The sequence below is a fragment of the Haloferula sargassicola genome (assembly GCF_040362925.1).
Classification (GTDB): domain Bacteria; phylum Verrucomicrobiota; class Verrucomicrobiia; order Verrucomicrobiales; family Akkermansiaceae; genus Haloferula; species Haloferula sargassicola.
Window position 1 is genome coordinate 1 of sequence record NZ_BAABRI010000016.1, and the last position, 57,671, is coordinate 57,671.

A 57,671-nucleotide genomic window follows, 5' to 3' on the forward strand; every position below is an offset into this window, starting at 1 on the left:
CCTGGTCGGGGATCAGTGAAAAGCGCTGTTGGCGACGGCAACGGCTTTCCTACGCCCCTCCGGGGCTCAGGTGGTTGGGGGCGCGGAGGCCCCGGGGTGAACCCCGGGGCTACCTCCCGGCGTCCCTGCGGGACTGAAGAAGCGGCAAAGAACGGTGAAGAGGGCCGCTCCGCGGCAGTGCCGAGTGATCACTGAGCGGTCGGTGAGAATGGGGTCGGTCCGAGAAAACGAGCATTGGCGAGGGGGTCGATCCTGGTCGGGGGTCAGTGAAAAGCGCTGTTGGCGACGGCAACGGCTTTCCTACGCCCCTCCGGGGCTCAGGTGGTTGGGGGCGCGGAGGCCCCGGGGTGAACCCCGGGGCTACCTCCCGGCGTCCCTGCCGGACTGAAGAAGCGGCAAAGAACGGTGAAGAGGGCCGCTCCGCGGCAGTGCCGAGTGATCACTGAGCGGTCGGTGTGGAAGGGGTCAGTAGTACCAGGGTTTCGCATGGGGTTTCTTGAAGTACGCTTCGGAAAAGATGCCAGGCGTGCTATACGTGAGCGCAATAGACGGTGCGGGCTTCGTGGGCGTGGATGATGGGCATGCCGTAGAGCCGAGCTGGCCGGGTCGTTCATGGCGGCGGGGTTCACGGCGTCGTTGGCGGCGGGCCGGTTTCCACGGCTGACGCAGGCACGGCACCTCCCCGTGCGGGAAACGACCGGATCGACTCCGCCGCGCACCCTCAGTGCAGAGCGACACTGCCCCGATTCCGGTGCCAAGGAGCCGTCGCAAAAAAGTGGGTGCTCCATAAGGTGGGAACCAGTTGGACGACTGAGTGCGTGGCCTCTCTCCATTTCCCTGATGGGCATCTCTGTTTGGGAGCGGGCCGGCTACCAGTCTCCGGGATCCAGTTCCTCGCATTCTGAGAAGATGTCGGGATTCAGGACAGCCCGCCGTCGCAACTGGGCGTGTGCGGCAGGTCCCATGGCTGTCTCCTCACAGAGGCGGTCGAAATGCTCGATGATCCCGCGGATCTGGGTCTCGACGATCCCACGTGCGTCCGCTTCGGGTAGGCCGAACTCGGTTGCGGCGTCGAGGCACAGGCGGATCCTGGAAAGGTTACTCTGCCGGGTGATTTTCATGCCGTGGCCGGCTTCACCACCCGCTCGTGGAAACGGCGTGATGTCGTAGGCCGGTGTCAGCCGAAGGGTCGCCCCCTCCACGAAGAAGGAATGATTGCGGGCATGATCGTCGGTATTTCCCATCAGCACGTTGAACACCATCCGGGAGAACAGCTCCGTCGCGTCTTTCTTGAAGGTCGAACCCTGCAGCCTCAATTGGTCGGCCATGTCCGGGTAGGTGGCTTCACGCGCCCACTTTTCGTCCAACCCCAGAACGGTGAGGCCGGAAACGAAAGCGCGACGGCACCACCCGGAAGCCGTGCAGTCGCGATCGAAGCGCTCCACCAAAAGAACATCCTTCCCGGCCGCTTTCTCAAGCGACACGCCCGCCACGTTCAATCCAAGCCGTGCAGCGAGGGTCATGGCGATGTACTCCGCCTTCACGATCGGAAAGTTGTCGTTCGAGACGGAGAACTTCGCCACATACTTGGCCTTTTCGCACGTGATCGCGGCCTTGGGACGGGCACCGCCGATGCTGGTTCCATGCCTCAGCGCATCTTCCAATTCGGGCGGGATCGGCCGATCGGTAGCAAGCAGTTCGGCAGCCTCGAGAAGCTGTTCCATGGAGGCGGCATCCAGATCCCTGGGGATGTATTCCGATGCGGATGTCTGGAAGTCCAAGGCTCCGGTGCGGTCCGAAACGGACTCCAGCAGGTAGGTTGATTCAGTCAGTCTACGGCTGACATCCATCCCTCCTCTGCCGAAGATCCGATTTTCAATCACCTTCCGTCCCCAGGCATCCGGTGCCGCATCGCGAAGGCAGGAAAAGTGATCGAGGCCGTTGACCGGTTCATGCCGGCCGCGGCGCAGGGGCAGCTCCGGTTCATAGATCGGTTCCGCGTTGGGTCGCTCAAGATATGAACGGCCGTACACGAACGCCTGACGCCCTCGGTCATCGAACTGAAGTTCACCTGCAACGACCGGTTGGGTCGCTCCCGGGAGCCATCGCCACACGAAGCACTTAGAAGTCGTCATGGATTTCCTGCTGGCGGGCCCTGATTCGTTGCGGAAGCAACGACTCCATTTCAGCGGTCCTTGAGGCGGTCATGGCAAAGCGATCCGGGTCAGGGTCGAAAAGCGGGACACCGAGGATCCGCGCTGCTTCGAAATACGAGCCGATCGCGACGCTCGGGGATCCATCCAGCATTTTACGGACGGTAGGAATGGAAATACCGAGCCGATCGGCCAGTTCATTGAGAGTTAGATTCCTCTCCTTCCGCTGAACGCGGAGAAGCGCCGCAAAATGCGCCAGGGCAGCTTTTGCAACGATCCCGATGCGGATTGAGGTCTTGGACATGAACTGAAATTACTTTTAAACCTGTTTAAAGCAAGTTTATTTGTTTTTTTGGACCGACGAGAAGGATGAGCTTAAATTGCGTTCGCAGCCACTTAAGGTCAGCGATGCCATCCAAGTGGCGAAATGGATCGTCTTTCTGATGCAGGATTGGGGAAGGGAAGAATCACAAGCTTTCCCCATCAGGGTGCGGCGCGAGTGCTGCGCAGGTGCTGCGCGGGTGCTGCGCGGGTGCTGCGCGGGTGCTGCGCGGGTGCTGCGCGGGTGCGGCGCGGGTGCTGCGCGGGTGCGGCGCGGGTGTGGTGTGGCGGCGGCACGCCCGGGCCTGGAGGACGCGGGCGTCCTCGATTCTATTCTTTGAACTGCGCGACGAGGTCGGTGATGGTCTGCTTGGCGTCGCCGTAGAGCATGCGGGTGTTTTCGCCGAAGAAGAGGGCGTTTTCCAAACCGGAGAAGCCGGTGCCTTTGCCGCGCTTGAGGCAATAGACGGTGCGGGCTTCGTGGGCGTGGATGATGGGCATGCCGTAAATCGGGCTGGCGGGGTCGTTCATGGCGGCGGGGTTCACGACGTCGTTGGCCCCGATGACGATGGCGACATCGACAGAGGGCATGACGGCGTTGACCTGGTCCATTTCCTGAAGCTGCTCGTAGGGGACGTCGGCTTCGGCGAGGAGGACGTTCATGTGGCCGGGCATGCGGCCAGCGACGGGATGGATGGCGAAGCGGACCTCGGCGCCGTTGTTTTCGAGCAGGGCGGCGAGTTCCTTCACCGCGTGTTGCGCCTGGGCGACAGCCATGCCGTAGCCGGGGATGAAGACGACGCTCTGGGCGGCTTCGAGGACGTAGTAAGCGTCTTCGGTCGAGGCGGCCTTCATTTCGCCCTCGACCGCTCCGCCGGCCTGCGCGCTGGCGCCGAAGCCGCCGAACAGGACGTTGCCGAGCGTGCGGTTCATGGCCTTGCACATGATGACCGTGAGGATGATGCCGGAGGCACCGACCAGGCAGCCGGCGACGACCAAGACATTGTTGAGGATGATGAAGCCGGCCAGCGCCGCGGCCACGCCGGACAGCGAGTTGAGCAGGGAAATGACGACCGGCATGTCGCCGCCACCGATCGGGATGGTCATCAGCACGCCGATCATCAGCGACAGCACGACCAGCACGATGCCGGCGGAGAGGGCCGTCGGGCCATCGCCGCCGATGACCATCAGCGCGATGCCGATGAGCGCGATGGCCATGATGAGGAAGTTGATGAGCTTCTGGCCGGGGAAGAGCGTCGGTTTGCCGCCGAGTTTCCCGGACAGCTTGCCGTAGGCGATCATGCTGCCGGTGAAGGTGATGCCGCCGACGAGGATCGTGAGGCCGATGGCGACCAGCGCGAACCAGGCGGGCACGGTGACGCCGCTCTGCGCCTTGAGCGCCTCGAGGTAGTGTGCGATGCCGCCGACGCGGAGCTTCACGAACTCGGCACCGCCGACGAGCAGGCTGGCAAGGCCGCCGAAGCCGTTGAAAAGCGCCACCATTTCCGGCATGCCGGTCATCGCCACGCGGGTCGCGGCGACGTAGCCGATGGCGCTGCCGATTGCCATGCCGGTGAGCACCATCCACCACTCGAGGCCGAGATAGAGCAAGGTGGCGACGATCGCGAGTGTCATGCCCACCGATGACATGGCATTGCCGCGGCGGGCGGTTTCGGCGGAGCCGAGTTTCTTGATCCCGAAGATAAAGAGGATCGAGGAAAGGATATACAACAGGTTGATCAGTGCGCTCATGGCTGCGGGCTTCCTTTTTCCTTCTTCTTGAACATGCCGAGCATGCGATCGGTGACGACGTAGCCGCCGACCACGTTGATCATGGCCAGGATGACGGCGAAGAAGCCGATCCACTTGGCGAGGGTGGGCTCCAGCTCGGACAGGGCCAGCAGCGCGCCGACGATGGTGATGCCGGAGATCGCGTTCGAGCCGGACATCAGCGGCGTGTGGAGCTGCGAGGGGACCTTCGAGATCAGCTCGAAGCCGAGGAAGATCGCCAGGGTGAAGGCGAAGAGAAGAAGGAGAAGTGGGGCGAAGTCCATTGGAGATTGGAGATTGGAGAATCGAGGATGGGCGCAGATGGTGTTTCGATTTCAGCGTTTCAGTTTTCAGCATTTCAGCTTTTACCGAAGGCCGGATGCTTGTTCACGAACTGGCCGTCGCGGGTGAGGGTGGCGCCCTTGAGGATCGGGTCTTCGGGGTCGTACTTGAGGGTCTTGGTTTCCTTGTCCCAGAAGTGGTCGATGAAGTTGGCGAGGTTGTTGGCGAACATCGCGCTGGCATCACGGGCCACGAGGCACTCGAGGCGGCGGTGGCCGATGAGGCGGACGCCGTTTTCCGTGACGGTCTCCTCGCCGGGGACGACGCCTTCGACGTTGCCGCCGGTTTCGGCAGCGAGGTCGACGAGGATGGCTCCGGAGCGCATGGTGGAAACGACGTCCTTGCCGACGAGGCGCGGCGCGGGCCGGCCGAAGAGCTTGGCGGTGCAGATGACGATGTCGCTTTCCGCGCACACCTTCGCCTGGCCGGCTTTCTGTTTCGCGATCTGCTCGGGCGTGAGTTCCTTGGCGTAGCCCTGGTCGGTGGCTCCCGTCTCGCCGAGGTCGATGCGCAGGGCCTTGGCCCCGAGCGATTCGGCCTGTTCAAGGGCTTCGGCGCGGGTGTCGAAGGCGGTGACGCGGGCGCCGAGGCGTTTGGCGGTGGCGATGGCCTGGAGGCCGGCGACGCCGACGCCGATGATGAAGACCTTGGCCGGCGAGATGGTGCCGGAGGGCGTCATCATCATCGGCAGGATCTTGTTCATGCGGCTGGCCGCCAGCGTCACCGCGACGTAGCCGGCGAGGTTCGCCTGCGAACTGATGGCATCCATTTTCTGCGCCAGCGTGGAGCGGGGCATCATCTCGACCGAAATGCCGGTCAAGCCGGCCTCGACCAGCGCATCGAGGCGCGCCTTTTCTGCGGTCTCGGCGGGCGGATCGCCGGGGCCGAGGTGGATGGGAAAGGGTGCGAGGAAGCCGAGCGACAGGGTGCCGCGCTTCATCCGGCGGATCAGCTCGGCGGGCGGCGGCGTGAGGTGCAGGACGATGTCGGCGGCCGGGATGGCTTCGTCGCGCGGCATCGGTTTCGCGCCGGCGGCGGTGTAGTCGTCATCGGAAAAATCGGCCCCCCCGCCGAGGCCGGGCTCGAAGACGACGTCGAGGCCGAGCGCGGCGAGTTTTTTGGCGGTATCCGGCGTGAGTGAGGCGCGGGTTTCGTCGCCGGCGACTTCGTTGAGGGCGTAGAGCAGCATGGGCGGGGCGGTGGAATGGAGGGCCGTGCGGAAGGGATCCGCCAGCCCTAACACCCTGCCTGCCGCGGTCCGGCGAAACAAGCTTCAACAGGTTTTGCGCGGAGGAAGCGCGTCGATGCGCAAAGCGGGCGTCCCAGCGCCGCGATGCCGGGCCGGGCGTCATTTCCGCGCCTGCATCAGTACGAAGGGCGTCACCACCACGGCGGTGAAAAGCTCGTCGCCGGCCTCCCATTGGGCGGCGTGGAGCTTGCCGACGCGGACCAGGTCGCCGTTGCCCAGCCAGTCGGCCACGCGGACCGAGTCGTCCCCGATGAAGGCCTTGGCGACCTGCCCGAGGTCGAGTTCCGGATCCACCCAGATCAGCGCGTCGCGCTCGAAGTGCGGCCTGAGATAGCTCCAGCCGACCTCGCCGGTGTATTTGGAAATCTTTTCGTCATCGCTCTGCGCGTCCTCGCCGAGGATGCCGTATTTCATGCGGCCGTCGTCGCTCATGGGGCGATGGTCCGGGCAGCCCGAGGGCGGGGTCAAGCGCCCGGTAAGGTCGAGCGCCCATGCGCGACCGCGAGTGGTCCTCTGTCGCCGGCACCGCCTGGCACCGCGGCGGATGGCCGAGGGGGGCATCCCTACGATCTCCGGCAGGTTCTACTTCTCGGTGGCGGTGCCGCCCGGCGACTACCGGGTGCAGGTGAAACTCGGTGACCGACCAGCCGTATGAGCCGTGGAACTCGTGGGGGCAGATGCTGCCGGTGTTCTTCAATGACACGGTGGCGGTGGCCAACCACGCCGAATCCGGCGGACTCCGCCTTTCAAGACGGCACCCATCACAACCACTACGGCAGCTGGCTGCTGGCCCGCTGCGTGGCGGAGGGCTTGCGCCGGGAGGCGCCGCAGTTTGGCGAAGCACCTGCGCGATGATCTTCCCTCGTTCGACCCCGCCGCGCCGCCGGCGGCAGGCACTTTCCCCTATCCGCCCAGCCCGCTGAAGGAGCGGGCGAAGCCGGATGGCGATTGAGGGCATGGATTTCACGTGCAAGCCGCGGCTGCCGGGCGCATCGTGCCGGGTGCCATGGTTGACTCGCAAATTCTCCCCAACAGGGTCCTCGTCCTGCGGCCGTCCGGGCCGATCTCGAAGGAGGACATCGCCGCGGTCCGCGAAAAGGTCGATGCCCTCCTTGCCAGCGGCGGCCACCTCGCCGGCGTGCTGATCGAGGCGCCCGGCTTCCCCGGCTGGCATGACTTCGGCGCGATGAGTTCGCACCTGTCTTTCGTCCGCGAGCACCATCGCGACGTGCCGCGGGTGGCGATCGTGTCCGACAGCCGCTTCCTCGCCGCGCTGCCGAAGCTGGCGAGGCACTTCGTGCAGGCCGAGTTCCATCATTTCGCCGCCGGCGAAACGGAGGCCGCGCTGGCGTGGGCGGCCGAGGGGAAACCCAAGGCCCCTTCGGCGCTGCGCTATGGCTGGTTCCCGGACCGCAAGCTGGTGTGGTTCTACGTCCACGGCCGGGTCCACACCGAGGACTACCGCAAGGCGATCAGCTGGATGGAGGGCATCTTCGCGGAAACCTCGCCGGTCTCGTTTCTCATCGACCTCCAGGACCTCGAAGGCATTGATGCCGGGGCGATCATGGCCGACATGAGGTTTGGCATGAAGCACCTCAAGGACATCCACCGCATCGCGCTGGTCGGGAACGAAAAGTGGACCCGCAAGGCGGCCTCGTTGCCGAACCTGTTCAAGCTCGAACTCAAGGCCTTCCCCGAAGCCGAAGAACACCAGGCCTGGGACTGGGCGACGGCGGGCTGAGGCTCACGGCGATTCAAGCCGGACCGGCAGCGAGGCGCGGCGGGCCGGTGGTTTTGATCGTGATCTCGCGGCCGTCGCGGGCGCCGGCCATGGCGTCAACCTTCGTCGAATCGCCGGCGAATCATGCCACGAAATGATTCACTCCCGGCTTCCGGAAGCACCCGCGATGCGCATGATACGATGCCTCTATGATTCAGAACGTTTTGGTGGTCGGCTCCGGTAGCGCGGGACTTCTCGCGGCGCTTTCGTTGAAAAAGAAGATCCCGCAGCTCGGGGTGAAGATCGTCCGCGACCCGGAAATCGGGGTGATCGGCGTGGGGGAGGGGACCACGCCGAATTTTCCCAATCTCTTGTTCGACTACCTCGGCATCTCGCGGGCCGACTTTTACCGCCGCGCGCAGCCGACCTGGAAGCTGGGCATCCGTTTCAACTGGGGACCGCGCGGGCGCTTCGACTACACCTTCGGCCGCCAGCTCGATGCCCACTGGCCGGGCATGGAGCGGCCGATCGGATTCTACTGCGATGACGACTTCGACAACCTCGAGCTCCCGTCCGCGCTGATGCGGGCCGACAAGGTTTTCCTCCGCCAGCAGAACGGCTGCCCGGACATCCAGCCGTGGCACGCCTTCCACATCGAGAACGAGCAGTTCGTGGCCGTGCTGGAGAGCTTCGCCGCGGATTGGGGGGTGGAAATCACCGACGGCAAGATCGTTTCCACCGACACCGACGGGTCGGGCGTGAAGGCCGTGCTGCTCGAAGACGGCCGCCGGCTGGAGGCGGACTTTTTCATCGATAGCAGCGGCTTCCGCGCCGAGCTGATCGGCAAGGCGCTGGACGAGCCCTATGTGCCCTTCAGCAAGACCCTGTTCTGCGATCGCGCCGTGGTCGGCGGCTGGCAGCGCGAGGACGAACCGATCCTGCCGTACACCACCGCCGACCAGATGGACTGGGGCTGGTGCTGGCGCATCGAGCACGAGCACCACGTCAACCGCGGCTACGTCTACGCCTCGGACATGATCTCCGACGAGCAGGCCGAGGAGGAATTCCGGCGGAAAAACCCGAAGCTGCCCGACACCACCCGCATCGTGAAATTCAGCAGCGGCCACCGCCGTCGCATGTGGGTGAAAAACGTCGTCGCCATCGGCAACTCGGCGGGCTTCGTCGAGCCGCTCGAGGCCACCGCCCTGATGCTCGTCTGTGCGCACGTGCGCACGCTGGTCGACTTCCTCCTCCACTGCGAGCTGGAGCCCACGCCCTCGATGGTGGATCTCTACAACGAGCAAACCAACGTCAGCTGGGAGGACATCCGCGATTTCCTAGGTCTCCACTACCAGCTGAACACCGCCGGCGAGACCGACTTCTGGCGGCGCTGCCGTGAGGAGACCGACCTCTCGGGCATCGGCGACTTGCTGGAGTTCTACCGCGAAAACGGACCCACCGGCTTCTGCCGCTACCGCATCGGGAAATGGGAGAGCGACTTCGGCATCGAGGGCTACCTCGTCATGCTCGTCGGCCAGCGGGCGCCCTACGACAAGCGCCACAAGGTCACCCCGGCCGAGGACACCATTTGGAAACAACGGCGTCACCAACTCGCCGCCGCGGCCGCCGGCGGGATGACCGTCGCCGAGGCGCTGCAGTATGTCCGCCACCCGAACTGGCGCTGGCACGGCGACGCCCAGAAGTCCGCCTGAGGAAACGCAGGAGTCAGCTTTTCTGTTCGGCTTCCTTCTTTTCGCGGGCGGCCTTCAGGGAGGCCTGCATCCATTCGGCGAATTCCTGCGTGGTGGGCATGGTGCCGTCCGTCACCGACTTCGCAAACTTCTCAAACGGTTCCGCCGGCAGGCGGTTGGACTCCGCCCCGGCCAGCTCTCCGGCCTCGGCGGCTTCCTTTTTCGCCGCGGCTTGGTCGCCCGCCTTCCACTCCAGGCGGGAGAGCTGCATGGCGTCGCTGGCCGTCTTCTCATCCTTGTCCGCCACCATCGACTCGTAGCCGGAAATCATCTTGGCCAAGGTGCTGGCGGGCAGGTCCTCGACCTCCTCCAGCGAGCGCGCCAGCGAGGCGAGCACGAACTGCCGCAGCTTGTCATCGGGCGCGATCTCATCGATGCCCTTCTCGATCCCCGCCCAGTCCTTGGCCGCGATCAGGGTCTCGTTGCGCAGCAGCGGCAGGTAGATGTCGCCGGGGCTCGCGGCTTCCAGCTGGTCGGCTGCGGCCTTCATCGCCGCCGGGTCCTGCGACTTGCGGGCTTCCGTCCAGGCCGCCCGCGCCGCGGCCACCGCCTGCTGCTGCTTGGCCTTTTCGTTGATCCCGTCGATCGCCTCCTGGCTCTCGTCGCCGCCCTTCAGGATGGCGCTGATGATCTCATCGCTGAAGCCCGCGGGGTGGCCGGCGGCGATCACCTCGCCATCGCGCACCAGGAAAGCGTGGGGGATTCCGTTCACCCCGGCCGGCTTCAGCCAGTCGGTTTCGAAAGCCCCGCCCTTGCCGGTGTAGGCGACCGGGTAGGACATGCCGTCGCCCTTTTCCTCCACGAACTTGGCGACCTTGTCGCGGCCGTCCTCCCACACGTTCATGCCGATGATCCGCAGCCCCTGGCCGGAGTATTGATCGTAAAGCTCATCGACGTGCGGGATCGAGGCCACGCAGGGCCCGCACCACGTGGCCCAGCACTCGATCATGTAAAGCTTGCCCGCCTCCCATTCCGCGGGTGCCTCGCCCTGGATCCAGTCGGCTTTTCCCAGAGCTTCCGGCGTGACCTGGTCGCCCACCTTTTGGGCGAACCCGGGGGTGGCCAGGCAGAGCGATGCGGCGGCGAACAAGCGGGCGGTGCGGAACGGATCGGCGAAGTGCATGGAGCCCGATACCCGCCAAAACGCCACGTTTTTCCAAAAGTCCGTGGATCTTCCACGGGTCGGACGGATTTTTCCCCTCCGGATCCCCTCCGGCCTCAGCAGGCCTGGGCGGCCACCGGCTGGCGCAGGCGGCCGGTCTTCTTCAGGATGCGGGCGATGAGGTAGCCGAGGACGGAGAGGCCGAGAAGGGTCATCGCCGCCGTCGCCACCGGACCGCCGATCTCGTCCGCGCGCCAGGCGTTCTGCAGCACTCCGGCAGAGGACGCGAGCAGCCAGATGAAGGCGGAGTTATACTCGGCGCTGATCAGGCGGCGCCAGTTGAAGCGCATCGAGCGCATCGTCTCGCCGAGGCCCCTCGGGTTGAAGGTGAAGCGGCCGACCCGCGAGCAGTAGTCATCGAAATCCCCGCCGAACTTCCCGCGCAGGAAGTTCTCCTCGGCGGCGACGATGCACGAGTAGGTGAACAGGAAAAAGGCCAGGCCCGCGGTCATGAAGAGCAGCGAGTTCGAGGCGATGCCGGCGCCGATCAGGATGGTCACGTTGCCGACGTAGAGCGGGTTGCGGCAATGGGAGAACAGGCCACCGGTGACCAGGTCGTCGGCATAGGGCATGCGGTTTTTTCCGCCGCGCTTGATGTAGTCGAGGCCGACCGTCGCGCCGCGCAGGACCTGACCTGAAAAGGCCACGAGGAAGCCGGCGATGGCCGCCACGCGGTAGTCGGGCATCAGCAACGGGCCCTTGATGAAGAGCAGCGCGTAAACGATCGGGAACAGGACGTTCCGGTGGTGATAGAGGAAGTTTCCGATGCGAACTTTCATGGCCGATGAGAGCAAAGGTCGGTCATTTCACCGCGATCATGCCGGTGAAGTTATACCATTTGAAAAAGGTGTCGCAGTGGCGGAAGCCGGCACGCAGGAGCATCTCGCGGTTCTCCATCAGCTTGTAGGGGATCAGCACGTTTTCCAGCGCCTCGCGCTTTTGCGAGATCTCCAGCTCGCTGTAGCCCTGGCGGCGCTTCATGTCGTAGTAGTATTTGATGAACTGGCGGTTGAAGAGGGAGTCCTCACCGATGACCTTTTCCACCAGGATCAGCGCGCCGTTTTCATTCATCCCGGCAAGGATGTCGGCGATCAGCTTGTCGCGGTAAAGCGGGCGGACGAACTGGAGCGTGAGGATCAGGAAAACCACCGAGGCGTTCTCGATGCGGACGCCGGCATTGAGGTCGCCGAATTGCAGGTCGATCTCGTGTTTCATCCCCTGCTCGTCGAGCTTCGCGCGGCAGCGGTCGAGCATCTCCTGCGAGTTGTCGATGCCCACGAAGCGAACGCCCGGCACCACCTTCCCGTCGATGCCCAGGAAGGTGGTGCCGGTCGAACAACCGAGATCATAGACATTCGTGCCGGGCTCGGCGTAATCGCCGGCGATTTCCGAGATCATGCGCTGGATTTCCCCGTAGAAGGGGACCGAGCGGCTGACCATGTCGTCGAACACGGAGACGACCTTTTCGCCGAACTTGAAGTCGGCCACGTGGGCATCGGGCGTGTCGAACACACGGTCGGTTCCGGAATCGGGATTCACGACTTGGAGCGGGGTCGGAGTGGGAGATTTCGAGGCGGCGGATGTTTTCATCGCAGTTCGCCGGTCATCCTAGCGGCCGAACATGAGAAGATGATGAGAGGGACTCGAAACGGGCGAATCGATGGGCCGCGACCGGCAGCACCAGCAGCGTGACTCCGGTGGAAACGACCAGCCCGCCGAGGATCACGATTGCCATCGGTCCCTCGACCTCGCGCCCGGCGGTGGCCGGATGCAGCGCCAGCGGCAGCAACGCCAGGCCGGTGACGGCGGTGGTCATCAACACCGGAACCAGCCGCTCGCGGGCCCCGCGGAGCACGGTTTCGAGCTGCCACGGGCGGCCCTCGTGGCGCACCAGATGCTCGTAGTGACTCATCAGCATGATCGAATTCCGCACACCGAGCCCGAGCAGCGTGACGAAGCCGATCAGCGCGCCGAGAGAGAGCGGGATGCCGGTCATCGCCGCGGCCGCGATCCCGCCGGCGGCGGAAACGGGCAGCATCGAGACCACCAGCAGGAAGTTCGCCGGCCTGCGGAAAGCCATGGCGAGGAAGATCCCGATCACCCCCAGCGTGATGCCGGTGGCGACCAGCAGTTCCAGATGCGAGCGCGCCTCGGCTTCGGCGGCTCCGGTGATCTCGAGGTAAACGTCCGCTGGCAGAATGTCCGCGGCCTGGATCCGCCGACGGGCGTCGGCCACGAATTCGGACACCGGCCGGCCGGCGACGTTGGCGGTGACCACCTGGCGGCGTCGTCCGTCCTGATGGCGGACCTGTGCGCGCTGCTGGGAAAGCCGGATGTTTCCGAGCCGGGCCAGCGGCACGATGCCGCCGGCGGGCGTGGTGATGGCCAGCGAGGCGATGGTCGACAGGTCGGTACGGGCGGCCTCGTCGAGGCGGAGGGTCACCGGCACCACGCGGTTGCCATCGTAGATCTGGCCGACCTCCGTGCCCTGCATCGCGGTTTCGATCATGTCCTGCACGGGCACCGGTCGCAGGCCGTGGGCTTCGAGCAGGGCGGCATCGAGGTCCACCTCCAGGCCGGGTGTGCGGGCGCTGCCGAGCGATTGCACGCCGCTGGCGCCGGGCGTTTCCCCGAGGATGCGGGCGATCTCCGCGGCGGGCTTTTCCAGCGCGTCGAGGTCCTTGCCGTAGAGGTTCACCACCACGGCCGCCGTTTCACCGCTGAGCGATTCGCTGATCCGGTCGCCGAGGAAGGTCAGCGTCTCGGTCTGCATGTTGCCGTAGGGCTCGAACACCCGGCGGATCCGCTGCTGCACCGCCTCCTCGTCGAGCCCGGGCCGGCGCTTCAGCTCGATGTGGTATTCGCAGCGCTCCGGGCCCCAGGTGTCGATGCCGCGCTCCGAGCGGCCGGCCTGCATTTCCACCGAGGCGATCTCCGGCATGTCTAGTAGTTCGGCGCTGGTCCGCTCGCCGAAGCGCATCGTTTCCTCGAGCGATGTCCCCGGCACGCCGAAGGCCTGGACCACGAAATGACCCTCGCGGAACGGCGGCAGCAGCTCGCCCGGCAGACTCCTGGCCAGCCCCCCGGCGGCGACCAGCGCGAGCGCCACGCCGCCGACCACCAGCCACGGCACGCGGCAGAGCGGCCGCAGCAGCGCCTCGTGGATGTGGCCAAGCCAGCGCAGGTGGAAGGGCTCGCGCCGCGGCTTCGCGCCGCCCAGCAGGATCAGGGAAAGCGCGGGCGTGACGGTCATCGCGACCGCCAACGAGGTGACCACGGCCAGCATGAACGACACCGCCAGCGGTTGGAAAAACCGGCCCTGCAGGCCGCTCAGCGCGAACACCGGCAGGAACACCGCGAGCACGATCAAGGTCGCATGCAGCACCGCGCCGCGGACCTCGATCGAGGCGTCGAGCACCACCGCGGGTGCCGGCCGTGGCTCGGGCAGCGCGGCGTTTTCCCGCAGCCGGCGGAGGATGTTCTCCACGTCGATGATGGCGTCGTCCACCACCACGCCCACCGCCACCGCGAGGCCGCCGAGGGTCATGGTGTTGAGCGTGATGCCCTGGAAATGCATCACCATCACCGCGCCGAGCAGCGAGAGTGGGATGGAAAGGAAGGAGATGAACGCGGTGCGCAGGTCGGCGAGAAAAAGCAGCAGGACCAGCGCCACCAGCGCCGCGCCGATGAGCAGCGAGGAGGTCAGGTGCTCCAGCGCGACCTCGATGAAGTTGGCCGGGCGGTGGAGGCCGCCGACCAGCGCGACCTGCTTGGCGTCGAGCAGCGGGCGAAGCTCGTCGAGCGCCTGCTCGACCTTGCGCGTGGTCTCGAGCGTGTTGGCCCCGGCCTGGCTGGTCAGCGCGAGCATCACCCCGCGGCGGCCGTTGATCAGCGCATCGCCGAATTTCGGCATCGCGCCGAGGCGGACCTCGGCCACGTCGCCGATCCGGATCGCATCCGCGCCCTGGCCGCGGATGACGAGCCGGGAAAGGTGGGCCGCGTCGGCCTCCGGACCGTGGGCGTGGACGACCAGGCGCTGGTTACTAGACTCGACGTAGCCCGCGCCGCGCACGCCGACGGCCTCGCGGGCGGCGTTGCCCAGCTCTGCGAGCCCGACTCCGAGCGCGGCCATTTTTTCCGGGAGGGGAAGGATTTCCAGCTCCTCGACCTCGCCTCCGACCACGGTGACTTCCGCGACACCCGGCACCGCCTTGAGCAGGGGGCGCACGGTCCAGTCGGCCAGGGTCCGCAGCTCGCGGCCGCCGACTTTTTCCGAAACGAGGCCGACCTTCAGCAGGTCCATGGTCGAGGACACCATCGGCGACATCGTCGGCCCGGCGGCCTGTTTTGGCAGCGTACCGGAAAGCTCGGTGAGCCGCTCGGAAAGGAGCTGTCGGTCGGTGAGTTCGTCGCTCGAGTCCTTGAAGACGAGGTCGATGACCGACAGGCCCTGGATTGACTCGGAGCGCGTGGTTTCCAGCCCCGCGATCCCGCCGACCGCGGCCTCGATCGGGAAGGTGACCAACGACTCGACCTGCTCGGCGGACAGGCCCGGGGCCTCGGTCTGGATCGTGATCTGCGGCGGCACGAACTCGGGGAACACATCGAGCCGAGCGCGCAGGGCGACGAAGCCGCCGGCGGCGAGCGTCACCAACGCGGCGAGCAGCACGAGACCGCGGAACTTCAGCGCAGCGACGACGAGGGCGCGCAGCATGTCAGTCCGATTCCGCCGGGCCGACGGAGTGCTGGATTTTCTGCGACAGGATCCCCTGCGCGCCCTTCACCACCAGCGGTTCGCCGGCAGCCAGCGCGTCGCCCTCGACGAACCATCCGTCCTGCGCCGCATGCTCGTCGGAGATCCGGTGTTGCTCGAAATCATCGCGCCCATGCTGCTGGAAAACCCAAGCCGCGCCGTCCTCGATGACCACCGCGCCGGGCGGGATCGTGTAGCCCTCCGCCGCCCCGCCGGGCAGCAGGAGCGTGCCCTTCAGAGGTGTGCCGACCGGCCAGCGGACATCGCCTGGGGGGACGACGAGCAGGTAGCCGGGCTGGCGGCTGGCATTGACCCGCGGGTCCGGCCACCACGTTTCCGCCGCGATCCGGCCGCCATGCAGAGGGGAAACGGTGGCCCCCGTGACCGTCGCGGGCGGCACCGATCCGGCAGGCAGCGAGAGCCGGACCAGCAGGCGTCTCCCGGACTGGAGATCCCCCGCCAGCTGGCCCGACTCCAAGACCTCGAGTCCCTCGCGGCCCCATGTGGAAACCAGGGCCAGCTCGGCAAGGCGCACCTGCTGGTCGGCCGCGTCCGCCTGCTTCGCGGCCTCCTCGACGGCGCGGTCGGAGGCCAGCCGGCCGTCGCGGTTGAGCGTCGCGGTGCGGTCCGCTTCCTTGCGGGCCGCCGCGGCGTCGCGGCGCGCCAGCGCCAGCGCGCTCCACTGCTGGAGCAGCGGCTGGGGATCGGTCACCTCGGCCCAGCCCTTGAGCGTGCCCGGCAGCTCGGCGTGTTGCAGGCCGGCGGTTTCCACGCCGTAGCGCTGCTGGCTGGCGGCATCGACCTTGACCACTTGGGCCGCGGCGGGCAGGGCCATGAGGAGTGCGAGCACTAGGTTCATCGTACTTGGCATGATCGGTTCAGAAAACATCGCCCTCCACCGGCCCGCGGACCGCATCGAGCAGCGCCACCCAGGCCCGCCAGGCGTCGAAGCGCGCGCTCACCTGCGCCGCGCGGTCCTGGCCGGCGGCGTAACGCGCCTGCAGGACCGCCACGCGATCGCCCGCCCCGGCGCCCGCGAGCTTCGACTGCGCCCGCTCGATCGCCTCGGACTTCTTCACCAGCTCTTGCGCCCGCCGCCACTGCCGCAGGCTGCCGGCATACTCCTCACGGGCGGTGGCGGCGGCACCCAGCGCGGCATGCTGCGTTTCGGCGAAAGCCGCGGCGGCGGCGGTGCGGTCGGCTTCCGCGCGGCGGATCGCGGCGGCATGGGCGTCGGAAGGAAAGCTCGCCGAAGCGCTGAGCAGCCATTTCCGCTGGCCCTGGTCGTAGCTGTAACCGGGCCCGAGGTGGAGGTCGGGGTATTGGTTGGCCACCTCGAGCCGCAGCGCTGTCTCGGCCACGGCGTAGGCGGCGAGCCGGTCGAGCACGTCGGGCCGGCCGAGCGCGGTGGTTTCCTGGATCGCGGCCAGCGAGGGCGCGGCGGGTGGCGTGGCGGGCAGCGCGGCGAGGGAAAGCCCGGCCGCCTCTTGGTCCGGGATGCCCAGCGCGCGGGCGAGCGCGGCAGCGGCCACGCGGGCCTGCTTGCGGGCGGCGGCGAGCTCGCGCTCGAGCACCGAGCGCTCGCGCTCCAGCGTGAAGCCCTGCAGGCGGTCGCTTTCGCCCATCTCGGAAAGCCGGCCGGCGGCCATTTCCCATGAACCTAGTAGTTGCGAATTCTCCTCCAGCACGGAAATGAGCGCTGCGGCGGCGTGGCGGTCGATCACCGCGTTCGCGACCGCGATGCGCACGTCGCCGCGGGCTTGCGCGATCCCGATGGCGGCGCGGTCGGCCTCGGCCCTGGCCTTGAGGATGCGGGCGGCGCGCTTGCCGCCGGTCTCGATCGTATGGTCGAGCATCAGGCCGCAGGTCCACGGCGTGGTGCCCTGCGCGGCGCGTTGGAGATCGAGCGACACGCCGAGCGGCGGCCGTGTGCCGGCCACCCCGACCCCGGCGCGGGCGGCATCGAGATCCGCCCGGGCCCGCACCAGCGAGGGATGCGTGCTTTCCGCGGCGGCCATCATTTTCCGCACCGTCCAGCGGCCGCCGGGTGAAAAGCCGGCCCGCCGCAGGCCGGCGATCACTTCGGCGGAGGAAAGCGAGGTCCGGCGATAGGCCGCCAGCCCGGCCCCGGGATCGAGCGGGCGCCCGCGGTAGGCCTGGCAGGAGGCCAGCGCGAGCGCGAGGCCGGCGGTGACGAGGGGGGACATGTTCACGATCCGACCGTGCTACCTCCGGTTTCCTCCGCCACGATGTGGCCGGGCCGCCCCTTCACCTCGGTGAAGATTTTCCCGAGATACTCGCCGAGCACGCCGATGGAAAAGATCTGCACGCCGCCGAGGAAAAATACCGCCACGACCAGCGTGGCCCAGCCGGGAACGTCGGTGCCGAAGAGCAAGGTGCGCAGCGCGATCCAGCCGGCGTAGAGCATCGCCACGGCGGAAATGGCGAGTCCGACTCCGGTCCACATCCGCAGCGGCCAGTCGGAAAACGAAGTGAGCCCGCTGAGCGCCAGGCCGGCGAGGCGCCGGTAGCTGAACTTCGATTGGCCGCTGTGGCGCGGATCGATCTTCACCGGCACCGGCAGCGAGCGGAAGCCGACCCAGCTGTAGAGCCCCTTCATGAAGCGGTCCCGCTCGGGCAGGGAAAGGATGGCATCGACGACCTTGCGGTCCATCAGCCGAAAGTCGCGCACGTGCTCCGGGATGCGGACGGCGGCGTGGCGGTTGAGGAGCTGGTAGAAGACGCGCGAGCCAAGGCGCTTGAGCGCGGGCTCGTCGTCGCGGTCGGCACGCACGCCGTAGACCATCTCGTAGCCGGCGTCCCACTGGCGGAGGAAGACCTCGAGGTAGCTGACGGGCTCCTGCATGTCGGCATCGATCACGATCACCGCCCTGCCACGCGAGCGTTGGAGGCCGGCGGTCATGGCGTTTTCCTTGCCGAAATTCCGCGACAGGCGGATCACGCGGACCGGGAATTCGTCGGCCATCGCCGCGGCCTCCGCACCACAGCCGTCAGTGCTGCCGTCATCGACCACCACGATCTCGTGGCTGCGGCCGAGGCGCTTCAGCTCGTGGCCGACGGCCTCGATGACGACCGCGATGTTGCCCGATTCGTTGTAGGCGGGGATCACGCAGGAAACCTCCGGGGCCGCCGCGGCGGGGCAGGCGGCGGGGATGCGGACGATGTTCACGGCGGGCTGGGCTTGGATGGGTTCAGTTAACACGGGCGACCTCCTCTTCCTTCTTCCGGGGTTTCTCGATGAAGACCACGTCGTCTCCGATCTCCGCCCGGACATCGAAGTGGGAAAGCACCCCGGCGGGCACCCGCGGCAGCAATGGGCGCTGGATCTCCAGCACGTCCGGCTCGCCATTGGTGGTGAGGGCGAGCAGCGCGGCGGCGTCGGTCAGGCAGCGTGCGCTGCCGGCGCTGTAGAACTCGGCGGAGAACCTACGTTTTCCATAGTAGTTGAACCGGTAGCCCGGCACCTCGCCGGCGGCCACCGCGTGCTTCTGCGAGCCCTTGGTCAGCGTGCCGTCGCCCGCGCCGATCAGGGCGATGCCGGCACCGAAGATGAGGAGCGCGGCGAGCGAGCTGCCGATGAAGGCGCGGGGCAGCCAGGCGCTGCGTTGCCAGCCGGCCAAGGCCCACATTTCCACGCCGAGCACCGCGGCGGCGGGCACGCCGGTGATGACGTAGGTCGGGATGATGTTGGTGGCGAGGGTGAAGAAGACCATCGGCGAGAGCGCCCAGCAGAGCAGGTAGGGCCGCCAGCCATCGGTGCGGGAAAAGGCGGGCCGCAGCTTCCGCCAGCGGGCCAGCGGGGCCAGGAGCAGCGGCGTCCACGGCAGCATGGCGAGCGCCCAGAAAAGCCAGATGGTGCCGCGGGGCTTGGCGTGGCCGGAGCCGTAGAGGTCGCCCTTCCAGCCGCTGATCAGGAAGCGCTGGAGGTGCTCGCCGACGATGAAGTACTTCAGAAAGCCCGGCGTTTTCAGCTCCGCGGCGATGTACCACGGCAGGCATAGTAGCAGCATCAGCAGGGTGCCGGAGATCCACGGCAGCCGCCGCCAGGTGTCCCGCCAGCGGGCCTGCCAGACGACCCAGGCGAAGACCGGGATGGCGGAGAGCGCCACCGCCACCGGGCCCTTCGCCAGCAGGCCGATGGCCTGGCCGATGAAGAACGCATGGCCCCAGGAGCGGGCGTTTCGTCCGCCGCGCAGGGCGTTCCAGAAGCCGACCATGCTCAGCGCGGTGCCGGCGAGCAGGGCGAGGTCGGTCATCACGGCGGCCATCGAGACGAAAAAGATCGCGCAGCCGGTGAGCAGGGTGGTGGCGAGCCAGGCGGCGTCGGGGCCGCGCTCGCGTTTCACCCAGCCATGGAGCAGGGCGAGCAGCGCGCAGGCGGCGGCGAAGATCAGGATGCGACCGCCGAATTCATTGACGCCGAAGATTTCCATGCCGATGGCGGACATCCAGGTGTGCAGCGGCGGCTTGCCCCAGAACGGCACGCCGTAGTCGAACTGCGGCGTGATCCAGTCGTTCGTCTCGACCATTTTCCGCGCGATCTCAGCATAGCGCGCCTCGGTGGTGTCGGTGAAGGGCACGATGAACATCGCGACGACCCGCAGGGCGATGAGCAGGACGAAGCCCGCGATGACGGCGCGGCGGTGGCGCGCGGAAAGGGCGATCGCGGACGGGGTGCGGAGTGGGCCTGACGTGTTCAACGCCCGTTCCCTATCTGCGGCGAGATGAAAGAATGATGAGAGGCCGCTGCTTCATCGCGGGAGCGAGAGCTCGACGGTAAGGCGGGCGTCTTCGAGGCGCAGGTCGATCGTGCCACCGAGCAGGCGGGTGATTTCGCGGGCGAGGCTGAGGCCGAGGCCGGAGCCTCCGGAAGCGGCGGCCCGCCGACCGCGCTGGAAGGGCTCGAAGAGGTCCTTCAATTCCTCATGGCCGAGGTCCGGCGCGGAATTGGTGAAGTGGACGTGGAAGGAATGGCGCTTGTCGGTGATGGCCATCGCGGCCGCCGAATCTTGCGGGGCGTGGCGGATCAGGTTGTCGACCAGAGTGGCGATGACGATGCGGAACAGCTCGGGGTCGTTGTCGAGCGGCGGCACGGTGGCCGGGCCGTCGATGGCGAGCTTGAGGCCGCGTGCCGCGAAGCGATCGGCCTGTTCCTCGAGCAGCGCGTGGACGAGGGCGGCGGGGTCGAAGTGTTCGGCGTCCGGCTTTTCCAGGCCCCCCCGCAGCCGGGCAAGTCGCATGAGGGTGTGGATGGTGCCGCTCATGCCGTGCGCGATCTCCAGGGCCGAAGTTGCTCGCTGGCGGAGGTCGGCGGCCTCGCGCGGACGGCTGACGGCCTGTTCGAGGGTGGCCTGGATGCCGGCGATGGGGGTGCGCAGCTCGTGGGCGGCGTGGAGAGCGAACTGGCGCTCGCGTTCGCGGGCGGCCTCGACCCGTTCGAGGGTGCGGTTGAAGGCTCCGGCGAGGCCGGTGAGTTCGACCGGGAGGTCGTCGGGCGTGCGCGGGATCGGTCCGCCGTCCTGGCGCGAGCGCTCGTCGAGGCGGCGGGCGAGGGCGTCGAGCGGCCGCAGGGTGTGGCGGGAGACGAGCCAGACGGCCAGCCAGATGGTGACCAGGGTGGCGGTTCCTGCCCGGAGCAGGTGGCCGGCCATGCGGTGGAGCTTGTCGTCGAGCGACTGGGTCTCCCGCGCGCAAACCAGCACCTGCGGGAAGTCCTGCGGATGTAGTACTTGCCCGAGGCGCTCCATTTCCTCCAGGGCCTCGCCGTCGAGGAACGGCAGGTGAAGCAGGCCGGCGGCCAGGGCAGGGCGGCCATCGGGCAGGGTGATGGGCCGCAGGACGGTTTGGTCGAGGGCGCCGTGGAAGGGCTCCAGCCGGCCGTCCCCGAGGGCGGGGGAGGCGACGGTGCTGCCGTGGGTTTGGTCCCAGTACTGGAAATAGCCCGGGACGCCGGTGCGCGAGCCGGACTCGAGGGCCTCGTGCCACTCGTAGACCACGCCCTCGGGTTCCAGCTCGGAGGATTTCGCGAGCAGGGCGGCGCTCTCGAGGAGCTGCATCTTCACCTCCTTGCGCAGCATGCGGGCGACCGACTGGTAGATGAGGACCATGGACACCAGCAGCACCAGGGTGACGGCCAGGCCGGTGCCGACCATGAGACGGGTGCGCATCGAGGGATGGCTCATGTTTCCCCGCAGGAGATCAGGTAGCCGACGCCGCGGCGAGTGTGGATCAGCTCCGGGCGGCCGCCGGCGTTGAGTTTTTTCCGCAGGTAGCCGATGTAGACGTCGACGGTGTTGCTGGAACCGCCCTCCTGGTCTTCGTAGACGTGCTCCCAGATGTCGGTCCGGGTGACCGGATGGCCGGCACGGTAGGCGAGGTATTCGAGGAGGGCGTACTCGCGCGGGGTGAGCTGGATTTCCTCGCCGGCGCGATGGACCTTGCGGCAAACGGTGTCGATCTCAAGGTCTCCGGTCACGAGCTTCGGGGACTCCCGGTCATAGCGGCGGCGGACGAGGGCGCGGACGCGGGCCACCATTTCCGCGAGGGCGAAGGGTTTGACGAGGTAATCATCGGCCCCGGCGTCGAGGCCCTCGACCCGCTGGTCGACCGAGTCGCGCGCGCTGATCACCAGCACCGGCGTCTTGTCCTGCAGCTCGCGGAGTTTCCGCAGGATGGTGAGGCCGTCGACGTTCGGCAGCATGATGTCGAGCACGATGACGTCGTAGGGGTGGTTCCGCGCGAACCACAGGCCCTCGTCGCCGGTGGCGCTGGCATCCACCACATGGCCCTCCTCGCGCAGGCACTCGGCGACGTTTTCGCGGAGCGGCGGGTAGTCTTCGACAAGGAGGCAGCGCATGGGCGGAAAGGTCAGCAGGCGGAGGATGAGAAATGGATGAGAGCGTCTGTTCAGTCCGTCTCTAGCCGGAAAAACCGCGTTGCCGGCCGGGCCGGGTCGGTGAGTCCGCGCCAGCCGCCGTCGCCCGGGACGTTGGAGCGGGCGATCCAGTCGAGCGGGGCGAGCGTGGCGCTGTCCCGGACCCGGTGGGTGAAGCCCGGCGCGGTGAGCGGCAGGTCGGGATCGATGCGGACGATGAGGAGAAGGAGCAGAAAGACGCGCACGGTGGGGAATCTGCTCGAACTTCCCCCCGACGGCAATGGCCGGGATCGGCCCGATTCCCCGCCTCGGCTAGCCTTTCACCCATGAACCCGCACGACCACCCCACGGCCTTGAAAGACCTTCAGGACTCGATCTATCGGGAAAAGGTCCTGCGCGCCCGGAAGATGACGCCGGAGGAGCGTATCGATAGCGTATGGGAGCTATCCGACATGCAGCTGGAGCTTATGCTTGCCGGTGCTTTGGCACGTATCGATTCCAGCGACCACGAGAAGGGCTGGGCAGAGGTTCGGCGTGGTCTCGATCGCGTGGAGCGGGCACGTGATCATCGTTTTTACAGCCACTCGATACCCGCCACATGAAGCTTTTCGAACTGGCGACCACCATTTTCGAAACCGCAGACCGACTTGGCGTCGAATACATGGCGGTCGGTGCCATCGCAGCCGGTACCTAGGGGATTCCCCGCGCGACAAAGGACGTGGACCTCCTCGTCACGATGGACCCCAATCACGGTATCTCTCAGCTGACGACCCCTTCGTTCGCTCGGAATTTTCCCGGAAGAGCCGGCGATTGGTGCCACTCCTTTTTCGCGAAATCTGGCTCCCCCCCGCCGAGGATGGGATCGTCCAAAAACTCCGCTGGGGCCGCTCGAAAGACCTCGACGTCACCCGCGACGTCACCGCCGTCCAAGGCCCCGAAACGCTCGACACCGCCTACATCGAACGCTGGTGCGCCGAGCACGGGACCACGGGGCGATGGGCTTCGCTGCTGGAGAGCCTGCCGGAGCTGTAGGCCCTGCGGCGACTTGGATCCGGCCCTGCCGACATTATCCATATGGCAGGTGGACGCTTGTTTACTTTGCAATTGGACGCATTGACGATGTGCAACTGGACGCTATTTTAGATTGCAAATGGACGACCGCGATTCCCTGCTTCCACGGCCCATGCGGCGGGCGGTCAAGTCCGCATTGGCGGACACCCCGGTGGTGGCCGTGCTTGGTCCTCGTCAGGTCGGGAAAAGCACGCTCGTTCGGCAACTCGCACCGGAGCGCCCCTTTTTCGACCTCGATGTGGCCGAGTTCGGCCAGACCGCGGCGTCGGATCCCGCCGGGTTCGTCGACGGGTTGCCATCGGTGGTGACATTGGACGAGGTCCAGCGGGTTCCTGAGTTGATGCGGGCGATCAAGGTGTCAGTGGATCGTGACCGGCGTCCCGGACGCTATCTGCTCACCGGCTCGGCCAATCTCCCCCTGCTCCCGCAGCTGAGCGATTCCCTGGCAGGGAGGATGGAGGTGATCCAACTCCATCCCCTGTCCGAGGCCGAAAAGGAGCGGGCGGACGGGGCTTTTCTCGAAGCCTTTCTGGAGGGTCGGATCAAACCCGACATTCGCCCGAGCGACAGTTCGGTCACCGGGGACTTGGCGAGGCGATTGCTACAGGGCGGTTTTCCAGAAGCCAACACCCGCACGCCGGCCCGGGCGCGGGTCTGGCATCGCCAGTATCTCCAAGCGGTGATGGAGCGGGATGTGCGGGACGTTTCCAATGTCCGCGACGTTGGGGAACTTGGACGCATGCTCGAGCTGCTCGCAGGCCAGACCGCCTCATTGCTGAATGTGAGCACCCTCAGCCGCTCGCTTGGGATCGCCCGGGCGACGGTCGATCATCACCTCGAGGTGCTGAAACGGCTTTACCTGATCCGGATCCTTCCGGCGTGGCACCGGAGCGCATCGAAGCGACTGGTGAAGGCACCAAAGATCCACCTGTTCGACTCCGGTCTAACGGCCTCGCTGGTGGATTTGCACGAGACGGACTGGAACCGGAGGCGGGAAACGTTCGGACGTCTGCTCGAGTCGATGGTTCTCCAGCAACTCGTCGCCCAGGCCGGCTGGACCGATCCGACGCTCCGCTTCTGGCACTATCGCGACAAGGACCAGCTCGAGGTGGATTGCGTGATCACGCGCGGAAGCCGTGTCTGGGGTGTGGAGGTCAAGGCGTCCCAGACTGTGGGGGCCAACGATGCCAAAGGGCTGCGACGCCTTGCCGAGCAAGCGGGCGCGGACTTCGCAGGAGGAATCGTGCTCTACTCCGGAACCAGCGTGCTGCCCCTTTGCGAGGGCGATTTCCTCGCGGTGCCACTCTCCAGACTCTGGACGCTCTGACGACGGGCCGGATCTTCTCACCTCCGCGCCTCGCGGAAAAAGGCTTCCGCTCTCATTCGCGGGCCCTCGGGCTCGGGCGGGCCCATCTTCATGCCGAGGAACTGGGAAAAGCGCCGCTCGCTGCATCGCTGCGCAACGAGCGCGATCACCTGAGCACGATTGCCGGTCCCGATTTTCCGTGGTCTCCGTCTCTCCGTGTAGAATTGGCACGAAAACAAGAAGGAGCCGAAATAGACGGACGAAGTTCGAAAACCCAGCCCCTCCCCCCAGCGCGAACCTCCCAACCCGGCGGCGCAACACCGCCCACCGCGCGCGATTTCCCGAATCCACCCCCCGCCGCCACCCCCTCCTTGCCCTCCCGCGCGCAGCCCGCCACAGTCGGTCCCGCCCGATGTCCGACTCCTTCGTTCACCTCCACGTCCACACCGAATACTCGCTGCTCGACGGCATGGCGCGGACCAAGCAGCTCGCCGCTAAGGCCAAGGAACTCGGCATGCCGGCCGTCGCCATGACCGACCACGGCAACCTCTATGGCGCGATCGAGTTCTTCCTTTCCTGCAAAAAAGAGGGCGTGAAGCCGATCTTCGGCTGCGAGATCTACCTCGCGCCGGGCAAGATGGAGGACAAAAAGGAAGTCCCCGGCCGCAAGCGCGCCTGCCACATGACCCTCCTCGCCGAGACCGACGAGGGCTGGACGAACCTGCAAAAGCTCGTCTCGAAGGGCCACCTCGAAGGTCTCTACTACGGCAAGCCGCGCGTCGATCGCGACGCCTTGCGCGAGTTTTCGAAAGGCATCATCTGTCTGAGCGGCTGCATTTCCGGCCCCGTCAACGAATGGCTCCTCGCCGGCGACATGGAGAAGGCCCGCGAGACCATGGCCGAGCTGGTCGAGATTTACGGCAAGTCGAACGTTTACGTGGAAATCCACGACCACGGACTGGAGCCGCAGCGCAAGGTCACGCCCGGCCTGCTCGCGCTGGCGAAGGAATTCGGCCTCAAGCCCGTCGCCGCAAACGACGTCCACTTCGTCAACCGCGACGACCACGAGGCGCACGACGTCATGATCTGCATCGGCACCGGCAAGCTGCTGATCGACGAGAACCGCATGCGCTACACCCCCGAGGTGCATTTCAAGTCGGCCGAGGAAATGCGCGCCCTGTTCGCCGAAGTGCCCGGCGCCTGCGATGCCACGCTCGAGATCGCCGAGCGCTGCAATGTCGAGCTGAAGCTCGACTCGACCAGCTCGGAGAAATACCCGCAGTTCGATTCGCCCGACGGCTCGCCGCGTGAGGAATACCTGATGCGCGTCTGCCAGGAAGGCCTGCTCAAGCGCTACGGGGCGGAAAAGGCGGCCCTGCCGGAAATCCAGGAGCGGCTGAAGTACGAGGTCGGCATCATCAACCAACTCGGGTTCGCGTCGTACTTCCTCATCACCGCCGACTTCATCCAGTGGGCGCGCGACCACGACATCCCCGTCGGTCCCGGCCGTGGCTCGGCGGCCGGATCGCTGGTCGCCTACGCCATGGGCATCACCAACATCTGCCCGCTCCAGTTCGGTCTGCTGTTCGAACGTTTCCTCAACCCCGAACGCGTCAGCCCGCCCGACGTCGACATCGACTTCTGCCAAAGCCGGCGGCCGGAGGTCATCGACTACGTCCGCCAGAAGTACGGCGAACGTAGTGTTTCCCACATCATCACCTACGGCACCCTCGGTGCGAAGAGCGTGCTGCGCGACGTTGCGCGGGTCATGGGCGTTTCCTACGGCGAGGCCGACAAGATCGCCAAGATGATCGAGGCCAAGCCCGGTGTCACCCTCAAGAAGGAGTGGGACACCAAAGCCGAGCTGCGCGAGTTGATCGAAAGCTCGTCGAGCTATCAGGAATTGTGGGACTACGCGCTCAAGCTGGAGGGCCTAACGCGCAACGTCGGCATCCACGCCGCCGGCGTCGTCATCGGCGACCGCAATCTCGACGAGCACGTCCCGCTCACCCGCGGCAACGAAGGCGAAGTCGTCACCCAGTTCGACATGGGCGCCATCACCGAGGTCGGACTGCTCAAGATGGACTTCCTCGGCCTGAAGAACCTCACGGTCATCCAGGACGCCGTCGAGCACATCAAGGTCCACACGCCCGGCTTCGTGATCGAGGACGTGCCGCTCGACGACCAGGCCACCTTCGCCATCCTCAACCGCGGCGAGACGATGGGCGTGTTCCAGCTGGAATCCGGCGGCATGGTCGAGACCTGCCGGAAATACCAGATCGAGAAGATCGACGACATCATCGACCTCCTCGCGCTCTACCGCCCGGGCGCCATGCAGTTCATCGACCAGATGATCGAGGTGAAAAAGGGCCGCAACCAACCCTTCTACGAGCACCCGCTGCTCGAGCAGGTCAGCGGCAACACCTACGGCGTCATGATCTATCAGGAGCAGGTGCAGAACGCCGCCAAGCTCCTCGCCGGCTACTCGCTCGGCGGCGCCGACCTGCTGCGCCGCGCGATGGGGAAAAAGGACCCCGCCAAGATGGCGAAGGAGCGCGACAAGTTCGTGCAGGGCTGCCGCGAAACCAACGGCATCGACGAGAAGCTGGCCGACGCCATCTTCAAGAAGATCGAGATGTTCGCGGGCTATGGTTTCAACAAGTCCCACTCCGCCTGCTACGGACATATCTCCTACTGGACGGCCTATCTGAAGGCAAACTTCCCGGTCGAGTTCATGGCCGGCCTGCTCTCGAACGAGATCAACAACACCGACAAGATCGGCGTTTTCGTGGCCGAGTGCCACCGGATGAAGATCGAGATCCTGCCGCCCGACATGAACCAGTCGCGACTGCGCTTCGCCCCGGAGCCGACGCCCAGCGGCGCGATGGCGATCCGCTACGGCCTCGCTGCGATCAAGAATGTCGGCGAGGGCGCCATGGCCCAGGCCATCGCCGAGCGGGAGAAGAACGGACCCTTCGAGTCGCTCGAGGACTTCGCCAACCGGCTCGACTCGAAGGTGGTCAACAAGCGCATCCTCGAGAACCTGATCAAGGCCGGCGCCTTCGACTGGACCAACGAGGGCCGCGCGACCATGTGCTCGCGCCTCGAGCAGGTCTGCGCCAGCGCCTCCTCCCTGCAGCGCGACCGCGCCTCGGGGCAGGTCTCGATGTTCGACGCCATGGATTTCGGCGCGCCCGCGCCGGCACCTACGGCGACCGCCGTAGAAGTCGAGGAGTGGAGCAAGGACGAGCGCTTGGTCATGGAAAAGGAGCTGCTTGGCTTCTACGTCACCGGCCACCCGCTCGACAAATTCCGCTCGGTGCTCGATTCCGACCGCTACTGCAAGCTCGGCCTGGTCGATGAGATCGAGGTCCACAACCCGCGCGACCGTTTCCCCTTCGCCGGCATGATCCGCAGCGTCGACTCGCGCCTCACCAAGACCGGCAAGCCCTTCGGCATCCTCGTCGTCGAGGACTTCACCGGCTCGCGCGAGATCATGGTCTGGGGCGAGAGCTTCGTCCCCGCGCGCGATGCCGGCATCATGACGCCGGGCACCGTGATCCGCTTCAAGGCGCAGGTCCAGATCGACGACCGCACCGACTCCCGCCGCCTCACCGGCTCGGAGATCAACGAGCTGAAAAGCCGCGGCGGTGGCGCGAACTCGAAGTTCGTCGAACTGGCGTTGTGGACCGCCCGCCACTCCGAGCAGGACCTGCAGGAGATCCGCGAAGCCATCGCCGAGCACCCGGGGAAAACGCCGGTGTTGATCCATTTCCAAAACTCCGCCGGCAAGCGCGCCACCGTCGAGCTCGGCGAAAACTACCGCGTCCGCCGCGGCCTGAAACTCGAGTCCGCGCTGGGACGGTGGATGGATGGGTGAGGCGGGGCCACAAGGCCCGGTTCACCGCCTTTTCTTTGTCTTGGGGCTGGTGTCGTTCTGAGAGCCGCTACTCTACCACCTGCGGATCGAGGTTGTCGTGGTCCATGCCCACTAGGTCACGAAGGCGGGCGGCGAAGCACTCGTTCTGCCGGCGGGTATTTCTTCCGTCCTACCTGAATTCTCTTCCGGTGCCCGGAGTTTTGCCCTCGACTTCTGACATGATATCCAAGCCCTCCCTTTGTACACGGAAATGCTTTTGTTTTGCGGCGGCAATTTCCGCCGTGCAGGCCACGCCGCTCTACTGGGACGGCAGTTCCACCACAGCGGATGCTGATGGCGGCGCAGGCGTCTGGAGCACCGCCGCGGTACCGACGAATTGGGATAGTGAGGTAGTGGCGGGCAGCGATCTGCCATGGACCAATGGCTCGGAGGCGGTTTTCGGAGGCGTCGGTGGAGAGGTTACGGTGTCCGGCAGTGTTAGTGCTGCCTCGCTCACCTTTGGCTCTCCTGGCTATTCCACGGTCGGCGGCACCATTAACCTCACCGGCACTCCTGCCATTGATGATGGAGGTCATGACGTCACCATCGGCTCCGTCCTCGCCGGTTCCGCGCCGATCGTGAAGACCGGCAGCGGCACCCTCACCCTCGCGGGGAGCAACACCTTCAGCGGACTCTTCACCATTTCCTCCGGCACGGTGAAGGCTGGCATCAACACGCCGCTGGGCACGGGCACCAGCACCTCGAATGGCACGGTCGTCTCCTCCGGTGCCACACTGGATATCAACGGCCGGTCCCTCGGCAACGAGCGTGTTACCATTTCGGGCACCGGTGTTGGCGGCGCGGGTGGTCTGGTGAACGGCTCCACGACCACACGCTACGCTGCCGTCCGCTATCTCACCCTTGCGGCTCCGGCCAGCATCGGCGGTATCGGCACTTGGGACGTGTATGGGACCGGAGCCTTAAACATGGGCGGCCATGTTCTGACAAAGACCGGGCCCGGCGACTTTCAATTGGGCTCTGTCAGCGTGACGAACCCCGGCAACATCGATGTCCAGTCAGGCCGCTTCTGGATCGATGGTTCGACTTCGTTGCCCTCGAACGCGAATACCCTGACGATCCGCAGCGCGGCCACGCTCGCGCAATCGCAGAACAATGTCTCCCAACAGTATTGGAAGCTCGCTTTCGAAGAGGGTACGACCTGGCATTCCGGCTACCGCGCTTCCTCCTGGCGCGGCGAGGTCACGCTGGACGGTGATACCGCTTTCGATGTCGGCCCGGAGATTTCCAGTTATGCAACGACCCAGCGCGTCTTTGGCCGAATCGGCGGTGCCGGATCCTTGACCAAAACTGGCCCAGGAGCCCTGACCCTTTCCTCCCTGAATGACTATACCGGCGGCACCACGGTCAATGAGGGCACGTTGAGCCTGAGTTTGGCCAATACCACCACGGGTGAGGGCACCGTCGTCGGGCCGGTGACGGTGAATGACGGCAGTCTGCTCGTGGCAGCGAATGGAGCGCTGGGCTCTGCGGCTGGCAGCCGGGTGACGGAGATCACGCTGAATGGCGGGATGATGCAGATTACCAGTGGCGGGATTCATTCCGTGCCACTGCTCAAGATAGGCGCCGGGTTGGTACGCACTTCGGCCACTCTGCCCTCTTCGACCTCATCCCAGTACTACACTCTTCGTGATGACGCGGTCGTCCAAGGTCTGCCATCCACTACCGGGGGCAGTATCCTCGGCAGGCTCCACCTCGGCAGCGGCAATACAGGCAACACCTCGGTTTTTGAGATCGCCGAGGGCGAGGCGGTCGACGACCTGCGGATTGATGCCGCCATCACCGAGGAGGCTCCGGGCTGTGGCATCACCAAGGACGGCCCCGGTACCCTCGTTCTCGCCTCGCCGAGTCTCTACACCGGCACTTCCACGATTGCGGAGGGCACCCTGAAACTCGCTGCCGCCGCCACTCTGACGGATTCACCCGTGGTCGTGGAGGATGGTGGGTGCTTCGCCTCTGACACCGCGGGTCGGACCGTCGCCTCACTCACCGTTCAGGCCGGCGGGGCCCTCCAACTTCCGGCCGTAGCTGCCGGCACCACCTACGTGGCGGGGGAGCTGAACCTGGAGAGCGGCAGCATCAACATCAGACCCTTGATCGGTGCGGGCACTCCGACGGGCACCTATGATCTCATCACGGCCGACAGCATCACGGGGTCGGGTATCCCGGTCCTGGATCTTTCCGGCAGCTTCGGTCCCACCCGTGTTACCGGCAGTGTGGCGGTGAACGGCAACAAGCTCCAGCTCACCATCACCGGCACCGGCGCGGGCTTGCTATGGAACAATGCCACCGCCGGGGGTGCTGCCGCCGGCACTTGGGACAGCTTGCTCGCGAACTTCCACGACGGGGTCTCCAACAGCAACTTCCAATCCTTCGACAGCGTCATCTTTGACGACACGGTCGCCCCCGGAGCGGAAAAGACCATCACCCTCGGTGCCCATCTCGCCCCCGCCAGCGTGACCATCGACAACTCGCAAGGGGACTACCGGTTCGATACCACTCCCGGCACGTTGGATGGCGCGGGCTCGCTGGTGAAGACCGGCAGCGGCTCGCTCGTCATCGACGGCGCGAACAGCTATGCGATGAGTGGTCCGATCCATGCCGGTGGCGGGGTCATCGACTTCTCCGGGAAGACCGTCGGCGCTTCTTCTCTCCTTCTGGACGGCGGAGCCTTCAACAATGCCACCGCTTTCATCGACAGCATCGACCTGCGTTCGGGAAGCTCGGATGCGCTCCTCAACACCACCGGGACATGGACGAAGTCCACGGCTGGTACAGTGACACTTACTGCGGACAGTGCGCTCAAGGGCCCTGGCATCGTCTCGGAAGGGAATCTGAACGTGGGCAATCCTGCCGCGCCCGGCAGCACCGGCAGTCTCGGGATCCACCCGATCGAAATCGCCTCGGGGGCTTCTCTCACTTTCGCCCGCGGCGACTCCAGTCCGATCATTTCCAGTATCTTCAGTGGGAATGGCAGCCTTGGTTTCATCGGCACAACCAGCGGTGGCGATTTCAGCTTCTCTTCACCGAATGCCGGGTTTTCCGGTCTCGTGACCGTTACGAATGCCCGCGTTCGAGTGGAGCCCGTCGGCGGCGTTGGCAGTGGGCCCATCGCGCTCGTCGGCAAGTCCAGCCTTTGGGTTCAGGATGCTTTCGCCACCAATCCGGTCTCCATCACGAATTCCGACAGCTTCTGGGGGGCGGGGGACTACTCTTCCGGACTTCTGGTGCTTTCAAACGCTCAGTTGGCTGGCCCGATCACTTTGGAGGGAAACAAGAACTATGTGGTCCGCTCCACAGGCGATTTGAACCAAGTGAACAGCAACGCCATCACAGGAGCGATCGGTGAGACCGGTGGTCCCGCGGGGCTCTCGATCTATGACGGCTACGGGACCAGCACGCTGACGATTGGCGGGGCGAATACCTACACTGGGCCCACCTACATCGGCCCTTCCGTGGACGCGAAGCTCACCGGCAGTCTTGCCGGCAGCGCGGTCTACGTTGACTACCTTGCTTCAATTGGGGGAAATGGCGTGATAGGAACCGGCGGTTCGCTCGTCTTCGCAAGTAGTTCTCTGAGTCCGATCCTGGTGGCTGACATGAGCGGCGACGCGCTCACCGTGAATGGCGACGTGAATCTCGGCTCTTCTACCAAGCTGCTCTTGGATGTCGTGCCCTCCCCTGTGAGCGGGCCGATTCCGGTGCTTCAGTATACCGGCACGCTCACGGGCGGCCCCGCGAACCTGGCCCTCTACAATCCGGCCAGTCGCCGGCAGGCGGTGTTTTCCTTCACCCCGGGGCTGATCAGCGTGGACGTCGGCTCGAAAGCCCTTGTCTGGCGCAGCGGCACGACCTGGCAAAGTGGCGGCACCACCATGTGCTGGGGCACCAGCGGCAGCGGCACGCCCACGGACTTCTTCTTCGACGGCGATAGCGTCCTCTTCGACGATACTGGCGACCCCGCCTACTACATCGGCGGCTCCTACGAAGCAAAACCCTCCGCTATGGAGGTGAACAATTCTGCGAAGGACTACTTCATAGGCACTCCGATCGGCGGTCCCTGCCAGGTGACGAAGAACGGCAGCGGCTCCCTCAAGCTGGCCGGCCTTGACAGCACCTATACCGGCGGCACGGTGGTGAATGCCGGTCGCCTTGAAGCGCACTCCGGTGGAGTGAAGCCGCCGCTCACGCCGTTGGGAACCGGTCCGGTAAGTATCGCGGTCGATGCCACCTTGGCCGGCGAAGCGACCATTCCCGGTGCCGTGACGATTGAGGGCATCGTCACGCCGAATGAGAGCAGCGACAATCCGCTGGGCACCCTGATTGCCGGGCCCACCGTGTTGAGCGGCACCTATGTCTGCCAGCTTCGTCAGACGGGTTGTGACCTGCTGGAGGTGATGGGGGATTTGGACCTCACTGGTTCTACTCTCACTCTTCTCAATGAGTCCTCCACCACCTCCAGTCCCTCTTCCTTTGTCATCGCCAGTTACACCGGCAATCTCACCGGCAGCTTCGCTACGGTGAACGGCTTGCCCGCGGATTACGTGCTGCGCTATGACAGTGATGCTAAGCAGATTCTCGTCGCGCCCCTTGGTCTGGAAGCTTGGATCGCAGGCTTCCCCGGATTGGGCGACGTCTCCGCGACCGGCGACCCGGATAGCGATGGCATCTCGACCATTCTGGAATATGTCCTTGGCGGTCACCCGGGCCAGGCCGACACCGCGATCCTGCCTCAGCCTTCGATGGATGATTGGTATTTCTACTTCCACTACAAGCGGAGCGATGCATCCTACCACCACACCGTGCAGACCGTGCAATGGACCACCGATCTGGAGAACTGGACAGACATCCCGGTCGGCACCTCGAACGACGGCACCGTGATGATCACAACCAATGGCGACGATCCGGATAACATCACCATCCGCATCTTGAGGGAGGAGGTGGATGGCGGCATCTACATGCGCCTGAAGGTGGAGGAGCTGTGAGCCACGATGATCTCGTGATCCGGGCGAACTTGTCTGTAACGTCGCGGCACGGAATCCTCAGGCATCGGTGTGAACGCACCGACTCCCGCCGCCTCACCGGCTCCGAGATCAACGAGCTGAAAAGCCGCGGCGGTGGCGCGAACTCGAAATTTGTCGAGCTGGCCTTGTGGACCGCCCGCCACTCCGAGCAGGACCTCCGGGAGATCCGCGAAGCCATCGCCGAGCACCCGGGGAAAACGCCGGTGTTGATCCATTTCCAAAACTCCGCCGGCAAGCGCGCCACCGTCGAGCTCGGCGAAAACTACCGCGTCCGCCGCGGCCTGAAGCTCGAGTCCGCACTGGGACGGTGGATGGATGGCTGAAGCGGACCGCGTGGCTCCAGCCGCGACCGGCATCATGGCCTTCCCACCGCCGCGTTCAGCCCCGGATCACCGGCTTGTCCTTGGCCCGGGGTTGGCGACGCTCGGCGAAAAGCTGCTCCTTCACCTCCGGATCGAGGCCGCCATAAACCACACCCACCAAATCCCGAAGCCGGGCGGCGAGGCGCGACTTCGGATTCCATGAGTAGATCAGGGTGCGCCCCTGGCGCTGGCAGACCAGTGCCCCCGAGCGCTCGAAGCGGTCGAGTTGACGCTGGACGCCATCGAGCGACACGCCAAAGTCGCGAGACACCGCCCTCCCATAGGCATGTCCCTGATGGAAAAGCGCGAGAAGCACAGCTTCCGCCGATCTTCCGCCGAATACATCCTGGAGCGCCGTCGAGATCATGACCGGCATCTTCGGTCATCTGACCGTATTTTCAAGTCACAAGTGCCATGGAGGAACCCGACTGGAAAAGCTGCACAGAAGAAGAATTGTGGCGCTACGTGGCTTGGCACTTGGAGGGTGCCGGCATTCGCTCCGTGCTTGTGGGCGGAGCGGTCGTCTCGATCTATACCGACGGGTTGTATCGCTCTGGCGATCTGGATTTGGTGCCCGATGACAGCGGCCGGACGCGATTGGCTCCAGTGTTGGCGGAGATCGGCTTCAAGCCCTCGCGGTCGCGCTACTTCAAGCACCCGTCCTGCCCGCACCTCTTTCTCGAGTTTCCCCGCGGTCCGGTGGAAATCGGCGAGGAGTTTCCGGTGGTCCCTGCGGAAATCAAAGTCAAAGGCCGGACCCTCCGCTTGCTCTCACCGACCGACAGCGTGAAGGATCGACTGGCAGGCTATATCCACTGGAAGTCCCGGGCGAATTTCGACCAAGCGGTCTTGATCTGCCGTCATCAGAGAAACGCGGTGGAACTGGCGGCTGTGCGACGGTGGTGTGCGGGAGAAGGAGGGGGAGAAGCCTTCGAAGAGCTGATGGAGAGTCTTGCTGGTATGGATTAGCATTCGGCGTCTCGTCTCAGCAGGCACTTTGCCCGCCACGACCAGCGAAGCCATCGCCGAGCATCCGGGGAAAACGCCGGTGTTGATCCATTTCCAAAACTCCGCCGGCAAACGCGCCACCGTCGAACTCGGCGAAAACTACCGCGTCCGCCTCGGCCTGAAGCTCGAGTCCGCGCTGGGCCGGTGGATGGATGGCTGAAACGGACCGTGTGGCTCCCGCCGCGACCGGCATCATGGCCTTCCCATCGCCGCGTTCAGCCCCGGATCACCGGCTTGTGCTTGGCCCGGTGGAAATCGGCGAGGAGTTTCCGGTGGTCCCTGCGGAAATCAAAGTCAAAGGCCGAGCGGTGCCTTGCGAAGGCCGACCGGGGCGTTGCGCGTGCCGACCGGGGCGTTGCGCGTGCCGACCGGGCCATTGCGCGGGCTGACCGGGCCATTGCGCGTGCTGACCGGGCCATTGCGCGTGCCGACCGGGGCGTTGCGCGTGCCGACCGGAGCGTTGCGCGTGCCGACCGGGGCGTTGCGCGTGCCGACCGGAGCGTTGCGCGTGCCGACCGGGCCATTGCGCGGGCTGACCGGGCCATTGCGCGTGCTGACCGGGCCATTGCGCGTGCCGACCGGGGTGTTGCGCGTGCCGACCGAGGCATTACGCGGGCCGACCGGGGCATTGCGCGGGCCGACCGGAGCGTTGCGCGGGCCGACCGGGGCATTGCGGGCGCCGACCGGAGCGTTGCGCGGGGCCGAGTTTCCGCCCCCTGACTACTCCTCAGTCTCAAGTCGGAAGAAGTTCTTACGGGGCTCGTTGGGATCGGTCAGGTCGATGGGGAGATCGTAGGAAAGTTCGTCTTCACTCAGGGTGGCACTGCGCGAGGACGGGGAAAAACCCGCGGCGGGGTCGGGGGTTTCGGTGAGGTGGTATTCCGGATAGAAGCGGGACCAGCTCAGCAGCAGGTGGCCTCCCGTGCGTGCCGTTTCCAGGACGGGAAGCTTGATGCCGAGGCCGGGGATGGGATTGACGAAGTAGGTGACATATCCTTTTCCACTGGGACAAACCAGGTCCGGCCAGCCGTCGAGGTTCAGGTCGGTGGCGAGCAGGTTCGATCCGCCGATGCCGGCCGTGGTGAAGGGGGTGAACGTGAAGTCCCCTTGGCCGCGCAGCAGCCAAAGTCGCTGGCCGGCGCGGGAGATGCCGAGGTCCGCCTTGCCGTCGCGGTCGGCGTCCATGGCGACGAGGCGGGAGACGCTGGTTTGCTCATCGTCCCAGATGATCGGCGCTGCGAAACCGCCCGTCCCCAAGCCTTCATGAAGCCGGATGATCCACGCGGAGCCTGCATCGGTGCGCGTTACCGTGGCGAGGTCCGGTTTGGCATCGCCGTTGAAATCCGCGGCGACGAGACCGACCGGGAACACGCCGGAAAGCACGTTGGGAGCCGCCGCGAAAGTGCCGTCGCCATTTCCCAATCGCACGGCGATGGCACCGTCGGGCGGCGGCGAGGAGACGGCCCGGGTTCCCTCGACGCTGGCCACCCAATCCAACTTGTGGTCGCCGTTCAGGTCCACCAGCAGCAGGTCCGATGGCTTGGAGCCGATCGCGATCGGCGTCTCCGCGGCGAACGTTGCCGCGTCGTCGCCGGTCAGGACCAATACGGCACCGGTCCCCCGGTGGGCGATCACCAGATCCGGGTCCGCGTCGGCATTCACCAAGCCTGTCCGCAGCGTGCTGAGGTTCGCGTCGTTGCCATCGCTGCCGCCGAGGCCGGTGGTGGTGACGCCCGCGGCGGGAAAGCCGCCGCTGCCGTCGTTGAGCGCCACGACCAACTCCATTTCGTTGAAACCAATCGCCAATATCGCGAGGTCGAGGTCGCCATCCTGATCCCAGTCCCCCGCCACGATCTGGTCGCCCGGCAGGTTCAGCGCCACCGGCGCGCCGAAGCGGCCCCCGCCGGTGCCGGGCAGGATTTTCACCCCCGTGCCGTTTCCCCACACGCTGCCGGTCCCATCGGAGATCCCGCCATTGGCCACCGCGATGTCCGGCAGATCGTCGCCGGTGAAATCCGCCACGGCGGCGGACTTCGCGGCGTTGCTGGCGGCGTAGTTCGCGACCATCGGCACTGCCTGCGGCCAGTAAAACCCGCCTCCCCCCGCGCCCAGGATCCTCGTGGGATCGCCTCCCGCGTTGGTGAAAAGCAGATCCGCTACGCCGCGCCCGGCCAGATCCGCGATGCAGACCTGCAAGGGGGAGCCATTCAGCGGGAAACGCCGCGTGGCCGAGGCATCGATGGTCCCGCCGCCCCCGTTGAAGAACACGTAGCCCATGTCCTTTTGCGGAGAGCCGAGCACCACGTCCGGCAAACCGTCGCCATTGAGATCCCCCACATCCAGCGCCTCGCTGCGGATGCCCTCGCCGATGGGGATGACCGTGGGAAAGCCGCCGCTGCCGTCGCCGAGATAGATGGCCCCGTTGCTCACGATGTCGTCGTGGTCGTCCACGTCGGGGTTGAAATCCACCACCCTCACCTCGGCGGGCTGGATGGGAGAAGCCAGGGAAACGGAGGTGCCGAACGAGTCGCCCGGGCCGCCCGGTTTCACCACCAGGCGCATGTTGCTGGCGTTCCCGTCGGCGATCACCAGGTCCGGGTCTGGGTCGGCATTGAAGAAACCCAGCGCCACGTCGACCGGCGCGCCGCCGATCGGGTCCTGCACCGGGCCGGCTGAAAAGGTTCCGTCGCCATTTCCGCTGAAGACCCTGTAAGTGCCGGCCGTGGTGCTCAGATTCGTGGTGGGGCATGCGATCACCAGATCGATGTGGCCATCCACGTCCGGGTTCAGGTTCATCGCGGCGATGCCGGATGGATAACTCGTCCCGAGGTCGATCTGCTGGGTGAGCTGGAAGGTGTTGCCGTGGAGGACCTGGACGAAAACTTTGTCCACCGTGCTGTCCACGGTGTAGGCGATGTCGTCCTTCTCGCCGTCGTTGTCGAAGTCGGCGATCACGTGGTCCGTGGTGTAACCGATGTCCGAGTGGGTGAAGGAAACCTCTCCCGGCGGGCCGGTATAGGTCACCTTCAGGTCACCCGTCGTCGCACCGGCGGTGGTCCGGACCTCCGCCCTGGTCCATGTGCCGCCGAAGAAGAGTTCCAGAATCACCTCCTCCTTCACCCCTGCGCCCGCCGCGATCTCCTGGACGATTTCGTGGATGATGGGGCGGCATCCAGCCACGATCAGCCACAGCGCGAGGATGGGCAAGGAAGCCAGTGCCACACGGCGGCCGGACGGGCCGTGAGCGTTTCCCGGGGATGCGAGCTTGCGTTTCATGACCCTGGCTCCCGCAGAGCAACCGAACGGTTCCTCCCATTGACACCGGTCTTGCTGAAACCGCGCCCGGAAGCAAGCACGCGGAAAGGCGGCGGGAAAATAAACGGCCTGTCCGGAAAGGCGAGTCCGGCGCCGTTCGGAGGGCGGTTTCCCTTCTTCCGAGTTTTCGGAAGGTCGCTGGACGACCGTGGAGTCGGCTTCCGAGTTTTCGGAAGGTCACTGGAAGATCGTGGAGTCGGCTTCCGGGTTTTCGGAAGGTCACTGGACGATCGTGGAGTCGATTTCCGGGTTTTCGGAAGGTCACTGAACGACCGTGGAGTCGACTTCCGAGTTTTCGGAAGGTCACTGGAAGATCGTGGAGTCGACTTCCGAGTTTGCGGAAGGTCACTGGACGATCGTGGAGTCGATTTCCGGGCTTTCGGAAGCGTCCGCCTCTACAGGTTCCCTTCCCGATGCGTCACCGTTTCCTCAGCAACGGCGGGGAAGGGATCCTCGGTGGGGAGGGTCAGCGGGTGCGCCGGCGATGGACGAGGCCGGCGGCGAGGAGGAGCCCGGCAAGGGCGTTGCTGGTCTCGGGCACGGCGCTAAATGACAGGGTATTGCCGGCGAGGCTGAAACTGCCGGTGGTCGGCGCGCCGATCACGTTGCCGGAGGTGTTGTAATACTGGAAGCCGCCGACGAAGTAATTGGCCCAATTGGTGACGGGGGTGCTGCCGTCGGTGGTGAAGATGTCCGACCAGGTGTGGCTGGACGTCCAGAACGAGTCGGAGAAGTCGGCGTCGCCGATCACCACGCGGAAGATGGAGCTGCCGCCCCCGCTCAAGGTGCCGGAGACATCGACCGCGTCATACCCGGTGCCGCGGGTCTGGGTCAGAGTGCGATCGATTTCCCAGGAGAAGATCGATCCGTTGTCGTAGGTGAGGTTGGTGAACGACTGGACGCCGGGGCCGTTTCCGGGAGCATGAATGCCTCCGCTCTGGATGGTGGTGGTGCCGGCCAGGGAGCCGTCGCCGCCGAGGGTGGCGCCGCTGGAAACGGTGGTGTTGGCGCTGGCGTGGCTGCCGTTGACGAGCAGCGTGCCGCCGGTGATCGAGGTGTCACCGGTGAAGGTGTTGTTTCCGGAAAGGGTCTGGGTCCCGGTGCCGGTTTTGACCAGGGCAACGGTTCCCGCGCCGTTCTCGATGGTGCCGGCGAAGGTGGGGCTGCCGACGCTGTTGTTTTGGCCGAGGGTCAGGGTCGAGGTGGTGGAAGCCACGCTGTTGGTGACGGTGCCGGATGTTCCCGACAAGCCATCGAAGCCTTCGCTGAGGCCGGCGAGATCGAAGGTGCCGCCGGTCATGTTGACGGCGGAGTTTTGATAAATCTGGTCGCCGCCGGTGCCGCCGAGGCGGGCGGTGCCGCCGGTGATGTTCAGGGCGTAATCGGATCCTCCGCCCGAGCCGAGCGCGTGGACGCCGCTGGAAGAATCTTTTCCGAGGACGAGGACGCCGGCATCGACCCGGGCACGGGCGTCGCCGTTATCGCCGTTTCCGGAGAGGGTGAAGGTGCCGTTGCCGATCTTGCGCAGGACGGAGGTGGAAGCTCCGAAGAGGCGGCCGGAGAAAGTGCCGCCCGCGTCGTTGTTGCCGACACTGAGGCTGGCGTTGTTGCCGAGGGCGATGCTGCCGCTGCCGCTCAGGCCGTTGACGGTTTCGGTGAAACCGTTGACTTCGAGCCGGCCATTCACGGTGACGTTCCCTTTGCCTGCGCCGTCGGGGATGACCTCGTTGGCGGCCAGCCGGAGGGTGGGGTTGCTGCCGGCTTCAATGACGGTGCCGCCGGAGTAGTCGTTGGTGTTGTTGCTGAGGATGACGATGCTGCCGCCGCCGGAGCCATCGGCGCGGATGTTCAGCACCTGCAGGGTGCCGGTGCCGGTGACCTTGCCCGCCAGCTCGAGGGTCTTGTCGCTCCACCAGGTGCTGACGCTGCGGTTGCCCGTGCCGGCAAGGGTGAGGGTGCCGGTGAGTTTGTTGGCGCTGTTGCCGTCCTGCAATCCTCCGACCAAGGCGCCTTGACGGCCATGGACGGTCGCCGCGCCGTTGAGGGTGATGTTGTTGCCGATGGTGAGGTTGTTTCCTGCAAGGACGAGCTGAGCGCCGCCGGCGACCGATACGTCGCCGCTGCCGAGGCTGTTGTTGGAGCCTTCGTTGGAGCTGTTGCCGACCATTTCCCCGACGGACAAAGCACCGCCGGAAATGGTGGTCCCGCCCTGATAGGTGTTGTTGCCGAGTAGCGAGAGAGTGCCGCCATCGGTTTTCGTGAGGCTGCCGACCCCGGTGATCGCGCCCGCGATGGTCATCCGGCCGTCGCTGCCGTAGCCGACCTGAATGCTGCCATTTGAAGCGCCGAGGGTGATGCCGCGGTTGGCGTTGAGGGTAAAAACGCCGCCGTTGTCAAAGCCGCCGCCGGCGTTGTTGACGATGCCGCTGACCAGGCCGCCGCCGTTGAGGGTGATGCTGTCGGCCACGAAGGTGCCGGGCACGGCTCCCAATGCACCGTCGCCGTTGATGCCGAAGCGGCCTTCATTGACGATGATCTTGCCGGTGAAGCTGTTGAAACCGTTGTTGAAGCTCAGCATGCCGCCCCCGGTCTTGGTGATGGTGCCGGAGCCTGAAACCACGGTGGAAATCCGCGTGCCGCTGCCGATGTTGAAAATTTGATCTCCCGATACCACGAGGCCTCCGACGCCTGCGATCTGGTGGTAGTTGCTGGTGGTGGTGAGTCCGCCGGTGAGCGTGAGAGCCCCGCCATCGGTGGCGATGGTGTAGTTGGCGTTGCCCAGGGAAACATTGCCCGCGGAAATGGCGGTGCCGAGGGTCACGCTGCCGCCGCTGCCGCCAAAGATGGCGCTGTCTCCGGAAGTCCAGGCCACATGCGGCGTGTTGCCGGCGTCCCAGTTGAGCAGGGTGTTGTTCCAAGTGCCGTTGCCACCGGCGCTGGCTCCGTCGCCATTGCCTGCGATATCGCTGGTGCCGCCATCCCAAAAGATGGTGGCGGCGGGGAGCGCACCACCGCTAAGGGCGATGGCCAGCAGGAGGGAGGCGGGGGATTTCAGGCTCCGATCAAGGTTTCGGGCGTGGGGATACCGACGAGGTGGGGTCTTCATGGATGAGGGAAGGCGAGGGGTTGAGGCGGGGAGTGGGGGCTCACCCGACTCTCCCGTTGCGGAAACCGCCAAAATACCCCGCCAAATTTTTGCATGGGTTTTTCTGGCGGCTGATCCTTCGGCTGAGTCGTCCTCGCCCTCGCCGCGAATTTGACCCCGCCCCGGTTCTGCGGTCAGGTCGGTGATGGATCCTGCTCTGAAAGATCGCGCCGCCGGGTGTGTCATGGGTGCGCTCGTCGGCGACGCCCTCGGCCTCGGACCGCATTGGTACTACGACCTCGAGGAAATGCGGCGGGACTTCGGACCGTGGATCGATGGCTACACGACTCCCAAGGAAGGTCGCTATCACTCCGGAATGTCCGCCGGCGACCTGTCGCAGACCGGCCTGATCATCCGCATGCTGCTGGAATCGACCGTGACCTGCGATGGGTATGATGGCCTGGATTTCCGCGAGCGGCTTGATCGCGAGCTGCTCCCGAAGCTCGACGGCCAAGCCGAAAGCGGCCCCGGAGGTTTCACGAACCACTCGTTTCGGCAACTGTGGCAGGCGAGGGTGCATGAAGGCCGGCCATGGGATGAGGTCGGGGGAAACGCCGACACCTCGGAGGCGGCCGAGCGCTGCTGCGTCATCGCGGCCCGCCATGCGGTCGATCCCGCCGCCGTGGCTTGGCATTCGTTCGACTGCACGCGCCTGGCGCAGACGGATTCCCTCATCGTGCAGCAGAGTGTGGGATTCTCGCTGGTGCTGGCAGCTCTGGTTCGCGGTGAGCCTTTCGATGAGGAACTTTCCGGCAAGCTCATGGATCAGGTCGGGGATGGCACGGTGCGCTTCACGGCGGAGAGTTCGGTGATGGAGGACGAAGGCGCGGGACCGTCGCTTGGGTTCGCGTCTCCCGACGCGCTGCTGCTCCCCTCCTGGATGGCGCGGACGGCGCATGACCCGGACTTGCTCATCGAGCCGGCATGGAAGATCTCCATCGTCCACGGAATGTCCTGTGCGCTGCCGTATGTACTACCCGCGGCGTATTACCTGGCGGCCCGTTTTCCGGACGATTTCGAGAACGCCGTGCTCCACGCCATCAATGGCGGCGGGCAGAACATGAGCCGGGCGTGTCTGACGGGAGCTTTGGTGGGGGCGCAGACCGGGCTGTCGGGCATCCCGCGGAGGTTCATCGACGGGCTCAAGGACGGAGCCAGCCTGGAACAAGGGTGCCTGCGGCTTGCGGACCTGGCTGTCGCGGATCCTCGACCCCCGCGCCAAGGCCCGGACCGCTGGCCGGCGGCTGTGGGCCCGCTTCCCTGACGGCTTCCGGCGTGGTGGGCGGAGCGAATGGGTTTTTCCAGGTGACGAATCGCTGGAAACAAAAAGGACGCATGATTTCCCCCGAAACCAGCGTCTCTTTTTTTGATTCGTCCGAGGCGGTCAATTTCTTGTCCGTCGCAGGTGGTCAGCCCCCCAGCCGAGCACACCCGCGGGCCTTGCGGCGAATCGGTGTTATGTGGTCGGAGAAGTGGGTCGGAACCTGCCTCTCGTCATTTCCCTCTATCGCGGCCGGTGGAGCCCGATTTCAAAAAAGGGGAGAAAACTTCCGCCCGCATTTCCCGGCCGCCGGTGGTGGCGCTCGCAAGACCCGGCGAGTTCTCCGTAACCTCGCGCCACGCAATCCTCAGGAAACGGTGTGAGCACGAAAACCTGTCCCCTCTGCCGGTCGTCGATCCCCGCCGACGCGCCGGGCGGGCTTTGTCCCGCCTGCGTCTTGCGGGATGCCGGCGAGCCGCCCGCCCGGCCTGCGCCGTCGTTGGAGGAAATCGCGGCCGCATTTCCGCAGCTGGAAGTCCTCGGGCTGATCGGCGTCGGCGGGATGGGCTTCGTTTACAAGGTCCGCCAGCCGAGTCTCGACCGCACGGTGGCGCTGAAGGTCCTCTGCCCGGACCTCGGCCGCGACCCGGCCTTCGCCGAGCGCTTCGCCCGCGAGGCGCGCACGCTCGGCAAGCTGCAACACCCGAACATCGTCACCATTTTCGAGCACGGCGAGAGCGGCGGCTTCTTCTATCTGCTGATGGAATACGTGGACGGCGTGAACCTGCGCCAGGCGATGCGCGCGGGCCGCTTCACGCCGGAGCAGGCGCTGGCGATCGTGCCGGGGATTTGCGATGCGCTGCAGGCGGCGCACGCGCAGGGGATCTGGCACCGCGATATCAAGCCGGAGAACATCCTGCTCGATCGCGATGGACGGGTGAAGATCGTCGATTTCGGCATCGCGCGGCTGGTCGGCGATCCGCAGCGGGACTTCACGCTCACCTTCACCGGCAGCCAGCTCGGCAGTGCGGCCTACATGGCACCGGAGCAGGTGGAAAAGCCGCACACGGTCGATCACCGGGCGGACATCTACAGCCTCGGCGTGGTGATCTACGAGATGCTCACCGGCGAGCTGCCGCTGGGCCGATTCCCGCTGCCGAGCCAGCGTGCCGAGGTCAACGCACGGATCGACGAGATCGTGCTGCGGACTTTGGAAAAGGAGAGGGAGCTCAGGCAGCAGAGCGCGACGGAGGTGAGGACCCAGTTCGAGGGCGCGGGGGACATCGTGCCTCCTCCTCCGACAAAGCCGCGGGGGAAGTCCGGGGCGAAAGGAGTGCTCATCGGGTGTTCGGTAGCGCTGGTCCTCGGGTTGCTGGTGCTGCTGGTGCCGGCGGTGCTGTTTTTCAGCTACCGAGCAAGTGTCTCTGACCAGGAGAAGCAGCTCGAGGCGGAGCATGCTTCGGAGGTGGCGGAAATGAAGGCTCGGGACCTTGAGCGGATGAAGCTCGCCGAGGCGGCGGAGGTCGCCGAAGCCTCGGAAACGGATACCCCGGAGAAGGCGGTCGAGGATGCTCTGCGGGCAGCGAAATCCGGCGACTCGGAGGCTCTTCGCCAGCGCCTCTCGCGGGAGCTTTTGGAGAAGATCGACAAGGACGGGAACGGGCCGGGCGTGCTGCGGTTTTTCAGCCGTCTGGTTTTCGAGCGGACGCGGTGGGTCGATGGGCCCTGGGCGAAGGTTGATCTTTCCCTGCCGCAGGCCGATGGCGGCGAGATACGGATCGATCTGGACCTCGAAAAGCAGCAGGAAACGTGGAGATTCCTGCCGGAGAATCGCCATCGAAACAATCACGAGCTATTCTGGCTGATGGCCGAGAGCGGAGAGGACGGGGAAGAAAAGGTGGTGAAGTTGAAGGGCGCGATGGGCTCGGAGGTCATCCGGAATGGAGGTTATCATGCGCTCCAGGTCCACATCGCCGGGCATCCGATCCTCATGGTCGTCGGCAGGGAAATTCATCGAGTCGAGCTCACCGGCAGCGCTGACCGTGTCGAAGGCAGCTTCAACTCACGGAACATCAGGGTGAGCGACGTGAACCGGGCCACGATCGACCAAGCCGACTACGATCTGGCTCAGGGCCGTGTATTTCTCCAGCGTGACGATGGCACCTTCCGCCAGGTGGCGGCGAGGCCGGAGCGGATTCTTTCGGGAGATGAGCTGAAGGAGTTCATCAATGAATTGTCCCCCGAATGACGGCGTCCCAGTTTCATCCCACCCAATGGACCCTGGTCCTCCGCGCCCGTGGATCCGACGAACCGGGGCGGGCGGCGCTCTCCGAACTCTGCGCGGCGTACTACGAGCCGGTGGTGGCGTTCCTGCGGCGGGGCGGGAAAGGGGAGGATGAGGCCCGCGAGATGGCGCACGCGTTTTTCGAAAGCCTCTTGGCGGGCGGGATCGGCGCGCCGGAGCCGGGGCGGGGGAGGTTCCGCAGCTACCTGCTGGGCGCGCTGAAGCATTTCCAAGTCAGCCGGCATCGCGCGGAGGTGGCGGAAAAACGGGGCGGCGGCGCCGAGCATGTGTCGCTGACGGCGGCAGGGTTGCCGGGCCGGGCGGACGACGGCCGGGCCTTCGATCGCGACTGGGCGCTGGCCTTGATCGGCCGGGCGCTGGCCTCGCTGGAGGCCGAGGAGGCGGACCGGGCCGGACGTTTCGCCGCGCTGCGGCCGTGGCTGGACGGCGCGGCCGAGGGCTCGCAGGCGGAATTGGCCGATCGGCTGGGCATGAGTGGAACGGCGGTGAAGGTGGCGATCCATCGGCTGCGCCAGCGTTTCCGGGAAAAAGTCCGCCGCGAGGTGGCGGCGACCGTTTCCGGGCCGGAGGAGGTGGACGAGGAGCTGCGCCACCTGGTCGGCATCCTGTCGATGGGTTGAGCGCCGCGTTCCAACCGCTGCCCGATTCTCCACTGGCGGACGCCGGCGGGACCCGGCATGGTGCCGGGCATGACTGAGGAAATCCTGTGGAAAGGCCGTCCGTCGCAGTGGCTGAATCTCGGCAAGTATCTGGCGGGCCTGATCGGGGTGGCCGGGATCGCGGTGGCGGGGATGTTCAGCTTTCCCCTGATCTGGGCGGCGGCGGTGCTGCCGTTGGCGTGGATGGTGTGGGTCTGCCTGCAGACCCGCTGCCGGGTCTACGAGCTGACCACCGAGCGGTTGCGGCTCTACGATGGCGTGTTCAACCAGACGATCGACGAGGTGGAGCTCTACCGGGTGAAGGACACGACCATGGAGCGGCCGTTCTGGTTCCGGATGTTCGGGCTTTCGAACCTCCATCTCGACACCTCGGACCGGTCCCACCCGCAGGTGACGATCAAGGCGGTGCCGGACGGCATCGACCTGCGGGAAACCCTGCGCAAGCAGGTGGAATACTGGCGCGACCGCAAGCGCGTGCGCGAGGTGGACTTCGACGAAGGCGGCGAGCTGGAGGGCGGCGACCTGCTCACCTGACGGGCCCGGGGTCTGCCGGCATGGCCATCGCGGGCGCGGCCCGCGGGGGCTGCGGACGGTGCAGCGGCTGCCCCAGGGGCACGTGCTCGTTGGCGGTGGCGCCCCCGGTTTGGAGAAAGAATCCGTTTTCCGCCGGGCCGGCATCGATGGTTGCCGCAGGCGTCGCGTCGGCGGTGAAGCGGGCCTCGATCATCGGCTGCCACGAGCCACCGGCCTCGCGCACCCAGCCGTCGGTGAAGCTCGCCCGGCGGATCTGCCGGGCGGACTCGTGGTTGCGGCGGAAGTCCTCGATGAAGGAGTAGAGGCCGGTCAGGGTGCCGCGCGTCGCGGTCCGGACCGAGGTCATGAGCTGCCATTTTCTACGGGAAGCATCGTAGAAGTAGCCGGTGAAGGTGGTGAGCCCGCCATCGGCTGCGGCGTGAACGGCGAAGCGGACGGGCTTTTCGAGGCTCCAGCCGTAGTCGAAAAAGCTCTGGCTGCCGGTCCCTTCGCCGCCGAAGCGTTTTTCCCGCACGCCTTCGCCCACGCGGACGACGCCGGCGCGCCGGGACTCGGCGGTGTCTTCCGGCCGGTCGGTCTTGTTGTCCGGATCGGGCGAGTCCCAGACGGAGAAGAGGATGACCTTTTTTCCGTCGGCCAGCTCCTGCATGCCGAGGTAGCCGCGGCTGAAGCCGAGCGCGCAGAAGTAGGTGCCGGGCGCGCTGCGGGTGGGGGTGACCTCGATGGTGGCCCAGGCGGCGGGCGGGGCGTCGTAGGCGAGGTGGACCGAGCGGCACTGGCGGTCCGCCAGATGGAGGTCCCCGGCCATGGCGGGAACGGCGGGCAGGATCGCGAGCAGGCAGGTGAAAACCTTCATGCGCCGGATACGCGGGCCCCGGCGCGGTCCTTTTCAGGGCCGCAGGTCTTCGGGCGGGGCCGGGTGCCAGGGGTGGAGGTAGGTGTGGTGCCAGTGCCAGTCGGGCGCATAGTAGGCGGAAGCCGCCACGGCAGCGATGTAGCCGACCGGAACGAGGACGACGGACAGGCCGAAGGTCGCCAGCCCGAGCAGCAGCGCGATGAAGATCACCAGCAGGTTGCCACCGATGAGGAAGCCGAATCCGGCGGCGTAGTGGTGCTTGTAGAGGTGGCCGGCACCAGGGACGAGGCTGAGGGCCAGCGCGATCTTGTTGCGGTCGACGGACCGCCAGGCTTGGAGCAGTTCATTCATGGCAGTGGTGGTTTTCGAGCATCGGAAACGATGCCGGACGCCCCCGCCGAATGCAAGATCAGAAAAGCTTCCGCAGGGCGGCGAAGTCCTCGTCGCCGAGGCCTTCCCTCTCCGCCTCGGCGAGGCGCGCGGTGACGGCTTCGAGCAGCGGAAATCCGGCCGCGACCTCCATCCCGGAAGCCAGCCGCATGTCCTTGTGCATGTGTTTCACCGAGAACATCGGCGGGTAGTCGCCGGCGCGCAGGAGCGGTTCCTTGAGGTCGCTGAGGCCGGAGCGGGAGGCGTTCTTCGACAGCGCGTGGAAAAACACGTCGTCCGGGATGCCGGCCCCGCGGGCGATGGCGTGGGCCTCGCTCAGGGCCTGCATCTGGGCGGCGATGTTGAGGTTCATGGAAAGCTTCAGCGCACAGGCCTGGCGGGGGTCGCCGATCCGCATGCGGGTCTCCGAAACGAGGGCCAGCAGGGGATCGAGTTCCGCGCAGAGGGCTTCGTCGCCGCCGAGGTAGAAGACGGTCTTTCCCGCCTCCGCGGCGGGCTTGCTGCCGGTGAAGGGCGCCTCGAGATAGCGCGCGCCGGTGGCGGCGACCTGGCGGCGGAAGCGCTCGCTGCTGGCGGGATCGATGGTGCTCGACTGGATGACGGTCTTGGACGCGTTGAGCGCCGGGAGCAACGCGTCGAGTACGGACTGGACCGCCGCGGGATCGGCGACGACGACCTGCAGGCAATCGGCGGCGAGCGCGACGTCCTCCGGGGTGTCCGTCCATTGGGGAAACTCCGGCCGGGGCGTGCGATTCCAGGCGGCGGTGAGCTTTCCGGCCGCGTGGTAGCGCTCCGCCCAGATGGCGCCGATGATGCCGAGACCGAGGACGCCGACGGTGGGTGAGGTGGTGCTCATGACCGCCGAGCCAAGCAGGCGCCCGGCCGATGCTGAATCAAAAATCCGGGCGCGCTTCGTCGCTCACGGGGCACCTCCGTTTCCGGACAAGCCCGGTTTCAATTGCAGGTGAATGTTCATTTTGAATTGAACTGGCAAACCCGGACCGTTATCGCCAGCCCGTGCCGGAGTTGAAGGAAGACGGGACCAGGGACGCGCTGACGGAGATCGAGCGGCGATCGATCGCGATCTTCGTGGATGGCGTGCGGGTGCTCGGCCTTCCCGGATCGGTGGGGGAAATCTACGGCCTGCTTTTTGTCAGCCGGGAACCCTTGTCGCTCGATGACCTGGTGCAGCGCCTGGGGATCAGCAAGGGCTCCGCGAGCCAGGGCTTGCGGACCTTGAAAAGCCTCGGCGCGGTGCGCGAGCTGGAGGTGGTGGGCGTGCGTCGGACCTATTTCGAGGCCGCGGCCGAGCTGAAACCGCTGGTCGGCGGGTTCATCCGCGAGCAGGTGCGCCCGCATCTGGAGAGTGGGGAAACCAAGGTCATGGCCTTGCAGGAGGCGGTGAATCGGGAGACGGACCCGGCGGTGCGCGGGTTTTTCGACGAGAGGGTCGAGCGGCTGGAGAATTGGATGCGGCGCGGGCGCATGGTGCTGCCGATCCTGCAGAAATTCCTGGGGCAGTGATGGACGAGGAACCGAAATGGTACTGCGTGCGGACCGCCCCGAAGCGCGAGCACCTGGCGGCGGGACACCTCCGCGAACTGGAGGGCGTGGAGGTTTTTTGTCCGCGGCTGCGCTACAAGAAAGCGACGCGTCGCGGCAGGGTCTGGTGGGTGGAAGCCATGTTCCCCGGCTACATCCTGGCCAGGTTCGACATCGTCGAAATGCGGCGCATGGTCGAGTACTCGCAAGGCGTCACCGGACTGGTGAAATTCGGCACCGAGGTGCCGGAGGTGCCGGAGTCCTTCGTCGAGCTGTTGCGTCGCGAGGTCCACCACCGCGAGGAGGAGGATGCGCCGGAAGACACGGTGACCCTGGTGCCGCAGATCGACGATGGCGACGAAGTCGAGTTGGCGAACGGGCCGCTGAGCGGCTTCGAGGGCCGCGTGGTGCAGGTGCTGCCGGGACGCGACCGGGTGAAGGTGCTGCTCGAATTCCTGGGCCACGAGCAGGTCGTCGATGTCGATCTTTTCTCGCTGCTGCTGCCGAAGCGCCCGAGCCTGTGACTCGGTCCGAGGGCACCGGCAAAGCCGCGTCCCCGCCGGCTGACAGGATGTCACCGGTTTCTGTTCATTTTGAATTGAACAATTGGCTGGTTCCGCCATGCATCGAGGCGTCCCACGGGTGCGATGGCGTCGCGGGACTCTGAACAGAACCGACGTTTTCCCCGCCCGATGGTTTTGTCCGCGTTTCGGACAAGCGACCAAGGGCGGCAGCGTGCCGGACCGGCACCGGGAGGCGGTTGCTGCCTTTCCGATCCCGCCGTGATCCGGATCCCGACATGCCCGAGCCGACCGCCATCGACTTCCTCATCGTCGGCGCGGGCTTTGCCGGGCTGGTGGCGGCGGAGCGCCTGAGCCGGGCCGGCTTCCGCTGCGTGGTCGTCGACCGCCGCGGGCACATCGCGGGAAATGCCTACGATGCCATCGATGACGCGGGCGTGCTGGTCCACCCCTACGGCCCCCACTATTTTCGTACGAACTCGCCGCGGATCGTCGATTACCTGTCGCAGTTCACCGGCTGGCACCCGGTCGATTACCGGGTGAAAAGCTTCACCCGCGGCCGCTACTGGAGTTTCCCGATCAACCTCGCGACCTTCGAGCAGCTGATCGGGCGCGAGGCCACCAGCGCCGAGTTCGAGGCCTGGCTGGCCGAGCACCGCGAGCCGGTGGAAACGCCGGCCAATTCCGAGGAAGTCATCGTTTCGCAGGTCGGCCGCGAGCTCTACGAGCTGTTCTTCGAGGGCTACACCATCAAGCAGTGGAACCGCCACCCGCGCGACCTCGACGCTTCGGTCTGCGGGCGCCTGCCGATCCGCACGGACCGCGACGACCGCTACCTCAAGGAAAGCTTCCAGGCGCTGCCGGCCGAGGGCTACACCCGGATGTTCGAGCGGATGATCGCCGCCTCGCCCGGCCTCGAAGTGGAGTTGGGCACGGATTTCCGCGAAGCGGGCGGGCGCTGGCAGTGGCGGCACCTCGTGTTCACCGGGCCCATCGATGAGTACTATGGCCGTCGTTTCGGCGCGCTGCCCTACCGGACGCTGCGCTTCGAACACGAGAGCTTCACGGCGGATGAGCTCGCCGCGCGGCGTGGGATTTCCGGCAAGGACGGTCACTGGCAGCCGGAAATGCAGGTCAACTACCCGGATCCCGAGGTGCCCTTCACCCGCATCGTGGAAATCAAGCACGCCACCGGGCAGGACATCGACGCCAGCACCATCGTCCGCGAATACCCGAAGGACTGGACGCCGGACGACGAACCCTACTATCCCGTCCCCGCCCCCGATGCCGCCGCGGCCTACGCGCGCTATGCCGAGCTGGCCGCCACGGAGGAAAACGTGAGCTTCATCGGCCGCCTCGGCACCTACCGCTATTACAACATGGACCAGGTGACCGCGATGGCTTTGAAGGAGGCGGAAAAACTCACCGCGCGATACGCGAGCGAACTTTGAGCGAAACGGAATCCAAACTCAGTCCCGACCATGTGATCGGGGTCGTCGGCCTCGGCTACGTTGGCCTCCCGCTGCTGCTTGCCTACGCCCGCGCGGGCTTCCGGGCGATCGGTTTCGATATCGATCCCGCCAAGCCCGAGGCGCTGGCCGCCGGGCGCACCTACATCAAGCACATCCCCGACGCCCAGGTCGCCGAGGCCAGGGCCGGCGGCCAGCTCGAGGCCACCACCGATTTCTCCCGCGCCGCGGAGTGCGATGCCCTGATCCTCTGCGTGCCCACGCCGCTCGACGAGCACTTCGAGCCCGACCTCAGCTACGTGGTCGCGACCATCGAGTCGCTGGCACCCCATTTCCGGAAAGGTCAGACCGTCAGCCTGGAAAGCACCACCTACCCCGGCACCACCGACGAGGAACTGGTGACCCGCGTGCAGGCGGCCGGCTTCGAGGTCGGCACGGACCTCCACGTCGTGTATTCCCCCGAGCGCGAGGATCCGGGAAATCCCGACTTCGCCGCCACCAACATCCCCAAAGTCGTCGGGGGCGTCACGCCGGCCTGCCTCGAGGCCGGCGTCGCGCTCTACGGCGCGGTCTTCGATCAGGTGGTGCCCGTCAGCTCCTGCAAGGTCGCGGAGCTGACCAAGCTGCTGGAGAACATCTACCGCGCGGTGAACATCGGCCTCGTCAACGAGCTCAAGATCGCCGCCGACCGGATGGGCATCGACATCTGGGAGGTGATCCGCGCCGCCTCCACCAAGCCCTTCGGATTCAAAGCCTTCTACCCCGGTCCCGGCCTCGGCGGGCACTGCATCCCGATCGATCCTTTCTACCTCACGTGGAAAGCGCGGGAGTTCGGCGTCCATACCCGCTTCATCGAGCTGGCCGGCGAGATCAACCGCGGCATGCCGGACTACGTCATCCATCGTACCATGGAGGCGCTCAACTCCCGCGGCAAGGCGGTGAAGGGCAGCCGAATTCTCCTGCTCGGCCTGGCCTACAAGGCGGATGTCGATGACATGCGTGAGTCGCCCACCTTCGCCCTGCTCGATGGCTTCAAGCGCCTCGGCGCGGAAGTCGCGTTTCACGATCCCCACGTGCCGGTCGTCGGTCCGACCCGCGAGCACATGGACTGGGCCGGCACCCAGTCGCTCGATTGGTCCGAGGAGAACCTCCGCGCCCAGGACTGCATCGTCATTTCCACCCACCATCAGGCCTTCGATCTGCTTCAGCTCGCCGCCGCCGCGGACCTGATCGTCGATACCCGCAACGCCATGGCGGGGGTCGCCACGAGGTCCGGCCAAGTGGTGAAAGCGTAGGGCGCAAAGCATGGAGCGCGGAGCAAGACCCGCGCTTCTTCGTCTTTCCCTCCGCTCCCTGTTCCAAGCTCTTTGCTCTTATGAAAAAAATCTTCATCGCCGGACACCGCGGCATGGTCGGATCCGCCCTCGTGCGCGAGGCCGGGCGGCTTGGTTCCTACGAAGTCCTGACCGCCGGGCGCGATCGCGTGGACCTCTGTGACCAGGCGAGCACCTTCGCCTTTCTGGCGGAGGAAAAGCCGGACATCGTGGTCATCGCTGCGGCCAAGGTCGGCGGCATCCACGCCAACTCGACCTATCCGGCCGACTTCATCTACGAAAACCTCGCCATCGCCGCCAACTGCATCGAAGGCTGCCGGCAGGCCGGGGTCGGGCGCGTCCTGTTCCTCGGCTCATCCTGCATCTACCCCAAGCACGCGCCGCAGCCGATGCCCGAGAGCTGCCTGCTGACCAGCCCGCTGGAAGTCACCAACGAGGCCTACGCCATCGCCAAGATCGCCGGCCTGAAGATGTGCCAGCATTACCGCGCCCAGCACGGCCTGATGTATCACTCGGCGATGCCGACCAATCTCTACGGCCCCGGCGACAACTACCACGCCGAGAATTCCCACGTGATCCCCGCGCTGATCCGCCGCTTCCATGAAGCCAAGGAAGCCGGTGCCGAAGAAGTCACCATCTGGGGCACCGGCACGCCGCGCCGTGAATTCCTTCATACCGACGATCTCGCCAAGGCCTGCTTCCATCTCATCGGCCTGGAGGACCCGCCGGACTGGGTCAATGTCGGCTTCGGCGACGACGTCACGATTTTCGACCTCGCCTCGCTGGTGGCGAAAACGGTCGGCTTCGAGGGTGAAATCAAGACCGATCCCTCCAAGCCCGATGGCACTCCGCGCAAGCTGATGGACAACACCCTGATCCGCGAAACCGGCTGGTCGCCCGCGGTAAGCCTCGAGGCTGGCCTCGCGGATGCTTACCAGGATTTCCTCTCCTCCCTCGAAGCCGGCGCCGCGAGGTTGTGAGCGCCTGCCGGGCGTCAAAGGTCTGAAAGTCTAAAAGCCCGAGATGACCCGCCGACCCCATGGTTCACCCATTCAGACTCGAAAATCATGACCGCTCAGAGATTTGAAGACCTCCGCATCTGGCAGAATTCCCGCGTTCAAGCGAATGCTGTCTACGATGTCTTTGGGCCCGAATCCTGTGCTTCCCGGGATTTCGGATTCAAGGATCAGATCCAGCGGGCCGGCGTCTCCGTGATGAACAACATCGCCGAGGGTTTTGAACGGCGGAGCGATCAGGATTTCGCACGTTTTCTCGATATCGCCAAGGGCTCGAACGGAGAGGTCCGCAGCATGCTCTATCTTGCCGAGGACCGTGGCTACCTTTCTCCAGCAGCAGCTGGATCGCTTCGCCTGCGTAGCGAGAACCTCAGCAAGGGCATTGAATCACTGGCCAAGCATCTCCGGGGCTGACCTTCGACCTTCGACCTTCCGACATCAAATTTCTCCTCTCTCTGCTAACATGAAAAAAGCGCTCATCACCGGCATCACCGGTCAGGACGGTTCCTATCTCGCCGAGTTTCTCCTCGAGAAAGGCTACGAAGTGCATGGCATCAAGCGCCGCGCCTCGCTCTTCAACACCGAACGCGTGGATCACCTTTATGAGGATCCGCATGTCGAGCATGCCCGCTTCAAGCTCCACTACGGCGACCTCACCGATACCTCGAACCTGACCCGCATCCTCAGCGAGGTGCAGCCGGACGAGGTCTACAACCTCGGTGCCCAGTCGCACGTGGCCGTTTCCTTCGAGTCGCCGGAATACACCGCGGACGTCGATGCCATCGGCACGCTGCGCCTGCTGGAGGCCATCCGTTTCCTGGGGCTGGAAAAGAAGACCCGCTTCTATCAGGCCTCCACCTCCGAGCTCTACGGGCTGGTGCAGGAGATTCCGCAGAAGGAAACCACGCCGTTTTATCCCCGCTCTCCGTATGCGGTGGCCAAGATGTATGCCTACTGGATCACGGTGAACTACCGCGAGTCCTATGGCATCTATGCCTGCAACGGGATCCTCTTCAACCACGAGTCCCCGCGCCGCGGCGAGACCTTCGTGACCCGCAAGATCACCCGCGGCATCGCCAACATCGCCCAGGGCCTCGAGCAATGCCTCTACCTCGGTAACATGGATTCGCTGCGCGACTGGGGCCACGCCAAGGACTACGTCCGCATGCAGTGGATGATGCTCCAGCAGGACGCGCCGGAGGATTTCGTGATCGCGACGGGGAAACAGATCTCCGTTCGCGAGTTCGTCCGCATGTCGGCCAAGGAAGCGGGCATCACCGTTGAGTTCAGCGGCGAAGGCGTCGATGAACGGGCCACCGTGACCGCGGTGGAAGGCGACAACGCTCCCGGCGTGACGGTCGGCGACGTGATCGTGCGCGTGGATCCCCGTTATTTCCGCCCGGCGGAGGTGGAAACCCTGCTCGGCGACCCGGCGAAGGCCAAGCAGAAGCTCGGCTGGGTGCCGGAGATCACGGTCGAGGAAATGTGCGCCGAAATGGTGGCCAGCGACCTCGATGTGGCCAAGCGCCACGCCTTGCTCAAAGCCCACGGCCACAAGGTCTCGGTGGCGAAGGAGTGAGAGTTTCCGGCCGCGGTTTCGGTTTCTCCTTCCCGCGGGGATCGCACCGCGGATCGGGCCCGGCGCGGCGTGCCGTGGATCCGTATTGCCGTCGGGGCCGGCGTCCGGCATCCTGCTTGCTTTCAACCACTCCGACATGAGAAGCGGTCCCCAGTTTCATTTCGATGAATACCAGCTGTGGCTGGATGCCCGGGACCTCGCCGTCGAATGCGCGGCGATCGGCCGGCAGCTCGAGCAGCGGGGCTGCCGCTCGATGGCCGCTTGGGCCCGCCGTTTCGGGGCCCGCCCCGCGGCCCTGCTGGCCGAGAGCTTCGAATGCTCCGGCTCCATCGCGCACCGCCGGTGCATCGCCGCGGCGTGGGCGGCCACCCGGGTTCTTTCCGATGCCTTCGCCGGCTCGTTCCAGATCGAGCCCGTCGAAGATCTCGAGTGGGCGGCCGAGCTGGCGGTCCGCATCGAGGCCGGCCTCTCGCGTGTCCTTCGCGGCCGCGCCTGAGACACCGTTCGCGATCCCTTTTTCAAATGAAGACCCTGCCGGTGATCGGACTGCCGCTGGCCTGCACCGACTATGCCGGTGCGGTCGCCTGGATCCTTGAACAGGCGCGGACCGCCCGCTCCGCGGTCGCCGTCGAGGCGGCCAATACCCACGTCGCCGCCCTGGCGCGGCACGATCGGGAGTTCGGCCGCGCCATGGATTGCTTCGACTTGATCGTGCCCGACGGCATGCCGCTGGTCTGGTCGCTCAATGCGGCCCTGCCGGAGGGCGAGCGCCTTCGCGACCGGGTTTACGGCCCGACCTTGATGCTGGAAACCTTCCGCGCTGCCAGCGGCGCGGACGGCTACCGCCACTTCCTGCTCGGCGGGCGCGAATCGACCCTCGACAAGCTCCGCCAGGCATTCGGCGATCGTTTCCCCGGAGCCACCGTCGCTGGCGCCTACTCACCGCCCTTCGGCGAGTGGCCGGCGGACGAGTTCGACCGCATCTGCGAGCGCATTCGCGACTCGGGAGCGAACTTGATCTGGGTCGGCCTCGGCTGCCCCAAGCAGGAGCACTGGATCGCCAGGCACAAGGATGCCCTGCCGCCCGGCGTGTATTTCGGCATCGGGGCCGCCTTCGCCTTCCACGCCGGCGAGGTGGCGCAGGCCCCGCCGGTGCTCCAGCGCTGCGGACTCGAATGGGCCTACCGCATCGCCCGCGAACCCCGGCGCCTCTTCCGTCGCTACCTGGTTCACAATTCGAGGTTCATCTTCTACTCGCTCCTCGATCATGCGAGGGGCGGGTGAAGCAGTGTTTCGGTGTTTCGATGCTACAGTGTTTCGGTCATTCAGTCACACGGCCGCCACTCCCAAAACACCGGCACCCGAAACACCGCCCACGGAAATACCGATCCACCACTTTCCCACCATGCACATCCACCCTCACGCCACGCTGCCACGCCACCACAAGGAATCCCTCCTCGGGCAAAAGGGCGGCGTCCTCTGGCTCTGCGGCCTTTCCGGATCGGGTAAGTCCACCATCGCGGGGGCCCTCGAGCACGTGCTCCACGACCAGGGACGCTTCGTCATCCGGCTCGATGGCGACAACCTCCGCACCGGCCTCAACAGCAACCTCGGCTTCAGCGACGAGGACCGCATGGAGAACATCCGCCGCACCGCCGAGCTCGCCAAGGTCCTCGCCGCCAACGGCGTCATCGTCATCTGCTCGCTGATCACCCCCAAGGGTGCCCTCCGCGACCTCGCCCGCGGCATCCTCGGCGACGACTTCCGCGAGATTTACGTCAAGGCCAGCTACGCCACCTGCCAGCAGCGCGACCCCAAAGGCCTCTATGCCAAGGCCGCCGCAGGCGAAATCCCGGACTTCACCGGCCGCGACAGCGACTTCGAGGAACCTCAGGATCCCGGCCTGGTTCTCGATACCGAGCAGCTCTCCGTCGAGGATTCCGTGTTCGAAATCCTCGAGTGGGTCCGCACCACCGGAGTCATCTCCTGACCCGGATCCGCCCTCGGCCACCCCGTTCTCGCAGGAGAATACCTTAGCAACTTACTCAGCAAGCTAAGTTATTCTTGTCGGCCGTCCGGATTCGGCCTTTCCTGCCCGCCTTCTCCGACGTCATCGCCATGCCCAACTACCAGCTTTCCCACCTCGACCAGCTTGAAGCCGAGGCGATCTTCATCCTCCGCGAGACCGCGGCCCAGTTCCAGAACCCGGGTCTGTTGTTCTCCGCCGGCAAGGATTCGATCGTGATGGCCTGGATCGCCCGCAAGGCTTTCCACCCCTCGCGGCTGCCGTTTCCGCTGGTCCACGTGGATACCGGCCACAATTTCCCCGAGACCATCGCCTACCGCGACGAGTTCGCGGAGAAAATGAACGCCCGGCTGGTGATCGGGTCCGTGCAGGAGTCCATCGACAAGGGCCGCGTGACCGAGGAAAAAGGGCCCGACGCCTCGCGCAACCGGCTGCAAACCACGACGCTTCTGGACACCATCGAGGAGCACCAGTTCGACGCCGTTCTGGGCGGCGGCCGCCGCGACGAGGAGAAGGCCCGCGCGAAGGAGCGCTTCTTTTCCCACCGCGACGACTTCGGCCAGTGGGACCCGAAGAACCAGCGCCCCGAGCTGTGGAACCTGTTCAACGGCCGGATGCAGCAAGGGGAGCACTTCCGCGTGTTCCCGCTGTCCAATTTCACCGAGATGGACATCTGGATGTACATGAAGCGGGAAAACATCGTCCTCCCCAGCCTCTACTACGCCCACGAGCGGGACACCGTCACCCGCAACGGCACCATCCTCGCCGTCAGCGAGTTCGTGCAGCCGCGCGAGGGCGAAAAGGTCGAGCGCAAGATGATCCGCTTCCGCACCATGGGGGATGCCACCATCACCGGTGCCGTCGAGTCCGACGCCGACACGATGGACAAGATCAT

General features: G+C 65.8%; 48 protein-coding genes (1 of these 48 running past the window's edge). 25 read left to right on the forward strand and 23 right to left on the reverse strand.

What is annotated here, in order from left to right:
* Positions 1-869: 869 nt before the first annotated feature.
* The 6 genes from ABXH26_RS13975 to ABXH26_RS14000 form a co-directional block, all read right to left on the reverse strand.
* Complete coding sequence (locus ABXH26_RS13975; RefSeq protein WP_353567700.1) at positions 870-2,135, reverse strand: type II toxin-antitoxin system HipA family toxin; 1,266 nt, start codon at positions 2,133-2,135, stop codon at positions 870-872.
* The gene (locus ABXH26_RS13980) at positions 2,122-2,457 is read right to left on the reverse strand and encodes a helix-turn-helix domain-containing protein (protein WP_353567701.1); all 336 of its coding nucleotides are present in this window, start codon (positions 2,455-2,457) and stop codon (positions 2,122-2,124) included. The genes ABXH26_RS13975 and ABXH26_RS13980 overlap by 14 nt, the downstream gene beginning before the upstream one ends.
* A 347-nt stretch (positions 2,458-2,804) precedes the next feature.
* Positions 2,805-4,226, reverse strand: coding sequence for an NAD(P)(+) transhydrogenase (Re/Si-specific) subunit beta (locus ABXH26_RS13985; protein WP_353567702.1), 1,422 nt, complete (start codon positions 4,224-4,226; stop codon positions 2,805-2,807).
* Positions 4,223-4,528 carry an NAD(P) transhydrogenase subunit alpha part 2 gene (locus ABXH26_RS13990; protein ID WP_353567703.1) on the reverse strand — a complete coding sequence of 102 codons (306 nt, stop codon included), beginning with the start codon at positions 4,526-4,528 and terminating at the stop codon, positions 4,223-4,225. The genes ABXH26_RS13985 and ABXH26_RS13990 overlap by 4 nt, the downstream gene beginning before the upstream one ends.
* A 74-nt stretch (positions 4,529-4,602) precedes the next feature.
* On the reverse strand, positions 4,603-5,856 hold the full coding sequence (locus ABXH26_RS13995) for an NAD(P) transhydrogenase subunit alpha (RefSeq protein WP_353567704.1): 1,254 nt from the start codon (positions 5,854-5,856) through the stop codon (positions 4,603-4,605).
* A 78-nt stretch (positions 5,857-5,934) separates the two neighbouring features.
* Complete coding sequence (locus ABXH26_RS14000) at positions 5,935-6,267, reverse strand: DUF2288 family protein (RefSeq protein ID WP_353567705.1); 333 nt, start codon at positions 6,265-6,267, stop codon at positions 5,935-5,937.
* 574 nt (positions 6,268-6,841) lie between these two features.
* Between ABXH26_RS14000 and ABXH26_RS14005 the strand changes: the two genes are divergently transcribed.
* A complete protein-coding gene (locus ABXH26_RS14005) occupies positions 6,842-7,576 on the forward strand; it encodes a SpoIIAA family protein (RefSeq protein WP_353567706.1) in 735 nt (244 codons plus the stop codon).
* A gap of 188 nt (positions 7,577-7,764) precedes the next feature.
* Positions 7,765-9,267 carry a tryptophan halogenase family protein gene (locus ABXH26_RS14010; protein WP_353567707.1) on the forward strand — a complete coding sequence of 501 codons (1,503 nt, stop codon included), beginning with the start codon at positions 7,765-7,767 and terminating at the stop codon, positions 9,265-9,267.
* A 13-nt stretch (positions 9,268-9,280) separates the two neighbouring features.
* Here the strand turns inward: ABXH26_RS14010 and ABXH26_RS14015 are convergent, their stop codons facing one another.
* The 11 genes from ABXH26_RS14015 to ABXH26_RS14065 all read right to left on the reverse strand — a co-directional run bounded on the left by ABXH26_RS14015 (position 9,281) and on the right by ABXH26_RS14065 (position 22,361).
* Positions 9,281-10,429 carry a TlpA disulfide reductase family protein gene (locus ABXH26_RS14015; RefSeq protein WP_353567708.1) on the reverse strand — a complete coding sequence of 383 codons (1,149 nt, stop codon included), beginning with the start codon at positions 10,427-10,429 and terminating at the stop codon, positions 9,281-9,283.
* A 95-nt stretch (positions 10,430-10,524) separates the two neighbouring features.
* On the reverse strand, positions 10,525-11,247 hold the full coding sequence (locus tag ABXH26_RS14020; protein ID WP_353567709.1) for a methyltransferase family protein: 723 nt from the start codon (positions 11,245-11,247) through the stop codon (positions 10,525-10,527).
* 22 nt (positions 11,248-11,269) lie between these two features.
* The gene (cmoA, locus tag ABXH26_RS14025) at positions 11,270-12,058 is read right to left on the reverse strand and encodes a carboxy-S-adenosyl-L-methionine synthase CmoA (RefSeq protein WP_353567710.1); all 789 of its coding nucleotides are present in this window, start codon (positions 12,056-12,058) and stop codon (positions 11,270-11,272) included.
* Positions 12,059-12,071: 13 nt separating this feature from the next.
* Positions 12,072-15,182, reverse strand: coding sequence for an efflux RND transporter permease subunit (locus ABXH26_RS14030; protein ID WP_353567711.1), 3,111 nt, complete (start codon positions 15,180-15,182; stop codon positions 12,072-12,074).
* A gap of 1 nt (position 15,183) precedes the next feature.
* On the reverse strand, positions 15,184-16,080 hold the full coding sequence (locus ABXH26_RS14035) for a hypothetical protein (protein ID WP_353567712.1): 897 nt from the start codon (positions 16,078-16,080) through the stop codon (positions 15,184-15,186).
* Between the two features lie 19 nt (positions 16,081-16,099).
* On the reverse strand, positions 16,100-17,428 hold the full coding sequence (locus ABXH26_RS14040) for a TolC family protein (RefSeq protein WP_353567713.1): 1,329 nt from the start codon (positions 17,426-17,428) through the stop codon (positions 16,100-16,102).
* Between the two features lie 2 nt (positions 17,429-17,430).
* Positions 17,431-18,444, reverse strand: a complete 1,014-nt coding sequence (locus ABXH26_RS14045) for a glycosyltransferase family 2 protein (protein ID WP_353567714.1) — start codon at positions 18,442-18,444, stop codon at positions 17,431-17,433.
* A complete protein-coding gene (locus ABXH26_RS14050; protein WP_353567715.1) occupies positions 18,434-19,942 on the reverse strand; it encodes an ArnT family glycosyltransferase in 1,509 nt (502 codons plus the stop codon). The genes ABXH26_RS14045 and ABXH26_RS14050 overlap by 11 nt, the downstream gene beginning before the upstream one ends.
* Positions 19,943-19,993: 51 nt before the next feature.
* Positions 19,994-21,424, reverse strand: a complete 1,431-nt coding sequence (locus ABXH26_RS14055) for a sensor histidine kinase (protein WP_353567716.1) — start codon at positions 21,422-21,424, stop codon at positions 19,994-19,996.
* Complete coding sequence (locus ABXH26_RS14060) at positions 21,421-22,098, reverse strand: response regulator transcription factor (protein ID WP_353567717.1); 678 nt, start codon at positions 22,096-22,098, stop codon at positions 21,421-21,423. Before ABXH26_RS14060 ends, ABXH26_RS14055 begins: the two co-directional genes overlap by 4 nt.
* A gap of 50 nt (positions 22,099-22,148) precedes the next feature.
* Positions 22,149-22,361, reverse strand: a complete 213-nt coding sequence (locus tag ABXH26_RS14065; RefSeq protein ID WP_353567718.1) for a hypothetical protein — start codon at positions 22,359-22,361, stop codon at positions 22,149-22,151.
* Positions 22,362-22,442: 81 nt separating this feature from the next.
* Here ABXH26_RS14065 and ABXH26_RS14070 point away from each other — a divergent pair, with 81 nt between their 5' ends.
* From ABXH26_RS14070 to ABXH26_RS14095, 6 genes are all read left to right on the forward strand, one after another.
* A complete protein-coding gene (locus tag ABXH26_RS14070; protein ID WP_353567719.1) occupies positions 22,443-22,718 on the forward strand; it encodes a hypothetical protein in 276 nt (91 codons plus the stop codon).
* 211 nt (positions 22,719-22,929) lie between these two features.
* Entirely contained in the window at positions 22,930-23,148 is a 219-nt protein-coding gene (locus ABXH26_RS14075; protein WP_353567720.1) for a hypothetical protein, read from the forward strand.
* Positions 23,149-23,266: 118 nt separating this feature from the next.
* Positions 23,267-24,514: an ATP-binding protein gene (locus ABXH26_RS14080; RefSeq protein WP_353567721.1), complete on the forward strand. Its 1,248-nt coding sequence runs from the start codon at positions 23,267-23,269 to the stop codon at positions 24,512-24,514.
* A 391-nt stretch (positions 24,515-24,905) separates the two neighbouring features.
* Positions 24,906-28,373, forward strand: a complete 3,468-nt coding sequence (gene dnaE, locus ABXH26_RS14085) for a DNA polymerase III subunit alpha (RefSeq protein ID WP_353567722.1) — start codon at positions 24,906-24,908, stop codon at positions 28,371-28,373.
* A 281-nt stretch (positions 28,374-28,654) separates the two neighbouring features.
* Positions 28,655-33,415: an autotransporter-associated beta strand repeat-containing protein gene (locus ABXH26_RS14090; protein WP_353567723.1), complete on the forward strand. Its 4,761-nt coding sequence runs from the start codon at positions 28,655-28,657 to the stop codon at positions 33,413-33,415.
* Positions 33,416-33,444: 29 nt separating this feature from the next.
* Complete coding sequence (locus tag ABXH26_RS14095; protein WP_353567724.1) at positions 33,445-33,777, forward strand: hypothetical protein; 333 nt, start codon at positions 33,445-33,447, stop codon at positions 33,775-33,777.
* Positions 33,778-33,832: 55 nt separating this feature from the next.
* Here the strand turns inward: ABXH26_RS14095 and ABXH26_RS14100 are convergent, their stop codons facing one another.
* Positions 33,833-34,087 (reverse strand): hypothetical protein, encoded by a 255-nt coding sequence (locus tag ABXH26_RS14100; RefSeq protein ID WP_353567725.1) that lies wholly within the window; start codon positions 34,085-34,087, stop codon positions 33,833-33,835.
* A 143-nt stretch (positions 34,088-34,230) separates the two neighbouring features.
* Between ABXH26_RS14100 and ABXH26_RS14105 the strand changes: the two genes are divergently transcribed.
* Both ABXH26_RS14105 and ABXH26_RS14110 read left to right on the forward strand, forming a co-directional pair.
* Positions 34,231-34,785 (forward strand): hypothetical protein, encoded by a 555-nt coding sequence (locus ABXH26_RS14105; protein ID WP_353567726.1) that lies wholly within the window; start codon positions 34,231-34,233, stop codon positions 34,783-34,785.
* 28 nt (positions 34,786-34,813) lie between these two features.
* Entirely contained in the window at positions 34,814-34,984 is a 171-nt protein-coding gene (locus ABXH26_RS14110) for a hypothetical protein (protein WP_353567727.1), read from the forward strand.
* Between the two features lie 560 nt (positions 34,985-35,544).
* On the opposite strand, the gene ABXH26_RS14115 is transcribed toward ABXH26_RS14110, so the two are convergent.
* Together ABXH26_RS14115 and ABXH26_RS14120 are read right to left on the reverse strand one after the other, a co-directional pair.
* The gene (locus ABXH26_RS14115; protein WP_353567728.1) at positions 35,545-38,100 is read right to left on the reverse strand and encodes an FG-GAP-like repeat-containing protein; all 2,556 of its coding nucleotides are present in this window, start codon (positions 38,098-38,100) and stop codon (positions 35,545-35,547) included.
* Positions 38,101-38,605: 505 nt separating this feature from the next.
* Positions 38,606-41,245 (reverse strand): beta strand repeat-containing protein, encoded by a 2,640-nt coding sequence (locus tag ABXH26_RS14120; protein WP_353567729.1) that lies wholly within the window; start codon positions 41,243-41,245, stop codon positions 38,606-38,608.
* 184 nt (positions 41,246-41,429) lie between these two features.
* Between ABXH26_RS14120 and ABXH26_RS14125 the strand changes: the two genes are divergently transcribed.
* From ABXH26_RS14125 to ABXH26_RS14140, 4 genes are all read left to right on the forward strand, one after another.
* Entirely contained in the window at positions 41,430-42,548 is a 1,119-nt protein-coding gene (locus tag ABXH26_RS14125) for an ADP-ribosylglycohydrolase family protein (protein ID WP_491850100.1), read from the forward strand.
* 376 nt (positions 42,549-42,924) lie between these two features.
* Positions 42,925-44,793, forward strand: coding sequence for a serine/threonine-protein kinase (locus ABXH26_RS14130; protein WP_353567731.1), 1,869 nt, complete (start codon positions 42,925-42,927; stop codon positions 44,791-44,793).
* A complete protein-coding gene (locus ABXH26_RS14135) occupies positions 44,790-45,470 on the forward strand; it encodes an RNA polymerase sigma factor (RefSeq protein WP_353567732.1) in 681 nt (226 codons plus the stop codon). Before ABXH26_RS14130 ends, ABXH26_RS14135 begins: the two co-directional genes overlap by 4 nt.
* Positions 45,471-45,539: 69 nt before the next feature.
* Positions 45,540-46,043, forward strand: a complete 504-nt coding sequence (locus tag ABXH26_RS14140; protein ID WP_353567733.1) for a PH domain-containing protein — start codon at positions 45,540-45,542, stop codon at positions 46,041-46,043.
* Here ABXH26_RS14140 and ABXH26_RS14145 read toward each other — a convergent pair.
* Genes ABXH26_RS14145 through ABXH26_RS14155 form a run of 3 tightly spaced genes read right to left on the reverse strand, consistent with a single transcriptional unit; the run spans position 46,036 to position 48,145 of the window.
* Positions 46,036-46,899 carry a DUF3472 domain-containing protein gene (locus ABXH26_RS14145; protein ID WP_353567734.1) on the reverse strand — a complete coding sequence of 288 codons (864 nt, stop codon included), beginning with the start codon at positions 46,897-46,899 and terminating at the stop codon, positions 46,036-46,038. The two genes, ABXH26_RS14140 and ABXH26_RS14145, sit on opposite strands and share 8 nt — an antisense overlap.
* A 33-nt stretch (positions 46,900-46,932) precedes the next feature.
* Positions 46,933-47,250 (reverse strand): hypothetical protein, encoded by a 318-nt coding sequence (locus tag ABXH26_RS14150; protein WP_353567735.1) that lies wholly within the window; start codon positions 47,248-47,250, stop codon positions 46,933-46,935.
* A gap of 58 nt (positions 47,251-47,308) precedes the next feature.
* The gene (locus ABXH26_RS14155; protein ID WP_353567736.1) at positions 47,309-48,145 is read right to left on the reverse strand and encodes an NAD(P)-dependent oxidoreductase; all 837 of its coding nucleotides are present in this window, start codon (positions 48,143-48,145) and stop codon (positions 47,309-47,311) included.
* A 161-nt stretch (positions 48,146-48,306) separates the two neighbouring features.
* On the opposite strand from ABXH26_RS14155, the gene ABXH26_RS14160 reads away from it, so the two are divergent.
* The 11 genes from ABXH26_RS14160 to cysD form a co-directional block, all read left to right on the forward strand.
* A complete protein-coding gene (locus ABXH26_RS14160) occupies positions 48,307-48,813 on the forward strand; it encodes a GbsR/MarR family transcriptional regulator (RefSeq protein WP_353567737.1) in 507 nt (168 codons plus the stop codon).
* On the forward strand, positions 48,813-49,355 hold the full coding sequence (gene nusG, locus ABXH26_RS14165; protein WP_353567738.1) for a transcription termination/antitermination protein NusG: 543 nt from the start codon (positions 48,813-48,815) through the stop codon (positions 49,353-49,355). Before ABXH26_RS14160 ends, nusG begins: the two co-directional genes overlap by 1 nt.
* A 275-nt stretch (positions 49,356-49,630) precedes the next feature.
* Positions 49,631-50,803, forward strand: a complete 1,173-nt coding sequence (locus tag ABXH26_RS14170; protein WP_353567739.1) for a UDP-galactopyranose/dTDP-fucopyranose mutase family protein — start codon at positions 49,631-49,633, stop codon at positions 50,801-50,803.
* Positions 50,804-50,835: 32 nt separating this feature from the next.
* Positions 50,836-52,116, forward strand: a complete 1,281-nt coding sequence (locus tag ABXH26_RS14175) for a nucleotide sugar dehydrogenase (RefSeq protein WP_353567740.1) — start codon at positions 50,836-50,838, stop codon at positions 52,114-52,116.
* Positions 52,117-52,196: 80 nt separating this feature from the next.
* Entirely contained in the window at positions 52,197-53,135 is a 939-nt protein-coding gene (locus ABXH26_RS14180) for a GDP-L-fucose synthase family protein (protein ID WP_353567741.1), read from the forward strand.
* An 87-nt stretch (positions 53,136-53,222) separates the two neighbouring features.
* Complete coding sequence (locus ABXH26_RS14185; protein WP_353567742.1) at positions 53,223-53,585, forward strand: four helix bundle protein; 363 nt, start codon at positions 53,223-53,225, stop codon at positions 53,583-53,585.
* A 49-nt stretch (positions 53,586-53,634) separates the two neighbouring features.
* On the forward strand, positions 53,635-54,750 hold the full coding sequence (gmd, locus tag ABXH26_RS14190) for a GDP-mannose 4,6-dehydratase (protein ID WP_353567743.1): 1,116 nt from the start codon (positions 53,635-53,637) through the stop codon (positions 54,748-54,750).
* 136 nt (positions 54,751-54,886) lie between these two features.
* Complete coding sequence (locus ABXH26_RS14195; protein WP_353567744.1) at positions 54,887-55,246, forward strand: hypothetical protein; 360 nt, start codon at positions 54,887-54,889, stop codon at positions 55,244-55,246.
* Between the two features lie 26 nt (positions 55,247-55,272).
* Positions 55,273-56,034: a WecB/TagA/CpsF family glycosyltransferase gene (locus ABXH26_RS14200; RefSeq protein WP_353567745.1), complete on the forward strand. Its 762-nt coding sequence runs from the start codon at positions 55,273-55,275 to the stop codon at positions 56,032-56,034.
* Positions 56,035-56,155: 121 nt separating this feature from the next.
* Positions 56,156-56,740: an adenylyl-sulfate kinase gene (gene cysC, locus ABXH26_RS14205; protein ID WP_353567746.1), complete on the forward strand. Its 585-nt coding sequence runs from the start codon at positions 56,156-56,158 to the stop codon at positions 56,738-56,740.
* Positions 56,741-56,868: 128 nt separating this feature from the next.
* Positions 56,869-57,671 carry the 5' portion of a sulfate adenylyltransferase subunit CysD gene (gene cysD / locus ABXH26_RS14210; protein ID WP_353567802.1) on the forward strand. 103 nt of this gene lie beyond the right edge of the window, so only the first 803 of its 906 coding nucleotides appear in the window; the start codon lies at positions 56,869-56,871; the stop codon falls past the right edge of the window.

Coding starts and splice junctions, on each gene's coding strand:
- ABXH26_RS14005 (WP_353567706.1), top strand. CDS start 6,842: ATGGTTGACTCGCAAATTCTCCCCAACAGGGTCCTCGTCCTGCGGCCG.
- nusG (WP_353567738.1), top strand. CDS start 48,813: ATGGACGAGGAACCGAAATGGTACTGCGTGCGGACCGCCCCGAAGCGC.
- ABXH26_RS14155 (WP_353567736.1), bottom strand. CDS start 48,145: ATGAGCACCACCTCACCCACCGTCGGCGTCCTCGGTCTCGGCATCATC.
- ABXH26_RS14145 (WP_353567734.1), bottom strand. CDS start 46,899: ATGAAGGTTTTCACCTGCCTGCTCGCGATCCTGCCCGCCGTTCCCGCC.
- ABXH26_RS14185 (WP_353567742.1), top strand. CDS start 53,223: ATGACCGCTCAGAGATTTGAAGACCTCCGCATCTGGCAGAATTCCCGC.
- ABXH26_RS14010 (WP_353567707.1), top strand. CDS start 7,765: ATGATTCAGAACGTTTTGGTGGTCGGCTCCGGTAGCGCGGGACTTCTC.
- ABXH26_RS14170 (WP_353567739.1), top strand. CDS start 49,631: ATGCCCGAGCCGACCGCCATCGACTTCCTCATCGTCGGCGCGGGCTTT.
- ABXH26_RS14125 (WP_491850100.1), top strand. CDS start 41,430: ATGGATCCTGCTCTGAAAGATCGCGCCGCCGGGTGTGTCATGGGTGCG.
- ABXH26_RS14070 (WP_353567719.1), top strand. CDS start 22,443: ATGAACCCGCACGACCACCCCACGGCCTTGAAAGACCTTCAGGACTCG.
- ABXH26_RS14035 (WP_353567712.1), bottom strand. CDS start 16,080: ATGAACCTAGTGCTCGCACTCCTCATGGCCCTGCCCGCCGCGGCCCAA.
- ABXH26_RS14000 (WP_353567705.1), bottom strand. CDS start 6,267: ATGAGCGACGACGGCCGCATGAAATACGGCATCCTCGGCGAGGACGCG.
- ABXH26_RS13975 (WP_353567700.1), bottom strand. CDS start 2,135: ATGACGACTTCTAAGTGCTTCGTGTGGCGATGGCTCCCGGGAGCGACC.
- ABXH26_RS13980 (WP_353567701.1), bottom strand. CDS start 2,457: ATGTCCAAGACCTCAATCCGCATCGGGATCGTTGCAAAAGCTGCCCTG.
- ABXH26_RS14135 (WP_353567732.1), top strand. CDS start 44,790: ATGACGGCGTCCCAGTTTCATCCCACCCAATGGACCCTGGTCCTCCGC.
- ABXH26_RS14055 (WP_353567716.1), bottom strand. CDS start 21,424: ATGAGCCATCCCTCGATGCGCACCCGTCTCATGGTCGGCACCGGCCTG.
- ABXH26_RS14140 (WP_353567733.1), top strand. CDS start 45,540: ATGACTGAGGAAATCCTGTGGAAAGGCCGTCCGTCGCAGTGGCTGAAT.
- ABXH26_RS14200 (WP_353567745.1), top strand. CDS start 55,273: ATGAAGACCCTGCCGGTGATCGGACTGCCGCTGGCCTGCACCGACTAT.
- ABXH26_RS14115 (WP_353567728.1), bottom strand. CDS start 38,100: ATGAAACGCAAGCTCGCATCCCCGGGAAACGCTCACGGCCCGTCCGGC.
- ABXH26_RS14080 (WP_353567721.1), top strand. CDS start 23,267: ATGGACGACCGCGATTCCCTGCTTCCACGGCCCATGCGGCGGGCGGTC.
- ABXH26_RS14150 (WP_353567735.1), bottom strand. CDS start 47,250: ATGAATGAACTGCTCCAAGCCTGGCGGTCCGTCGACCGCAACAAGATC.
- gmd (WP_353567743.1), top strand. CDS start 53,635: ATGAAAAAAGCGCTCATCACCGGCATCACCGGTCAGGACGGTTCCTAT.
- cmoA (WP_353567710.1), bottom strand. CDS start 12,058: ATGAAAACATCCGCCGCCTCGAAATCTCCCACTCCGACCCCGCTCCAA.
- ABXH26_RS14040 (WP_353567713.1), bottom strand. CDS start 17,428: ATGTCCCCCCTCGTCACCGCCGGCCTCGCGCTCGCGCTGGCCTCCTGC.
- ABXH26_RS13990 (WP_353567703.1), bottom strand. CDS start 4,528: ATGGACTTCGCCCCACTTCTCCTTCTTCTCTTCGCCTTCACCCTGGCG.
- ABXH26_RS14030 (WP_353567711.1), bottom strand. CDS start 15,182: ATGCTGCGCGCCCTCGTCGTCGCTGCGCTGAAGTTCCGCGGTCTCGTG.
- ABXH26_RS14060 (WP_353567717.1), bottom strand. CDS start 22,098: ATGCGCTGCCTCCTTGTCGAAGACTACCCGCCGCTCCGCGAAAACGTC.
- ABXH26_RS14015 (WP_353567708.1), bottom strand. CDS start 10,429: ATGCACTTCGCCGATCCGTTCCGCACCGCCCGCTTGTTCGCCGCCGCA.
- dnaE (WP_353567722.1), top strand. CDS start 24,906: ATGTCCGACTCCTTCGTTCACCTCCACGTCCACACCGAATACTCGCTG.
- ABXH26_RS14105 (WP_353567726.1), top strand. CDS start 34,231: ATGGAGGAACCCGACTGGAAAAGCTGCACAGAAGAAGAATTGTGGCGC.
- ABXH26_RS13985 (WP_353567702.1), bottom strand. CDS start 4,226: ATGAGCGCACTGATCAACCTGTTGTATATCCTTTCCTCGATCCTCTTT.
- ABXH26_RS14195 (WP_353567744.1), top strand. CDS start 54,887: ATGAGAAGCGGTCCCCAGTTTCATTTCGATGAATACCAGCTGTGGCTG.
- ABXH26_RS14120 (WP_353567729.1), bottom strand. CDS start 41,245: ATGAAGACCCCACCTCGTCGGTATCCCCACGCCCGAAACCTTGATCGG.
- ABXH26_RS14180 (WP_353567741.1), top strand. CDS start 52,197: ATGAAAAAAATCTTCATCGCCGGACACCGCGGCATGGTCGGATCCGCC.
- ABXH26_RS14020 (WP_353567709.1), bottom strand. CDS start 11,247: ATGAAAGTTCGCATCGGAAACTTCCTCTATCACCACCGGAACGTCCTG.
- cysC (WP_353567746.1), top strand. CDS start 56,156: ATGCACATCCACCCTCACGCCACGCTGCCACGCCACCACAAGGAATCC.